This window comes from Legionella nagasakiensis (assembly GCF_900639915.1).
GTDB classification, from domain to species: Bacteria; Pseudomonadota; Gammaproteobacteria; order Legionellales; family Legionellaceae; genus Legionella_A; species Legionella_A nagasakiensis.
The window spans coordinates 1-57,671 of sequence record NZ_CAAAID010000010.1; the positions used below are offsets into that span (position 1 = coordinate 1).

A 57,671-nucleotide genomic window follows, 5' to 3' on the forward strand; every position below is an offset into this window, starting at 1 on the left:
ACTCTTCAGTTTAATCTCTCAACATCAGTATCTCTACTGACTCACTTCATCTCTTTCAAGCACTCCAGTCACTCAAAGCGCCCACACAGTTTGTCTTCTATCTTCTTAATCAGCTCGCCCTCAAGGCAGTGACGCACATTCTACTCATACAGCTCACATTGTCAATCTATTTTTAAAGTTTCTTTAAAAAAATTTCATTTGGAAAGGTATGCCTTGATCACCATGACCTTTGATTAATGAGCTTGCAACAACACTTTCACCAAGCGTCTTTTACCAACTTGAATAATATAGGTATTATCAGGAAGTAATTCTAAGGCGGGACTTGTTATTTTTTCACCATCTATTTTTACTGCGCCTTGATTTATTAAACGTATAGCCTCCGATGTGCTTTTAGTCAAGCCAATCTGCTTTAAAAACTGTGCAATAGTGGCGGATGGTTCATATTTAATAGTCTGTGTTGGTAAATCTTCCGGTATCACTTTTTGCTGAAACCGTTCAATAAAAGTTCTATGCGCTATTTCTGCCTCAGAACTGCTATGAAAGCGTGTAATAATTTCTTTGGCAAATCCAATTTTTACATCACGTGGATTCAATCCTTCCTCAACCGCCTTTTTCATAATTACAATATCGCTGCTTGATTTAAAACTAAGCAGCTCAATATATCGCCACATCAGTTCATCCGAAATAGACATCAATTTACCAAACATCGCATCAGCGGTTTCAGTGATGCCAATGTAATTACCCAAGGATTTGGACATTTTTTTTACACCATCAATTCCTTCAATGAGAGGCATCATCATAATAACTTGTTGTTCACAACCAAAATGCTTTTGCAATTCACGCCCCATTAACAAATTAAATTTCTGATCGGTTCCTCCAATTTCCACATCGGCTTTCAACTCGACTGAGTCATACCCCTGTATTAAAGGATATAAAAACTCATGAATTGCTATGGGTTGCCCAGACGTATAGCGTTTATGAAAATCATCACGTTCGAGCATTCTGGCTACGGTAGAAGTCGCCGCTAATCGAATTAAATCTGAGGGGCTCATGCGATTTAACCATTGAGAATTAAAAGCCACCGTCGTTTTTTCATAATCAAGGATCTTAAACACCTGATGTTGGTAGGTTTGTGCATTTTCCAGTACCTTCTCTGGACTCAAAGGCGTGCGGGTTATATTTTTTCCCGTTGGATCACCAATCATCGCGGTAAAATCACCAATTAAGAAAATCACCTCATGCCCATATTGCTGAAACTGCCGTAATTTGTTGAGCAAGACTGTATGTCCCAAATGTAGATCAGGCGCGGTAGGATCAAAGCCTGCTTTGATTTTTAACGATTTATTTCGCAATAATTTCTTTTCTAATTCCTGTTCCGGCAAAACTTCTTCACACCCGCGAAGCAATTCATAGCATGATAATTCTTCTCTTAACATAACAGCAAAACCTTTTAAATGATTGACCTAACTTCTTCCAGCGGGTATCTTAGCCCGGATAATTTTTTCCTGCCAGCGGATAAATGGCAACAATATAACCCAAGTGTGTGGTGACACATAAGCATTTAAGTAAATCATAGTCCTTATGACTGAATTAATGTAGAGTCAGTATTTCCAAATAGAGACTATTTTTAAGATGACAGCAGTAAAGGCACGAAATGGATCTGGATCTAAAATCAAGAGGTTCACAAAAAAAACCTGCAACGCCTTCCAAATTATTAGCGATTTTTGCCTTATGCGTCGCTATAGCCTTACCTTATTTTCTTGTTAAGACCTTTCGTAATAAACAACCTAAAAATCTTACAATTCAATCCTTATCACTCCCTAAACCGCAGCAAGAAATACCATCTGAAGACGTTGATGAAGACTCAGCGGAGCTGGAAGAACCTCAGTACATAAACTCCATATCTTCTATTCCTCCTGCGATTTTAAATCATGAAAAAACACGTCCTTCCACCAAATTGACGAATGCGAAACAATCAAAACCTGAAGATAAATGGGAAACGGTTATCACCAAAAAAGGAGATACTTTAGCCGGTTTATTTCGCCAGCTAGGTATTAGTCGGAAAACACTTACAGCCGTTCTCCATAATAATCCTCATGCCAAGACATTAACTTCAATAAAGCCAGGTCAGCAATTGCGATTTGTGATACACGATCAGGTTTTGGAAAAATTAATTGTTCCATTAACGCCTACTCAGTCGCTTTTAGTATACCGCAGTGGTCAACGCTATTTAACACAAATCAGTTCACGCAAAGTAACAAGCCACCATCATTATCTCACGGCTACAATCCAAGGCTCTCTATATAATACAGCTAAAAGAATGAGCATACCTTACAAGCTTATCCAACAAATGACTGACTTATTTAATTGGGAAATTGATTTTTCAAAAGATGTACATGCGGGCGATCAATTTACTATTGTATATGAAGCCTTGTACGTCGAAAATAAACGAGTAGGAGTGGGTGAGATCGTTGCCGTAACCTATACCAGTCGAGGAAAAATCCACCAGGCAATACGTTATAAGAATAAAGCCGGTGATTACAATTATTTCACACCTCAAGGTGTTAGTTTAAGAAAAGCATTTACGCGATATCCATTGAAATTCAGCCATATTAGTTCAACCTTTAGTCTGGCTCGAATGCATCCCATCTTACATCGAAAAAGACCTCACAAAGGCGTTGACTTGGCTGCCCCCATTGGCACACCAATTCATGCAGTAGGAGATGGCATCATAGACACCATTGGACGTCATAGTGGCTATGGCAATATGATTAAAATTATACACAACAAAAAATACAGTACCGTATATGCTCACATGCTTAAATTTCAAAAAGGATTGTCAAAAGGTGACCGAGTCAAACGTGGCCAAATCATAGGTTACGTTGGACAAACCGGCTTAGCAAGTGGACCACATTGTCATTATGAATTTCATATTAATAAAAAACCTAAAAACCCTACAACCGTAGATCTGCCTCGCGCAGCTTCTGTTCCGGCACGAGAGATGGCATCGTTTACTGCTAACGCGTCGGCTCTTCTTGCACAAATGAAACTTTTTGAAGAAGCGCAGTTTGCGGCGTCAGGGAAAAAGGCAGTGAAAACGGCTTAAACAAGAAATACTGTCTCCAGAACAAGGCGTCACGAGATTAAAAGCAAGCAACAATCAAACAATCCTCGTGACTCTTAGAACCTGTCTTCAGGATCGCTAGGCTGAGGCTAAAAGCCATACATCGTAGTATGTGAGCCAGAGCACAGAAAATCGAGGCTTTTAGCACTGCCTAGTTAGACTATGAAGACAGGTTCTAAGTAAAAAGATAACGACAGATAACTACCGTTGCAATAACTCCAGCAAGATCCGCAAGCAATCCAGCTGGAATTGCATGACGAGTGCGACGAATGCCTACCGCACCAAAATAAACTGCAATCACATAAAAGGTGGTTTCTGTGCTGCCCATCATCGTCGCCGCCGCTTTGGCAATAAATGAATCTCCCCCGTGCTCATGAATTAATTCCGCCATGACACCCGTTGCTGCACTGCCTGAAAAAGGGCGAATTAAAGCAAGAGGTAATAACTCAGCCGGCATGCCAATAGCAGTCAGCAGCGGGGCAAGCAAGTGATATAATAATTCAAAAAAACCTGAGGCGCGCAACATCCCAATAGCAACCATCATTGCAATTAAATAAGGGATAATACTTACACTGGTTTCAAATCCTTGTTTTGCTCCATTAATAAACGCATCAAAAACATTGATTTTCTTTACAGCACCATAGAGAGGAATACCCACGATAAATGCTAGAAAAATCCAATTAGATATTTGGGTAGCCAATTCACTCATTCATTATCCATTTGCTTTTATCTGATAATAAGGCAGCTTTGCTAGCTGTGTTACCGCAACAATACCCACGATCGTTGAAACCATGGTCGCTATCAATGAGCTAAAAATAACATTGCTGGGATGCAAATTACCATTTGCTGCGAGAAATGCGATGGCAGTCGCAGGGATAAGCTGAACACTTGAGGTATTGATGGCTAAAAAAGTACACATGGAATTAGTGGCCGTATGCACATTTACATTCAAACGTTGTAATTCTTTCATCGCTTGCAAACCAAATGGTGTTGCAGCATTGGCAAGTCCCAACATATTTGCGGCAATATTAAGAACCATCGCACCCATGGCAGGATGTTCAATAGGGACATCGGGAAATAATCGATGAAACACCGGCCTGACTGCCCGGGCAAATATATTTATCAATCCTGACTCTGAAGCAATACCCATAATACCGAGCCATAAGGCCATGATGCCTGTCAACCCAATGGCTACCTCAAAGCCCAACTTGGCAGAATCAGTCACCGCATGAACAACCTGGTCAATTCGACCTTGAATAAGACCAACAATAACAGCAAGAAAAACCATACCTAACCATATTGCATTCAACATGTTGGTCCTCCTAAGAGCTTGTCAAGCCCTAACATACTTTACCCATCTTCATTGAAAAGATACCATTACCAATTACGTTTGCCTTTTTAGTCGGAAAGATGATGAACACTTCAAGTGCTTTTAAACGGTTTTTACTTATAGGTTGCATGACATTATTCACATTACCACTTTTTGCCAAGTCAAACGATTTAAACCAAAAGACAGACCAAATAATTGGTCAACTATATCACAGCCTAAACCAGATGCCGATATCTGATATGGCAACCCGACTTGAGATTATTAGTGCAAAATTGCTTGGAAAACCTTATCTGCTAGGGGCCTTAGGAGAAGGTTCTAAGGGACGGTATGATCAATACCCACTCTATCGTATGGATGCTTTTGACTGTGAAACTTACGTAGATACCGTGCTGGCTGTCGCTTTTGCCAATAACGTTTCTCAGTTTAAACAGTGCATCCGCAAGCTTCGTTACCGTAACGGGCATGTATCGTTTATTGACCGCAATCATTTTGCAAGTCTTGATTGGAACAAAAATAATCAACAGCAAGGATTCTTGCAAGATATTACCACCACGATTAAGAATAAAAAGAATCAATCAGTCGCCAAATCAGCCAATGCACTCATTGATAAACCAGGCTGGTACCAACATTTTACCTATAACAATATTCGTCTTAGTGATGTGAATACAAAAGAACAAGGCAAACGTCTGAATGAATTAAAAAGAAAAGGCCGCCAATTACAAGCCCTAAATGCATCAATTTCATATATTCCATTATCAGCACTTTTTGATTCTTCAGGAAAAGCCAATGAGTATCTCTTCAAACAGATACCTAATGCCGCAATCATTGAGATTATTCGGCCTAATTGGGATTTGCGTGAAAAAATAGGTACTTGCCTTAATGTTTCCCATCTTGGATTTGCTTTTTGGAAGCAAGGCACATTAATGTTTCGCCAGGCTTCATCCATTCAAAATCATACGGTAGATGTGTCATTAATTGATTATTTGCGCGATGCCAGAAAAAGCCCAACCATCGACGGAATTAACATTCAAGTCGTATTACCAAACCATCCTTTACCACCTGGTTGCCATGCTGAATAATGCATATAAGGCACAGAACAAAAAAATAGCGCTATTTTTTAGGATGAATTCACCTCAAATCATATAGTACGTTCCCATTGCAATCGTGCGATTGTAAGGCAATTGGTAAAATTCAATATTTAAATTAGCCGAGTAGTTTCTTACCAAAAAAGCAAATAATTTCTCTTGCCAGTAAAACCAAAGGGTTTGCTTCTCTCGGCTGGCAACAACATTAGGGATTTCAATCATATAAGTCGCCGCTTCAATATTCACCTTGAAGGGAAGAATCTTGCGATCATTGGCGACATAAAGTGCCTGTGGAATGGAGACAGTATCCATAAAGCCATAATGCAAAGTTAATTCACAGATATTCTCCTTCAGGCACGATACCTCGAAGCGCTCCAGTGAAGCTACATAAGGCGTATCTTCGACAACGTAATTGATGATTAAAATATTTTCCGGCAATGCTCGGTTTAATTTTAAAAAATGAAGAAAGCTGCCACCGCTTTTATCGTAAATATCTGTAATAAATATGGCTGTAGTATCTGGCAGCCGATTCAAACTCTTGTAATCAAACTGTTTTAATATTTTTGATAACTCCTCCTTTTTCATATAATACGCTTTATATAAATACCGCCGGCCTTGATGCCAGGTATACATAATAAAGGCGCATATCAAAGCAAATACGATCGGTACCCAGCCTCCGGTGATAATTTTTTGAATATTTGCTCCTAAGAACGAAAAATCGATGACACTCAAAAAAGAAAACAAAACAATCAATAAGACGGGATTCCAATGCCATTTTTTAATGGCCAAGTATGCAATTAACGTGCTGGTAAGGATCATATCTAAGTTGACTGCAATGCCATAGGCATGAGCAAGTGCATTTGAATTCTTAAAGGTAAGAATTAATAATAATGTCCCTAAAGCAAGAATAAGATTCATTTGTGGAATATAAATTTGACCTTTCTTAGATTTAGACGTCTGCACAATCGGTAAATGCGGATATAGACCCAATAACACGGCCTGTTTAGTCAATGAAAAAGTGGCAGAAATGACCGCTTGCGATGCAATGATGGTTGCCAGAGTAGCAAGGATTAGCAAAGGAAATGAAAACCATTTTGGGGCAAGCAAATAAAACGGATTCACTATGGCTTCAGGATGCTGCAATAAATAAGCCCCTTGGCCAAAATAATTCAATAACAAGCCTGGTAAAGCCACCATAAACCAGCTGATACGTATAGGGTTTCTACCAAAGTGGCCCAAATCAGCATAAAGCGCTTCGCCACCTGTGACCACCAGAAATATGCCCCCTAACAGTGCATAACCCTTCCAGCCATTGATCCTAAAAAAATCGTAGGCATAGACTGGATTTATGGCCTTCATCACCACCGGATTATGAAAAATTTGCACGGTTCCCAGTATTGCTAAGGTTACAAACCAAATAAAAATAATCGGGCCAAAAACAAACCCGATTTTTGCCGTACCATAAGATTGCACAGAAAATAATACAATCAAGATAATCATCGTCAAGGGCAAAACCCAATGAGATAATGCAGGAACAATAACATGAAATCCTTCTATCGCACTGATGACCGAGATGGCCGGGGTTAGCATTCCGTCTCCCAACAGCAAGCCTGCGCCAAAAATGCCTAAAATAAAAAATATTTGTGTTTTCTCACCAATAAACCGCTTCAAAAGTGCTAAAAGAGCAAGAATCCCCCCCTCACCGTCATTATCAGCACGAAATAAAATAATAAGATATTTAAAAGAAATAACTAAAATAAGCGACCAGAAAATCAGTGATAAAACACCAAGAACATCAGCAAGATTAATGGGCAGTCCATCAAGCGATTCTCGCATGGCATAAAGCGGACTTGTGCCAATATCTCCATAAACAACGCCAAGCGCGGCCAGCGACAGTGAAAATAATGTTGGATTGTCGGACGTAGTTTTATCACTCACAGCTAAAAATCCTTATTAATCAAATTGACTTACCTTCTTACAATCCAGAAAATAGAACATAGGTGATTGTGGGAATAATATCCGAATTCAAGATATACATTTTTTATAAATTATCATTTTCTGGTCTGCCATTACATAGATATAGAAATATTTTTCTCTTAATATCTATTTAGGCATGCTCTTGCCTAGTTTATCGAATTTGCAAAAACACTTGTTAAAAGAAGCTCATTTTATCAAGAAAGCTCACGTGTTGATTGCGAAATCATGAGGGATGCTTAATAATGGAAAAATTGAATGGCTACAGGAGTTAAAATGTCGGTTGGGATATCTACTGGGCGCTTGGCGTTGGTCAGTTTGTTTTCTTTGACATTAACCAGCTGTTTCCATCCTCCTTATAACAATTTCCAAGAAGATAAACGTACTCTGAGGTATACAACCTTTGGCGGCAGCTTTGGCGCAGGGGTTGGTGCCATAGCCGGAGGTGTTGCGGGGAGTGCCGCAGCCGGTGCGGTTATTGGAGGAGTAACGGGCGCCTTCATTGGCTACCAAAAAAATCTCAGACCCGCCATCATTAAAGAATTGCAAGAACAAGATATTCAATACGTCCAATATGGCGATACCATGACACTTATTGTACCAACCGATAATTATTATTTATTCAATAGCCCAGTGCTTAATGAATTAAGTTATCCAGGATTAATGAATATTGTACGACTTCTTAAGTTTTATCCCTGTACCCCTATCTATGTCGCCGCGTTCACTGATGATGTTGGATCGCGTCGTCACAAAAAAATGCTGTCGCAAGCACAAGCAGAAGCCATGCTCACCTTTTTATGGGCAAATAACATCGACGCTCACCGATTTCGTGCTGAAGGCTATAGTGATAAACATCCAATAGGCAATAATAAATGGATTCATGGCAGCGCTTATAACCGCCGTATTGAAATCCAATGGCTCAACGCACCAGGACAGCCAGCGAAACCAATCGCCTACCTTGGAGTGACCAAGTAAAAATCCCTAACAACGCCATAGGGCGCGGCTTTAACTCAATGGAATTGTTCATATTTCGATGTTCTGATATGATGGACGACTGGTTATCGGCAAATAGTTTCATGCGCTCTAGGTTTATTGGCGGAATTCTTCTTATTGTTGGCACATCCATCGGCGGCGGCATGCTTGCTTTGCCCGTCGCCAATGCAGCCACAGGCTTTTGGCAATCCTCACTTTTCTTGCTTTTATGCTGGATTATCATGACGCTGGGTGCTTTTTTTATTCTGGAAGTTAATCTTTATCTTCCTCCAGGTAAAAACATGGTTTCCATGGCCGCAGCAACCCTTGGCAAACCTGGATTGCTTGTCGCTTGGTTAAGTTACCTTTTTCTGCTTTATACCTTACTTTCTGCTTATATTTCAGGAGGAGCGGATGTACTGGGTGGATTACTGCGGCTAATCAGCATTCATGCCAGTGAGTGGCAACTATCCACCTTGTTTACGGTACTTTTTGGTCTTGTGGTGTATGGAGGGATTCGTCAAGTTGATTTACTAAATCGTGCCTTGATGTTTGCCAAGTTAGGAGCTTATTTCATTCTTATTCTCTTAATCTCGCCATACATAAGCACAAATCATTTTCAGGAAGGAAATGTCCGATACGCCACGGGAACCATCATGATTTTGATTACTTCCTATGGCTTTGCCATCATTGTTCCCAATCTTCGCGACTATTTTAATGATAATATTAAGTCTTTGAAGAAAGTGATCTTTGTTGGTTCTCTTATTCCATTACTTTGTTATATCGCTTGGGATGCCGTTATCATGGGCACCCTGCCCGCCAATGGAGACGATGGCCTAATATCATTGATGCATGATGAGCATACGACCAGCTCACTGGCAGCCATGCTTTCCAACACAGTAAATAACAACACCATCAGTTCCTTATTTAACTTTTTTACCTCCATCTGCATGTTGACTGCCTTTCTGGGGGTTTCTTTATGTCTTGTCAGTTTTTTGGGAGACGGCCTTAACCTCTCCGCAAAAGGAAAAGAAGGACTGGGCTTGTTTTTATTAACCTTTCTGCCGCCATTGATTCTGGTTATCTATTATCCTGGAGCATACATTCACGCTTTAAATTATGCAGGGTTTTTCTGTGTGATATTGTTATTATTATTGCCTGCATTAATGTCTTATTTTGGCAGAAAACATTTTTCGCCAGCATTCATTGTTCCTGGTGGTCGAGCAAGTCAACTGTTGGTGATTATCAGTTCCCTGCTTCTGCTTTATGTAGCAATGTAAACTTATTAAAGCTTGCTTATTCATACTATCTGAGAAATACTGAACAAACGAGTCTAATGACCGTGCCGATGAAGCAAATGGCATGGGTATATTGACAATTTTTGAGATATAAATTAACATATTGAATTATTTTTAAACAATCGGAATATCCGTGCTTAACTCCAAACTCATAGGCGGTGTATTACTTATTGTCGGAACTTCTATCGGTGGCGGAATGCTGGCACTTCCCGTTTCTACTGCCGCTGCTGGCATTACCAACTCTATTTTCTTTTTAATTGCCTGTTGGTTGATTATGACTGCAGGCGCACTATTGATTCTTGAGGTTAATCTACGACTTCCAGCCGGCAGTAACATGGTATCAATGGCACGGTCGACACTCGGGTTGCCCGGACAAATTATTGCTTGGATAACGTATCTTTTTTTACTCTATACGTTACTTGCAGCCTACATTTCAGGCGGCAGTGACGTATTCAGCGGCCTCTTGCACAAAATGAATTTAGACTTGCCAAACTGGCTGACCGCGCTTGGTTTTACCTTATTATTTAGTCTGGTTATATACAATGGGATTCGCACCGTAGATTATGTCAATCGCGGCTTAATGTTCGGCAAGTTAGGGATCTATTTATTACTTATATTAATTATTAGTCCCCATATTGAGGTACCGACTTGGCGTGGTGGCTCACTTCCTGCCATTACCGGTAGCCTGATGATTTTAATCACATCATTTGGTTTTGCCTCCATTGTTCCCAGCTTGCGCGAATATTTTAAAGACGACATACCCAGCTTACGCAAAGTGATTTTATTTGGTTCACTTATCCCTCTGGTTTGTTATATCCTATGGGAAGCGGTCATTATGGGTGTCATACATCGAGAAGGTAGTAATGGCTTGCTTGCCCTGATGGCCAGTGAGCATGCAACCAGTGGTTTGACTGATGCTTTGAGCCATGCCGTCCAAAGCCCGTTAATTACTCGATTTTTTGAATTTTTTACTTCAATTTGTATGATCACAGCCTTTCTGGGTGTATCTTTAGGCTTATTTGATTTTCTTGCCGACGGCTTAAAGCTTAGAAAAGCAGGCAAACAAGGGCAGCTTACTCTCGCCTTAACGTTTATTCCTCCCTTAGTGATTGTGATGTTCAATCCAGGCATTTATCTGAAAGCATTGAGTTATGCAGGGATTTGCTGTGTTATTCTATTACTCTTGCTGCCAACCATCATGGCTTGGCGGGGACGCCTTCTTGTTTCTGAAGATTCTGCCATCTCCATCCCTGGCGGACGCTTTAGTCTGATGATCGTCGGCTCAATTGCCCTTATTTTATTATTTATAGCATGGCATCTGGGCTAGGCCACATAAGCATTTTTTGTATTTTTCCTTGCAGCTGAATCTCGGGAAGAAAATTCATACCAATCTTCATAAAAAGTTTCCATGTTTCGCCATGTTCTAAATTGATTTTTTCTATCAGATGACCGCGTCTTTGGTTAAGAGATTCCATAAAATTAATCGTTCCCTGAGCGCCCAACAAAGAACAAACAGAAAGCACGCACTTATGTTCCAAAAATAAATTCTTTAATAACTGTTCTTCAAGATATTCAAATTTCTTATGTACCTCGTTAGCATCTGGTAATCCAATATCTCGCTCCAAATCTATCTCACACACCAAGCGATGCTCATCATCAAGGATCGTCGAAAATAATTTAGGTGCAACATTACTTTGTTGGAAAGCACGGAAAATTTCTTCTATCCAAATCTGATTCAAACTCAATAATACATTACCAATTTTTGGACAATCTTCATTACGGATAAAATTGCAGAGTATTTCAATATTCTCATTAGGTGCAGGGGGTAAAGCATGGGGAGCGCATAAAATATAAAGAATTCTAGTGAATAAAATGCCGCGGAAAATTTCATCTAATAATAAATTATGCATCAACTCCTTATGGAATAAGGAATCCATTTTTTCTTCAAATTTCAGCGGCACCTGAATAGCCAGTATTTCTAATTGCGCCAATAATGTAAAGACGTAAATATATAATAATCGTTTATCTTGCTTCAGCTCAAAAGGTAGGCCATCTTTAAACAAATCGTGAATACGATTTTTAATGCGTGTCTTTTCTTTTTCAGTTATTTTATTCCAACCCTCTAGAATCCATTTTTCAGCATCCCAAGACGGTCTTAATAACTTATCAAGTTCATCCATAGCCTCCCCCTCTGAACATTGAGGTCGATTGCATCATATCGAGTTAGCATAAACCATGTCAAGGATGCGATTCGAACGCTAATTTTGTTATTATTACCAAGACAGCATCCACACTGGATTAACGCACAATATTTGATGGTTATGATAAAAATAAGGCCGTTTTTAAAATGGGCAGGGAACAAATACCGCTGTCTTGATAATATTTTAAATTCACTGCCAACTGCAAATCGTTTGATTGAACCGTTTGCTGGTTCTGCAGCTATTTTTATTAATTCAGACTATCCTTATTATTTGCTTGCCGAAGAAAATAAAGACTTGATTGCCTTGTTTTTACATTTACAACATGAAGGTCAATCATTCATCTCCTTTTGTGAACAATATTTTTGCCACACGAACAATTGCGCCATGCGCTATTATGATCTTCGCGAACAATTCAATCAATGCACCAACCCAAGACAAAGAGCGGCACTCTTTTTATATTTAAACCGACATGGTTACAATGGACTGTGCCGTTACAATCGAAAAGGCATTTACAATGTTCCATTTGGTCGCTACCAAAAGCCTTATTTTCCGAGAGCTGAAATGGAGCACTTTCATCGAAAAAGTCAAAAAGCCCAATTCATTCACTGTGACTTTCGAGAAACATTTGCTCATGCTTCACCGGGGGATTTAATCTATTGTGACCCTCCTTATGCGCCCCGCCTACAAAGCAGCAATTTTACCTCTTATACTGATAAAAGATTCGGAGAAAAAGAACAAATCGTTCTTGCTGAGCTGGCGATGGAAAGTGCCACACGCGGGATCACCGTCATCATTTCCAATCATGATACTGATTTTACCCGCCATCATTATCGTTTTGGCGAAATTAAATCCTTTACAGTAACTCGCTCCATCAGCTGTCAGATTAACCGTCGTTTACCAGTGAATGAATTACTGGTCATCTTTCGTTAAGAAACTAGACTTGGCACAACAGAAATCACTATCACAACGACTAATGTCCGATGGTTCTGAGATCTTTCAAGAAAAATGCAACAATCATTACCATCAATAAGGAAAGAGGCAGAATCGATAAAGCCAGCTGATAATCAACGACCGTATAAACATGCTCACCAGCCACCATACGACCATCACCAGATACATCCAGTAACTTACCTACTAATGGTTGAAAAATAACCCCTCCCAGGGTAACAATCATGTTGGTTGCTGCAAAAACCGTGCCGGATAACTGAGCACCACTATTCTCCTTGGCCATTATAAATACAATAATCTCCGTCGCACTGAATACGCCATAGAAAAATAGCAACACATTTAAAGATAAGTAGGAAAGGCCAGGGACATACAACACCAAACTGATGCACACCAAGGCCATGATCGCCCCTAAAACCAACGGCAAAACACGACGACCGGTTAAATCAGAAAAATATCCGGCCACAGGCGCACCCACTGCCCAGCCAAGAAACATCACCGAAATGGTTCTTGCTGCCTCAACTTTTGTCAGGTGATGGGCTTGCTCCAGGTAAGATTTCCCCCATAACTCGCCAAATACCGATAATGAAGTGTATAAGCAGGCCCCGACAAAACCAATCAACCAGACTTCAGAAGACATAAGCACACGCAAAACATTCTGAAAAAATGCTGGTAATGGCTGCATTTTTACATGATACCCACCAGGCCCATCCCGGACGATTAAAACTATCAAAATGGAAAGCAAAGCACCAAAGGCAACCATCAACAGCAAAACAGGCTGCAAACCCATCGTCAAGGTGAGTTCAGTTATTTTTATTTCGCCATACACCAAACCTAACATGCCTAATGTAGTAATCAATCCTGCTACCAATGAAAAATATCGCTGAGGAAGCCAATGCAGTGCTAACGATAATACGCCCACAAACGCGAAAGAAGAGCCAAAACCAACTAGAAAACGACCACTTCCGGCGATGAGCATGGAGGAAGAAAAAGTAAACATGAATGAGCCAACGGTACAACATAAGCAAGCAAACGTCAGCAACCGGCGAGGTCCAAAACGATCCATAAGCATACCAACAGGCAGCTGCATAGGTGAGTACGCAAAATAATAAAATGCAGATAACTGCCCAAATGTTGAAGCAGAAATATGACCAAACGCTGCGCTTAATTCGCTTTGTAACGCACCGGGAATAATTCTTAATACAAATTCATAACAATAAAACACCGCTCCTATGGCGCAAATGAGAGATCCAAAATAAATTTGTTTCCGTTTTGTCAAGCTATCTTTAACCATTTGAATCGGCATTAGCATAGGTTTCTCTTAGAAACAGCGTTAAGATCGCCGCCACCAAAATACCAAGTGGAATAATGGACATAGCAAATTGATAATCATCTGCCGTATAAAATTGCTGCATTTTATCCAAAGGAATATCCTGAATTGGCAATGTTGTTGCGTGTGAGCGCGCACTCCAATCCAATAATTCACCCACAAGCGGCTGCAAAAACATCGCTCCTATCATCACAATCATATTCGTCATGGCAATAGCCGTCCCTGCAGCTTCTTTAGGGCTTAATTCACGGCCAACAGCAAAAACAATAGCCTGGGCACTATAGAGTATACCCAAGAGGATCATCAAGGCATTTAATCCTGTTTGATTTAAACCGGGTAAATATAAAATCATCATCATGACCAATGCCGCACCACTTGCCCCTATCATCATGGGCAATTTTCGTCGTTTAAAACGGTCAGAAATAAAACCCATCAGTGGAGCCCCTATAGTAAAGCCAAGAAATAATAAAGAATTCGCAAAATGAGCACCCGCCTCTGAAACACCATGGGCATGTCTTAAATAAGGAATCCCCCATAATTCTGCAAATACCGTGGTAGGCAAATAAACTAAACAACCATAGACACCATTAATCCATATTTGTTTGTTACGGGCGATGATTAACAAATCAAGCATATTTTTCTTAAAACTGTCTATTGTTCCCTTCTGTCTTTGATAACGTTTTTGATCCTTAATGCCAAACCATAATACGACAGCCAGTCCCACACCAAAAATAGCTGTAAAATGCACCGTCGATTGCCAACCTAGCCAGAATACCATGTGGCCTAATAAATTATCACCAATCATTGCACCAATGGTCCCCAAAGCGGCAGCCATCCCCGCAACCATCGCCAACTTATCTTCTGGCAACCATATAGTTGCCAGTTTTAAAACACCGACGAAAGCAAATGCTGACCCTAAACCAACCAGAAATCGTCCGAACGCGGCTACCGAAAACAAGGTTGTACCAGCAAATAAAAAAGTGCCAATAACACACATCATACAAGCAGCGGTTAACAACCGTCGTGGACCAAATCGATCCATGAGTACGCCCACTGGAATTTGCATAGGCACATAAGCATAGTAATAAAAAGCAGATAAAAAACCAAAACCGCTGGCTGATAAATTAAAGTGGTTACGTAATTGGGGCTCCATGACGCTTGGAGAAATACGCAAGAAATATTCATAAGCGTAATATACTGCACCTAAACCACAAATTAACCACGCGATTAAATGATATTTTTTATTGCTTTTAATAGACAAAACACGCTCCTTAACTTATTGGGTTAAGCATAAGTTTTAAGTTATGATGCTATACTGCGTTTTTGCGGCTAACGCCACTTGTAATGGCGGCATTTGCTACGGCGAGTGATACTCGTTCGCGTAAACGAGGATCAATAGGCTTGGGAATAATATATTGAGGCCCAAATTCCCAGTCGATTACACCAGGATAATTTTCTTTAACTTGCTGAGGCACTGGTTCATGCACAAGCTGACGGATCGCTTCTACCGCGGCAATATGCATTGCCTGATTGATGCGAGTGGCCCGCACATCAAGTGCGCCACGAAAAATATAAGGGAAACATAATACATTATTCACCTGATTCGGATAATCACTACGTCCTGTAGCAATAATCAAATCATCACAAATCTTCAAGGCCAATTCAGGCCTGATCTCAGGATTAGGATTGGATAACGCAAAAATCACCGGTTTAGGCGCCATTAATTTCAATAAATCAGCATTGAGTAAATCCGGCTTTGCCACACCAATAAAAACATCCGCATCCACCAAAGCATCAGCCAATGTTCGCCTCTCAGTCGCTCGAGCAAAAGCGTATTTATAGGCATTTAAATCTTCGCGGCCGGTATGGATAACGCCCTTACTGTCCAACAACAGCATTTTATTTTTATCTGCGCCTAAGGCTACTAATAAACGCATAGATGCAATACCGGCAGCGCCTGCCCCTATGCAGACAATACGCACCTCAGACAACTTTTTCTGCTGCAGTTCTAAGGCATTCAGTAAAGCAGCCGCTACAACAATCGCCGTCCCATGTTGATCATCATGAAACACAGGAATATTAAGTTGTTCAGAGAGCGCTTGCTCAATATCAAAACACTCTGGGGCCTTAATATCCTCAAGATTAATACCACCAAACGTTGGTGCAATATTTTTAGCGGTAGCAATAAAAGCTTGGGGCTCCTCAGCATTCACTTCAATATCAAACACGTCAATACCAGCAAAGCGCTTAAACAAAACAGCCTTACCTTCCATAACAGGCTTGCTTGCAAGTGCTCCCACAGCACCTAAACCAAGCACCGCTGTTCCATTGGTCATCACAGCAATCAAATTACCTTTAGCCGTGTAACGATAAGCGTCTTCCGGATTATCCGCGATAGCAAGCACTGGCTCAGCTACCCCTGGCGTATACGCAAGAGATAAATCATCTTGAGAGTTTGTTGACTTAGTCACGTGTACGCCCAGCTTCCCTGGAACTGGAAACTCATGGTAGTGCAAAGCCCGTTCTTTTAAAACATCTTTATCCAAGGTGATTACTCTCTTTTCAAAGAATTCGGAAAAAAATCATATAGAAAAATCAAAGGGATGAACAGTTTTTTTTTGCAAAAAAAAGGCGCATTTCATTGCGCCGTCAATCCATTTCTTTGTTTTTTATTAAAAAACTTGAAGCTAAAGCACATTTATAAAATAAAATTAAGCTTCCTTCTGCGCAGTACCACGTGCTTTATAGCGATCACGGAATTTCTGTACTCTTCCACCTGTATCAACCAATTTTTGCTTACCAGTATAAAAAGGATGGCATTGAGCACAGACTTCAATAGCTAAATCGTGACATAAGGTTGAGCGAGTTTCAAATGAATGCCCGCAGCTACAAGTCACTTTGATAGTCTCATATTCAGGATGGATCGAAGCTTTCATAACATCAGTACTCTCTATAATTACCTAACCGGCATCGCCACCTGATCATTGTCAGGCACCATGCTCATTAATAAATGACGTGGCACGATAGCAGATATCCCATTTAAAATCAAATTTTGCCTAATCGAGTTTGACCCAAACAGGGGCATGATCGGAAGGACGTTCTGCGCGACGCGGTTCGATATCAATCTGGCTATCCACACATTGTTCAAGCAAAGAATCGCTAAGTAAGATATGGTCGATACGCAACCCCATATTACGGCGAAATGCAGCCGCACGATAATCCCACCAACTGTAAGTAATTTCCTGTGGATGAATGGCACGAAAACTATCTTTTAATCCTAAATCAATGAGCGCTGCAAATGCCTGACGTTCGAGAGGACTCACCAGTACTGACCCTTGCCACGCTATTGGGTCATAGACGTCTTTATCCTCCGGAGCAATATTAAAATCGCCCACAACAGCCAGTTTAGGATATTGACGCAGTTGCTCTTTTATAAATGCCGTTATTTTTACCAGCCAATTTAATTTATATTGATATTTATCAGAACCAACTTCTCCTCCATTAGGAACGTACAAATTAATGACACGAACACCCGCGATAGTCGCCGCCAAAATCCGCCGCTGCGGGTCAACAAATCCGGGAACGTCAGTAACTACCGATTCGATGGGTTGCCTGCTAATCAATGCTACGCCGTTGTAGGTTTTTTGGCCGGAAAAGACCACATGCAATCCTATCTCCTGAAATGCTTCACATGGAAATTGTTCATTAATTAATTTGGTTTCCTGCAAAGCCAATACATCCACCTCATTGTTTTGAAACCAGACGATAACTTGCTCCAAACGAACCTTCAGAGAGTTCACATTCCAACAGGCCAATTTAAGCACACCAATCTCCTTGATATTCAATCAATAAAGGCGCGTGATCAGAAAATCTTGTTTCACGATAAATATCAACATGCACAACACTGTCAATTAACCCCGGAGTAATCACCTGATAATCAATACGCCACCCCACATTCTTCGCCCATGCCTGCCCTCGATTCGACCACCAGGTGTATTGTTCTTCTTGTTGATTTTGCAAGCGAAATGCGTCAATAAAGCCCATTGTTCCAAACAATTCATCCATCCAGGCACGTTCTTCAGGTAAAAAGCCCGAATTTTTCTGATTGCTGCGCCAGTTTTTAATATCAATTTTTTTATGAGCAATGTTGTAATCGCCGCAGATAATTAATTCCCGTCCCTCAGCTTTTAATGCCATCAAATGCCTCGAAAAATAATCAAGAAAATCATATTTGACGGCTTGGCGTATATCACCACTGGTGCCAGAAGGCAGATAAAGTGATATCACGCTCAATCCTGGGTAATCAAATTGAATATAACGCCCCTCTTCATCACAATAATTAAAGCCCAACCCTTTGATAACCTGTATGGGCTTTTGCCGCGCGTAAATAGCAACACCACTATACCCTTTTTTAATCGCATCAAAGTAATCACAATGGTAGTTTTGTGGAAAATAGACAGCCTCTGAAGCTAATTGTTCAATTTGCGCCTTGGTTTCCTGAATACAGACAAAATCGGCATTCTGTAATTGCAGCCACTCATAAAATCCCTTACGAGCGGCTGAACGAATACCATTGGCATTAAAACTGATTACTTTCACAACATTCACCAATATCTAAAAATTTATATCTACCGCTTGAATAGTTCTAATACTATTACTTTAGTTCAACACTATGGCCAACAAAACGATAGAATAATTATTTTTTATTCATTTGAACAGCAACTCTTGCTAAACGCTCTCCTAATTTCTTTGCCAGCAACATTTCATCCTCACTTAAAAGATTATCATGATTTATCCCAGAGACATGGGTTGCTCCATAAGGAGCACCACCCGTTCTTGTAGTACTTAAAGTAGGTTCCGTATAAGGTAAACCAACGAGCAGCATCCCGTGATGTAGCAAAGGCAACATCATGCTGAGTAACGTGGATTCCTGCCCGCCATGCATAGAAGCGGAGGAAGTAAAAACACAGGCAGGTTTATTCACTAAATCACCTGCCAACCATAAAGGCGTTGTGCTATCAAGAAAATATTTCAAAGGTGAGGCCATATTACCAAAACGAGTCGGGCTTCCCAAAGCAAGTGCCTGGCAATGCTGTAAATCCTCTAAAGAGGCATAGGGTGCGCCTGCATCAGGAATCACTTTATCCACAGCTTCACAAGTCGCAGAAACAGGGGGAACCGTGCGAACTCTTGCTTCAAATTCATCGACATAACCTATGCCTCGCGCAATATATTGTGCAAGCTTGGCAATCGCTCCATATCGCGAATAATATAATATTAATATGTAAGGTTTAGACATGAACAACAGGCTCCCATGGCAAGCGCGATATACGGCGCTTCGTTATGATGATAGCACATTCCGGCAGAACGATATTCTATAAAAAAATCATCCATTGCCAAATATTAAACTATTAGGGAGCTAGAATAACTTTATTGAAGGGAATGAATATCGTTACGCTGCCAGACCAGGAAATGTAGTGCTTAACCCGGCCGTAATCATGTCCACTGCCATTGCTGCTAAAATTAATCCCATGATTCGAGTGACAATTTTTGTGCCTGAATCACCAAGAACACGGCCGACAAATCCGGAAAAAAACAATAAAACAGCAACAATAGCTGCAAGAACAGCATCCACAACACTCATCTGTAAATATCCGCCCCACCCACTAAAATCATGGCCGTAGATGACAATCGTACTGATTGCCCCCGGCCCAGCAATGAGTGGAAGAGCCATAGGAATCACCGCAATGGAATCACGTTCCTTTGCTAATGCATGTTCTTCGGTGGTGTGCTGGATAGGGCTGGGCTTGGATTGCAACATATGCAAACCCATTAAAAGAATAATAATGCCGCCAGCAATACGAAAACTTGAAACATTGATGCCAAAAAGCTCCAAGATTAACATGCCTAACCAGGTTACGATGAGTAAAATCAAAAAAACAGACAAGGCCGCTTTTAGCGCTTCGCGACGTTTTTGCGCTTCAGAATAATCCGAAGTTAAACTGAGAAATATTGCCACACCACCAATTGGGTTCATGATAGCAAGCATCGTAATGAAAAATTTGATTAGTAAATGGCTATCCATTGCTGCCTTTTAAGTCATCCTAGAAATAATAAATTATCCTAACATCAGTGCCAATTTTATAGCAAATTTTTGCTATACTGGGCGCCACACCGATTCCACTGATTGAGGTTACTATGCGACTGTTTATTTTATTCTTGCTATCTATCGGGTTGGCTGCGTGTACTCCATCCTATTTCGGCCTATCAAAAGAACAATGGGAGCAATTAACCCCGGCTCAGCAAAATGAAGTCATCAAAGCCTATAATGAGCGGGAAGCAGAAAGGCAGCGGGCTGAAAATGAACAGAATATTATTGCCGAGCAGAATGCCCCTTTAAACAACTTAATCGGCGCATTAAGTGCTGCTGTTCCACAACATACAAAAGAGAAAAAACGTTCAACCACAACTCAAAACAAAACGTGTAATGCAGATGGCACCCATTGTACATCAACATCAACCACTCGTTCATCCGGCTGGCAAATTGGCTATTAATAATATTGGCTATTATATTAGGGTCTGTTTACAATTCTACTATCTTGGCCAAAATAGCGAATGGTTAACAACCCTTAGTACGTTGTTAACCATTCACTTTACAACGCAAAATGAATGGTTAACTGGCCCTAAAGCGGTTCCTCAATAAATAACGGATGAGAAAATCAGGACGATGGATACAACGATAAACCAAAAACTTGCGGTGAAACTGACTGAAAGCAAACGTTTTATCCTCTTTGTTATCCATCATTTTATTGAAGATGATTGTACTTATCGTGCTTCAGCGCTTGCATTTACTACATTGCTGGCCATTGTGCCTTTGATGTCCGTTGGATTTACCATTTTATCCACTTTCCCGGTCTTCTATGAATTAAGAGGCCCATTACAAGATTTCATATTTGAAAATTTTGTACCGGCCACCGGAAAAGTGATTCAAGAATATTTACAACTTTTCGCAACGCAAGTGTCCAAATTATCCATGCTGGGAGTACTTTTTTTATTCATCACCGCCTTGCTGGTCATGTATACCATTGAGCGCTCAATGAATAAAATTTGGCGAGTTAATTCCCCGCGTCAAGGGGTATCCGCATTTTTATTGTATTGGGCTATTTTATCCCTGGCACCATTCCTTCTAGGATTAAGTCTTGCTGCCAGTTCCTACTTTTTCTCCATACCCTTTATCAAAGGATATCATGCCCCTTTATTTCTATTGAGTTGTATTCCCTTTCTTTTATCATTAATAGGATTCACCTTTCTCTATGTGGTTGTGCCCAACTGTCAGGTGAAGTTACGTCATGGATTATATGGCGCGCTGATAGCCACTGCATTATTCGAATCCGCCAAACAAGCATTTGTCTATTATTTAAGTCAATATAACACGTATCAGTTACTCTATGGCGCATTTGCAACCATACCCATTTTTTTTCTATGGATTTACTGGGTCTGGCTCATCACCTTAATTGGTGCAGAGATCACTTACGCTTTAGCCGTTCATTATCAAAGACGGCAAGGCATGCCGCTTGATGGATTTTCCCAAGCTTTATTATGGATGCACTGCCTGTGGCTTGCGCAACAGGAAGGGAAGAGTGTTCCCTTAGAACGCTTAATTAATGCCAGCAATCAACCTTTTGCTGTTGAAATAGGGGATATGCTCGCCATACTCTCGGCACAGAAATTAATACAAACCACCTCCGAGGATCATTATGTACTAAGCCGTGATTTAACTCATCTCACTCTGTATGAATTCTTGCATTTGTTGCCTTATCGCATATCCAATGCAGAAAAACTTGCTGCCTCTGATTCACCAATAGCAAAGCGGTGGCACACTCAAATCCTATCCTCCGATAAACAGCTGCGGCAGAGTCTTAACATTAACCTCGATGAATTGTTTCGAGATGAATAGAGTCTGTTAACCATTCATTTTGCGAAGCGAATTGTCAACAGACTCATACTATAAAATGTAGCGTGCCAAATCTTCGTCGGCAACCAATTTACCCAGGTGATCATTGACATACTGTTCGTCAACAAGAACCGACTCCCCGGCTTTATCCGTCGCTTCAAAGGAAACCACTTCCAATAAACGCTCCATGACCGTATACAAGCGGCGAGCCCCAATATTTTCGGTACGCTCATTCACCTGCCAAGCCACTTCGGCAATACGGCGGATCCCTGAATCATCAAAGGCAAGCTGCAATCCCTCCGTTGCCATCAACGCAATATACTGTTCTGTTAAGGAAGCATTGGGTTCCGTCAGAATCCGGACAAAATCTTCAACACTTAATGCGGACAATTCCACACGAATTGGAAGACGTCCTTGAAGCTCGGCAATTAAATCGGAGGGTTTGGCGACGTGAAAAGCGCCAGATGCGATGAATAAAATATGATCGGATTTTATCATGCCATATTTAGTGGATACCGTCGTGCCTTCTACTAAAGGCAACAAATCACGCTGTACTCCTTCACGAGAAACATCTCCGCCATGTTCAGGTCGCTTGGCCACCTTATCGATTTCATCGATGAATACAATGCCATTTTGTTCAACATTTTCAATGGCACGAGTTTTAATGTCTTCTTCGTTAATCAACTTTGCTGCCTCTTCTTCACAAAGCAATTTCATGGCTTTACGAATGGGCAATTTTCTTGTTTTGGTCCGTCCACTTCCTACCTGTTGAAACATGGATTGCAACTGATTAGTCATTTCTTCCATGCCTGGGGGCGCCATAATCTCTATTCCAACCGGCGACGCCGCCACTTCTATTTCAATTTCATTGTCATCCAATGTGCCTTCGCGCAATTGTTTACGAAACACTTGGCGGGTGGATGAATCTTTTTCACTAGCCCCCATAGCAGTACCTCTGGCTGGTGGCAATAAGGCATCAAGAATGCGTTCTTCTGCAGCATCTTCGGCAAGCTGCTGTACTTTTTTCATGGCCAGCTCACGCTCCTGTTTGACGGCCGTGTCCGCCAGATCACGAATAATCGAATCAACGTCACGTCCCACATAGCCTATTTCGGTAAATTTGGTGGCTTCAACTTTTATAAAAGGCGCTTCTGCCAGTCTTGCCAAACGCCGGGCTATTTCCGTTTTACCCACCCCCGTCGGTCCAATCATAAGAATGTTTTTCGGCATGATTTCGTTGCGCAAGGCATCCTCTTCAATTTGCAACCGCCGCCAGCGGTTACGAAGGGCGATAGCCACCGCACGCTTAGCTTCATCTTGACCAATAATAAAACGATCTAATTCTTCTACAATCTCGCGGGGAGTCATCATGGTTTTTGTATCGGTCATCGAGCTACTCACTATCTAATTCTTCAATGGTTAAATTATGGTTGGTGTAAATACAAATTTCACCGGCGATGGTTAATGCTTTCTTGACAATGTCCATGGCAGGTAAATCGGTATTTTCAAGCAAGGCACGCGCTGCAGCTTGAGCAAATGGCCCGCCTGAACCAATCGCCATCAGGCTTTCTTCTGGTTCAATGACATCACCATTACCCGTAATGATCAACGAGGATTTATGATCAGCGACAGCCAGCAATGCCTCCAGGCGACGCAAGATTTTATCCGTACGCCAATCCTTTGCCAATTCTACCGCTGCTCGCACCAAATGTCCCTGATGCAATTCAAGCTTGCTTTCAAAACGCTCAAAGAGTGTGAAAGCATCCGCCGTTCCACCTGCAAATCCGGCAATCACCTTATCTTTGTATAAACGCCGAACCTTGCGGGCATTGCCTTTCATGACCGTGTTGCCAAGCGTCACTTGGCCATCACCACCAATCACTACTTTGTTTCCTCGTCTGACCGACAGGATGGTTGTACCACGAAATTGTTCCAAAACAACTCCTCATAAAAATAAACAACATAAAAACGATTAATTTGGGGGTGATTACGAAAAAATCAATGGGGAACAGCAAGAATTTAAATCATACAATCTAATCGTTTGTTGATTAATTCACTAAAGACAGAACAATAAATAGAAATAAACGGGCATTAAAACAAAAAAAATAATAGCAGTGTCCCGTGCTTGAAAATTTATTGGCAAGGCGCCCTAAGAGTTTAGAAAAAAACCTCCACTACCTATAAACAGGCGATGGAGGCTCATATTTGCTGCCAAATAGGCATAATAGCCATTACAAGAATAGGCTACATTTGATTTAGCGCAAGGTAGGTCTGTCAGATCCATCTACATCATGATCGGCTGAATGTAATTCTTCTAACACCTCTTCACTTTCAACCCGTCTGACTCCTTCATCAGAGGCACACGCCTTCTTGGCTGCATCAACGACTGTAGCTCCACTGCGGGTGGCCAGTTTCACAATGCTTACAGGAAGAGAAACAGCTGCAGCAATCGCCAAAACGGGTGTCAATAAAGTCGCTACCCCAGTGATTATCCCACTAAGAAGTGCAAGATTCAAACTGGCATCTCTGACTGATTTAGCACCAGCCAAAGCGGAAAAACCGGCAACAACCAGACTGCCTACACAGACCGCAGCTGCGATTGCAGCGGCAGCGGCACTCACTGCGGCTAAAAGACCAAGCGCTAGTGGCGCTAGAACTGGCGCCGTTAAGCTCAACGCAAAATCGCTTTTATTGCGATAGGGCGTAAAAAAGCCTGGCGCCGTAGCACGATACTGTTGCGCACGTTGCCGTAAGGCAGCCATCAATTCTGCAAAATCTGGCTCTTCTTGACGTGGTAGAACAAAGGTTCTGGGAACTGCTGGTGCATCGAATGGATCAGCAAATGGTTGGCCAAATGGTCGTGTTTGAAATTGCGGAAATGCATCAGCAAAAGTGAGGTCATCAAATGAGGTGGTTGGTCGGCGGGAACGTAGCATACATTACTCCTAAATGTTAAAAAGAGCCACATTGTATATAAATAGATCAATAAAATCAATGCTCCAAATATATTATTGTCAAACCAAAATAAAAATAGTTTATTGGATGATTCTATTAGAACCTGACTTAAGAGTCGCCAGGCTCTTACTTGCAAACGTCATGAAAAAACCAAGCACATGGCAATCAATAAGATGTTTCTGTTAAGCTATGTCCATGAAAAAAATCATCAAACTAAGCTGGCTTCGCTGCATCCTCTGGGCCCTGATTTCCTTCGCCTGCACAGCATGTAATAACAACCAAACCGATTCATGGACTGATCGTCCTACGATCACTCAAACATCCCTGGAACGCCAGCTACGTTCAGCGCATATTGCCAAATACGATTATGAAATCCTGGAAACCTATCCTCATGCCCATCACTTCACCCAAGGATTAGTATTAGATAAGCATGAGTTATATGAAAGCAGTGGACTCTATAAACACTCCAAATTGCAAAAAATCGATTTATCAACAGGGAAAACCATACAGACACATATCCTCGCTCCGCATTTTTTTGCTGAAGGCATTGCCCTTCTGAATAATCAACTCTATCAATTAACCTATCGGGAACAAACAGCGTTTGTTTATCATAAGAAATCATTAGCATTACAAAAAACATTTCATTATTCAGGCGCAGGGTGGGGGCTCACCAGCGACGGCAAACAGCTCATCATGAGCAATGGTTCAGAAGTTTTGAGATTCGTCGATGTAAAAACCTTTAAGCCATCAAAGATGTTAACGGTTAAAATCAATAATCTACCATTAACCTCACTCAATGAACTGGAGTTCATTCAAGGAAAAATTTATGCCAATGTATGGCCAACATCCATCATTGTCATTCTTTCTCCTGAAACAGGTCGGGTAGAAGGATGGTTAAATATTCAGGCACTGAAACCCACCCATAATTGCCTTTCAACCACCTGCGTTGCCAACGGTATTGCTTATGATAAACGCAATAATACCTTATTAGTAACGGGTAAATTTTGGCCTCATCTTTACCGAATAAAAGTCACTGGCCCATCTGGATAACACAATGCAATATGCGGGAAATCAGCCCATCCTTCCCGGTTACCGCCTCGCGTTAACCAGGCTACAAACTTATCAGGGCAAACAATGCTGACAGATGCCTTTCAATTCAATAATGTCTTGCTTAAGTTTAAAATGGTTATTATCGGCAAGTTTTAATACCAAGGATTGAATGACTGCATCATACACTTCAATCACTTGATGACAATCATCACAAACCATAACGACTTCTGAATATAAATGCTTTTCCGGCTCACAGCATAACGTATAACTCTGAATGGATTCGATTTTATGCGCGATACCATGCATCACAAAAAAACTTAAGGCTCTATACACCGTGGGCGGCTTTGAATTGGGTTTGATTTGCAGTAAAAGGTCAAGAATTTCATAAGCTTTTAATGGCTTTTTTGCCTGCCAGAGGATGTAAAGCACTTCCTTGCGCAAGGACGTTAGTTTTACACCCAACGTTGTGCAATATTGAATAAAAGAGCCGGGATAATTCATGGCCTATTTAAAAAAGAAATGCCATGCGATAACATCCCTACATTAAGATGTTCTGCCAAGCTCTGGCCTACATCGGCAAACGTATCACGCCGGCCTATAAACCGTCCCTTTACCTCTGGACCAAATGCCAATACGGGGATATGTTCACGTGTATGATCGGAACCTGGGAAAGTCGGATCACAGCCATGATCCGCTGCAATAACAACCATATCACCAGGTTTCAGCAAGGCTTCTAATTCAGGAAGACGAGCATCAAATTGCTCCAGGGCATAGGCATAACCGGCAACATCGCGGCGATGCCCATAAGATGAATCGAAATCAACAAAATTGGTAAACACCAGACTGCCATCAGGAGCCGACTTCATGGCCGTCAGTGTTTCATCAAACAAAGCCATATTACCATCTGCCTTAATGGTTTGGGTGATGCCTTGATGGGCGTAAATATCTGCCACTTTACCGATGGCAATCACTTCCCTGCCTGCCTGTTTTAAATGATCCAATAAGGTAGGTTTTGGTGGCAACGTTGCATAATCGCGGCGATTACCGGTTCGTTTAAACGAACCTGGTTCTCCAATAAATGGCCTGGCAATCACTCGCCCTATTTGATATTTGTCAACCAATCGGCGCGCTATCTCGCAAACCTCATATAAACGCTCCAAGCCAAAATACTGTTCATGCGCTGCTATTTGAAAAACGCTATCTGCTGACGTATAGACAATAGGTTTGCCGCTACGTATATGCTCCGTACCCAATTCTTCAATAATCACGGTACCAGAGGCATGTTTTTGCCCTAACACCCCAGGTAATCCAGAACGCTCAATAAACTCATTGATTAGTTCGGTGGGAAAGCAAGGAATTTTCTCAGGAAAATAACCCCAAGCAAACAAGACCGGCACTCCCGCAAGCTCCCAATGGCCGCTGGGCGTGTCCTTACCCAGGCTTTGTTCTACCGCGTAACCATAATAACCAACAGGTTCCGCTAGAGCAGACAAATCCAGTAATTTTAATCCCGAACTTGCGATTGTCGCATGATAGAGGCCAAGGCGTGCCAAATTAGGGATGTGCAATGGTCCTTGACGCAAACCAGACTTATCCGCTTTGCCACTCTTACAAGCTTGATAGATATGCGCCAAGGTATTTGCACCTTCATCGCCATAATTTGATGCATCAAGGCTTTCACCAATGCCTAAAGAATCCATCAATAAAACACAAACCCGTGTTGAATCCATATTATTCCTGTTTTGTCTGCCGACAATAAGTTTCTTTTAACCTAAATAAAACAAATAAAGCCATACATAAACCAAGAGGCAGAATAATCGCTGCTGCCTGATAATCGCTGAATGAATAGACTGGCGCACCATCCACCATTGCCATTCCTCCATGCCGAACCAGCAACAGGCTAAAGAGATTTTGGTAAATGATGTAGCCACCTTGAGTCAAAATGGAAACAAGACTGACCGCTGTTGCCGTCATGGCAGGAGAACTGCTTTCTGCCACCAGAGCATAGCTGATGACCTGCGATGCCGTAAAAAAGCCTAATAGAAAAAATAAAACCGTCATCATGCCTAATGAAACCGGTAAATATAAAATACCAAGAATCGTTAATAAAGAGGCGATGGCACCAATTCTCATAGGCCATACCCGCAGCCCCAGCTTATCAGAACACCAACCAATCAAGGGACCACCAATGATAGCTCCCAAAAATAACATGGAATTCACCATGGCTGCTTCTTCCTTGCTAACGCCAAGACGCTGCATTAAATAAAGCGAGCCCATCATCGCACCAAAAACCGCAACGGCCATATTCATTAAACTGGTATAAAGTGCTGCCCGCCATGTTTGTGAATTTAAATAAGCCACTCTGGCCGTTGTTAATATGCTTTTGTTTTTAGGAGCCCGTTCCGCAACGTCTTCCGGCTTGTCTTTAATCCAGTAAAACATAAACACCAGCATGGCCATGCCTAACCAGCCAACCCAATGAAGTGAATCACGCCATCCTACCTGGATAACCAACCTTGTCAGCGGGTATTGGGCCAGCATGCCACCAGTCATGGCCATAGTCACAATGGCGCCAGTAATCAGCGCCATTCTTTGTGGTGGAAACCATCTGGAAGCAATGCGAATGGGGCCAAGGAAACAAAATGCACTGCCTATCCCCGTGATAAAACGGCAAAAAAGAGCCAGATAGAACGAGTGGGCATACGCCAGAAGAAACGTGCTTAACACACAAAGAAACATAGCCACCAGGATGGTTTTTCTAGTTGAAAAACGATCCAGCAATACCCCGGCGATAAAAAGAAAAATCACATTCGACAAATAATAAATACTCGACAAATACGCCATCTTGTCGGCCTGAATGTGAAAGTCTTTCATGATGTTGTCTGCAATAGACGCAAACATATTACCCTGAATAAATTCATAAAAGAAAAACAAGGAGGCGGAAAAACAAACAACCCACGGCAGCAGCGACATTTTAATGGGATAAAAACCTTTCTCTTCAGCCATCTGCTGCATAAAAGCTCCTCACGAATACGATTTGCAATGGGTTTCTTGAGTAAATAAAACAGCCAGTAACGCCACGATTGTGGCGATTGGAAACATCCACATGGCAAATTGGAAATCAGCCACCGTATAGTGCGCCGTGCCAGCATGATGATGCATCAATACTCCAAACAATACCTGGCCTACGCCACCACCACCCATGATGATGACAGAAGCAATGCCAGTCGCGGCGCCAGTATTGCTTGAACGATTGCTTTCCGCAATCAGAGGGTAGGTAATCACCTGCGTGCTGGTAAATACACCCAGCGTAAAAAATAAAACACTCAAGGCCATTTTAGAGAATGCAATCCCAGAAAATAAGGGCATCACCGTCAGCAGAGTAGCAACCGCACCGAAAATCATCAGCGGCTTGCGCTGACCCATGCTGTCAGAAAGCCAACCTACTAAAGGACAACCTAAAATACTGCCGATAAAAATTAAACTCACGACATTACTGGCATCGATCTTAGGCATTTGATGAACGACTTCTAAGTAGCTGGCCCCCCACAGCGCGCAAAGCACCATGATGGGCAAATTCAAGCAAGACGTATAAATACCAGCAAGCCAATTCTGTGGATTAGTCAAGGCTCGCACAAAATCAGGTGTTTCTTTCTGCTGATTTATATCATACTGCGCCTGTTGATATGGACGATCTTTAACGGCTAAAAATATCCACAAAAAAAGCAATACACCGATGCCACCATCAAGCAGTAACGCATTACGCCAACCATAATGAGCATTCAAATAAGCCAATGGCGTATGCGCCATCATGCCGCCAATAAACGCCATGGTCACGAGACACCCAATCACTAACGCCTGACGTCGCGGCGGAAACCAGCGAGACACCAAAACGACGCAAGATAAAAAACAAAATGCATTACCAATGCCTGAAAGGAAATGAAAAAAAGAAGCCACGGCGAATGAGCTGGTCAGCGCAAAACCAACGGTGCCAATCACACAAACAAGCATGGCGGCCAAGATAACTTGACGAGTGGAAAAACGGTCTAGAATAATTCCAGCAGGCAATAAGAACAGGATATCAGCCCATAAATACGTACTAGACATCCAGCTAAGTTGTGCAGCATCAATTTGGAATTCTTCACGCAGTGGCTCATTAATTACATCAAAAAGATTAAGCTGGAAAAATTCGTAAAAGAAAAATAATCCGGCCGATAGACAAACCAGCCATGCCATCCAATCACCACGAGGAAAAGCAAGCTGAGAATCAACGGCAACCGAATCAGACAACATCACTTACTGGCCAGGATAGTAAAATTGGCGCAAATTATAACAAAACCTCTGCCAAAATGGTATCTTTATTGAACACTTATTTAGGCATGCCTTAATGCACAAACAGTTATCCACGTTTAATCCGCTATGATCACTTCGCAAGCTCTAAGCCGCTTAGGTTGATAGGTATAAAATAATTTTTCGTTTAATCCAATAAGTTATCATTTTTTTTCTATTTTTTGCTATAGTCTAAAACAAACGTTTTTATTTCAAGCGCTCGTTTAAAAGGAGTATTTCAAATGGCAATTAAGGTCAGCGAACGTGGTCAAAATGTATTAAGAAATCCTTTATTAAATAAGGACACTGCTTTCAGCACAAAAGAAAAAGAAACGTTTCAGCTATTTGGGCTTTTACCATCGAATACCGAAACGATAGAAGAGCAGCTGCTACGTTGCCGTGACGCTTATTCTGCTAAGCAGACTCCACTGGAACAACATATTTATTTACGCGCTTTGCAAGACAGAAATGAAGTTTTATTTTATCGCTTTGTACTCGACAACCTGGAAGAAATGATGCCCATCATTTACACACCTGTAGTCGGCGAAGCCTGTCAGTTTTTTCATCATATCTATCGACAACCACGAGGTTTATTTATCAGTTATCCTGAATTCGATAAAATAGACCATATTCTAAGTGCCGTAGCTGCTGTTCGAAAAATTAGTGTTATTGTTGTTACGGATGGTGAGCGTATTCTTGGGTTGGGTGACCAAGGTGCCGGAGGGCTTGGTATCCCCATTGGCAAATTGTCCCTTTATACAGCTTGTGGCGGTATTAATCCTGCCGAAACCTTGCCCATCATTCTTGATGTTGGTACCAACAATCAAGAAAAATTAAGCGATGCCGAATACCTCGGATGGCGCCACACTCGCATGATTGGTGACGAATATGATGAATTTGTTGACCGGTTTGTCCAAAGCATTAAACGCCATTTCCCCAATACGCTCTTACAATTTGAAGACTTTGCCCAGCAGCATGCCTATCCCTTGCTGGAACGTTATCAGGATCAATTATGCACGTTTAATGACGATATTCAGGGCACGGCAGCAGTCGCTGTTGCCGCCATTATTGCCGCTACCAAAGTCAGTGGCATGCCTTTAAAAGAACACCGCATAGCCTTGTTAGGAGCAGGCTCAGCCGGTTGTGGTATTAGTGAACAACTGGTTCAGGCCATGATAAATCAAGGTCTTACAGAAAAAGAAGCACGTGCCCGCTTTTATTTAGTCGATAGAATGGGATTATTACAGGATTCAATGTCTGGTTTACTACCCTTTCAGCAACCATTCGCTTGCCCTCATGAATCCGTAAGCACGTGGACACTGCAAAGCACGGGGCCGATTAGCTTAGCGGATGTCATTTATAATGCACAACCCACCATATTGCTGGGTGTTTCTGGGCAGCCAAACCAATTTACCCAAGCCATCGTTCAGACCATGGCCAATTATTGCCAACGTCCAATTATCTTTCCCTTGTCTAATCCAACTTCACGTGCTGAGGCCACACCTCACGATCTATTATACTGGACGGACGGAAAAGCCTTGGTTGCTACCGGCAGTCCCTTTGATGCAGTGAACATTAATGGACGTGAAATTAATATTGCTCAATGTAATAACTCCTATATTTTTCCAGGCGTTGGCCTTGCTGTTGTCGCCGGGAAAGCCAAACGCGTCACAAACAGAATGATGATGGCAGCCGCCATGGCATTAAGCGAATTAGCTCCAGCCATGCAAACAGGAGAAGGGCGGTTGCTGCCGGAATTATCAACCATACGCAACGTCAGCTGCCATATTGCAAAAGCAGTGATTCAATGTGCAATTCAAGAGGGGCATGTGGATAAACTATCCGAACACGAAATCGATAAAAAAATAAAAGAAACCATGTGGTATCCAGAATATACGCCTTATGTCGCAGTATAATGGAGGAAAAAACCATGATTAATCCATTTACCTATGAGCCCAAAGGGGATAAGCATAATTCCGATTATTTCAACGAATACCGCCTAAAAATCTACGAACGCCGTAAAACCAGTGGGCTTGAGGATTTATTTGGTGATATGTGTTCTGTTGTGGTGCAAGTGCAAACCGGTGATGCATTGGCCTATTTAAAAGAATTGTACCTTATGACCCCTTATCGTTATCAGGCTAGTTATATTAACGATACACATAAAATTTATTGTTTGATTAACAAAAAAAACACGCCTATTTACATCGTTCTTGAACCACTGGATCCAAATTTTAAAGACGATGTTACCCGAATTAATAAAATGTATCCCAACGCGAGAGAAAAATTCAATGCTCGCTACATAGGGGAAATATTTAAAACAAAAAACCTAAAAGAGACTAAAAAAATTTTGATGTCTCAGGAATTTCAATTTCATGACCCAGATTTAACTGAAAATAAATTTTATTGTAATCATCATTTTCAATTTACCCGTTTATCGGATCTTACCTTTAATTGCATTGGATACAGCGAAGACGATGTATGGGATTTTGATAAGCTTGATTTAGGACAGCGTTTCACCTTAACCAAAGCACAGGAAACGGAATTAAATAAGGCTAATCAATTTACTGAAGAAAGTGACTTGCGCCCGCTTATTAAAGGCATTGATCATATGGCAACGCGGATTTTAGCAGGAGAACGCGAAGATGCCATTTTAGAATTTCTATGTTTATCCAACTATTATTTCTGGGGTGCTTATAACATCAATGATATGAATTCATCAACCAACGTTAACCGTGCCAAACATGGCGATGATATTCGCTCTCCTGCCAAAGTATTTACCGCAAACAATACGCCTTACATGATTAACTCTTTTAAAAATTTACCCATGCCAACAGAAAATTTCGTGCGTAATTATGGGCGCCGCATGCACCATATCGCCATGGAAGTCCTGGATGGCGATCATCCCAACGGTGGCAAAAATATTGATTATGTCATCAACACTTTGAAAAAAAATGCTCATATTGATTTTCTGGCCAAGGTCTTTGGCACGTGCGGTGATGCCCCTGACTTACAGCAAATTTTTTCAAAACACTCACCCCTTTCTCTGTTGATTACGGAGTATGTTGAACGTTGCCATGGTTTTGATGGATTTTTTACGAAAGACAACGTTGCTGCTCTTACTGAAGCAGCAGGACTTGATGAAACCGTCAAAGCGCATCATAAAAAACATGGGCTTATTGGCGACTGAGAAGTGGATTGCTCCATAACCCACACTCAAATAAATTTTTTGACATGTTCCTCGTTTCTTCCGCTAACATGAATCATTATCATTTGCTTGATAATTTCAAGAATATTTTTACATAATAATTAGGGTCTGTTGACATTTCATTTCACGGCTGCAAATTCAGCTGATTGGCAACAGACCCTATTCATGCATGGACAACTTCTCCAGTTGCCGCATTTTTTATCGCAAGGAAGATACTCATGAATCACAATACACTGTATCCCGTTCCAGAGGGATTTGCGCAAAAAACGCACATCAATAAAACTCAATACGAAACCATGTACCAACATTCCATTAGCGATCCCAGCGGCTTCTGGGCAGAGCAAGGCAAACGATTCATTACCTGGTTTGCACCATGGTCGACGGTCACCACAGGAAGTTTCAACGAACCAACCATTCAATGGTTTATTGGCGGCAAATTAAACGCTTGCTACAATTGCGTGGATCGCCATTTACCAGCACGCAGTAATCAAACCGCCTTCATCTGGGAAGGAAACCAACCCACCGAAAGCAAACACATCACTTATGCAGCGCTTTATGAACAGATTTGCAAATTTGCCAACGTTTTAAAACAGCAGGGCGTCAAAAAAGGCGATCGTGTTTGTATTTATTTGCCTATGATTCCAGAAGCAGCCATCGCCATGCTGGCTTGCACCCGTATTGGCGCCATCCATTCCGTCGTCTTTGCCGGCTTTTCCCCAGAGTCATTAAAAACTCGTATTCTTGATGCCGACTGTTCTCTTCTTATTACGGCCGATGAAAGCTTGCGCGGTGAAAAGACCATCCCCTTAAAGGAAAATGGTGATAAAGCGTTAAAAGACTGTCCTAATGTTAAAAAAGTCATTGTGGTTAAACACACAGGCAATCCCGTCGACTGGCATCCTACACGCGATGTCTGGTACGACAAGGCTATGGCACAAGCACCCAGTGAATGCCCTGTGGAATGGATGGATTCCGCCGATCCGCTATTTATTCTTTACACGTCAGGATCCACAGGAAAACCCAAAGGTGTGTTGCATGGCACGGGGGGCTATTTGGTTTACACTGCAACGACCTACCACTATGTGTTTGATTATCATGATGGCGATGTCTATTGGTGTACAGCCGATGTAGGTTGGATCACCGGCCATTCCTATCTCATCTATGGTCCATTGTTGAATGGTGCAACCAGCATTATTTATGAAGGAGTCCCCAATTATCCGACGTTCTCTCGTTATTGGGATATTGTGGATAAACATCAAGTCACTATTTTTTATACAGCTCCCACAGCCATCAGAGCTTTGCGACGAGAAGGGAACGATTGGGTTAAAAAAACACAAAGAAACAGCCTTAAATTATTAGGAACCGTTGGCGAGCCTATTAATCCTGAGGTATGGCAATGGTACTATGAGGTGGTAGGTGAAAAACGCTGTCCTATTGTCGATACCTGGTGGCAGACTGAAACCGGCGGCATTCTTATTACTGCACTGCCAGGAGCCACCCCTTTGAAGCCTGGCTCAGCCTGCTTGCCTTTCTTTGGGATTTTACCCGACGTTGTAGATGAGCAAGGAAATAGCCTTGGAGAAGAACAATCAGGAAAACTGGTTATTAAAAAACCTTGGCCTGGCTTAATGCAAACCATCTATGGGGATCATCAACGTTTTCTGGATACCTACCTTAAGACAATACCAGGATGTTATTTGACTGGCGATGGGGCTTATCATGACAAAAACGGTTATTTCTGGATAACTGGACGTAATGATGATGTCATTAAAGTCTCCGGACATCGTATTGGCAGTCAGGAATTGGAAAGCGCCTTGCTCTCACATCCGGCTGTCTCGGAAGCTGCTGTAGTCAGCATTCCGAATGAACTGACTGGCGAAGGAATTTATGCCTTTGTGACGACTAAAGCCCAAATTGAACCAACAGAAGCATTGAAAAAAGAATTGTTTCAACAGGTACGAGAAGAAATCGGCCCTATTGCCAAACTAGAGGAAATTCAATGGACTGGCGCTTTACCTAAGACGCGCTCTGGAAAAATCATGCGACGTCTTTTACGCAAAATTGCCCGGGATGAATTGGATGAGCTGGGTGATATCTCAACCTTGGCAGAACCCGGAGTATTGGGCAACTTAATCAACAAGAAAAAAAATAATGATTAACTCTTCTTCCTTGATGTTAACCTTTATGGTCTTAATGCTAGGATTTCGTCATGGTTTTGATCTTGATCATATTGCAACTATTGACGCGATGACCCGTTCTTGCAAAGATAATCATCGCCTGGCAAGCCTTGTTGGTTTTTTATTTTCATTAGGCCATGGTTTGGTGGTAGTTTTAATCAGTGCCTTTATTGGTAGCGGGCAGTTGCAAACTATATTTCCAACCTGGTTAGATCCGCTAGGCCAATGGATATCAATATTTTTTTTATTTGCCTTTGGATTCATCACTCTCTGGAGCTTAACAAAAAATATTAAAGCCCACTCCCCGCCTTTAGGGCCCAAGAGCCTATTGTTCAGGAGTGTTTTTGCAAGAAAAAACAGCCCCATTTTAATCGTATTGATTGGTTCATTATTTGCATTGTCTTTTGATACCGTAACACAAGTGGCACTTTTTTCACTGTCCGCATCGACGATGGCCGGGTGGCTTTTTTCTCTTACTATGGGCATTATCTTTATGTTAGGAATGATGATGTCTGATGGATTAAATGGTTTTTTTATGTCCAAGATCATACAGCGAGCCGATAAAAAATCGTTTATTGTTTCACAACTAATTGGGTGGTTGATTGTTATATTCAGTCTATCTCTTGGCATAATTGGTTTATATGAACAATTACTAGAAAAACCATGAAACGAAAAACCAATTGGTGTGTTATCACCGGAGCCCCTTCTTCAGGAAAAACAACCTTAATTAATGCGCTCTCAGTTAAAGGTTACCGTACTGCGCCGGAAATTGCTCGTGCCTATTTAACCTATTTGTTAGCCAAACATCTGCAAAATTTTAGCTTACGACGTGACAATGAAACCGTACAAAGTAAAATTCTTGAGTTAAAATTGGCAAGAGAAAAGCAATTGCCACCCCATGAATTGATTTTTTTTGACCGCGGCGTACCTGATAGTCTAGCTTATTATCGTTTTTACCATTTAGATACCCGAAGTATCATTAACAAAATGTCCCTTTATCGATATGCCCATGTATTCTTTCTGGAAGGATTGCCAATGATTCATGATGAAATTCGTCAAGAAGATGAAAAAAAAGCAGAGCGCATTGGCGAAGCCATTTATAATACCTATACTGAGTTGGGATATCCTGTTATCCATATCCCTTCGGCCAGCGTGGAGCAGCGTCTTGAAATGGTTTTGGCCACAATATCGAGATAAAGTGCTTTTATCCAAAACACCAAATCCTCATGATGAGAATATGGAAGTAAGATTTGAGGAAATAAAATGCAGCAAAAAGTATTTGTAAATCGTATTTTAAATATGAAAAAAATTAAGTTTATTGGTCTGGACATGGACCACACGCTCATTCGCTATAAGACCAAAAATTTTGAAACCCTCGTCTATAAACTGGTTATTAACCATCTTATTAAGCACAAAAATTATCCTGAAGCCATTCGCAAGTTTAAATTTAATTTTCATGACGCCATTCGTGGCCTGGTGATTGACAGTAAAAACGGCAATATTTTAAAACTCAGCCGTTATGGTGCCATCCGACAAAGCTATCACGGCACTCAACCCATTAAATTTAATGAGCAAAAACAATTTTACCGCAGCATTTATGTTGACTTGAACGATCCAAACTATATGGCTATTGATACTTCTTTTTCGATTGCGTTTTGCGTTTTATACAGCCAACTTATTGATTTTAAAGACGAGCACCCCCATGATTTACCAAGCTACAACGTCATTGCGCTTGATGTGTTATCCAGCGTCAATGACGTTCACGCTGAAGGCAGTTTAAAACAACGTATTTGTAATGAACCTGATAATTTCATATTTCGCGACTGTCGTGTGGTTGAGGGGCTTAAACGATACGCACAACACGGGAAAAAAATTTTTATTCTAACAAATTCCGAATATTATTATGCCAATCTATTACTGGAATATGCCATCACTCCTTATATGGATAAAGGCAAAACCTGGCGTGATCTTTTTGAATACGTTATTACTTTGGCTAATAAGCCTCGTTTTTTCTATGATGAGTATCGTTTCCTCTTAGTCAATCCTGAAAATGGCAGCATGACGAATGTAACCGGCAAAATTGCGCCTGGTATTTATCAAGCCGGTTATGCAACAAAATTTACTGAAGATTTGCAATTAAAAGGTGATGAAATTTTATACATTGGTGATCATATTTACGGCGATATTCTTCGATTAAAAAAAGACTGTAACTGGCGAACTGCTCTTGTGGTTGAAGAGTTAGGACAGGAAGTGGCTGCCCAAAAAAAAGCGCGCCCAATTGAAACGAACATTGTTTTTGCGATGAACATAAAAAGAAAACTGGAAAAAAAATACATCGAACTTCACACCAAAAGTATCGAAGAAGACACAACTTGTTATGATAAAAAACTTCAGGATTTACAAACTAAAATTATCACGGTAGACAAAGAAATCACAGAACTATTAAATGAACAGCAAGCATTCTATAATCCAAAATGGGAGCGGGTGTTTCGTGCTGGCGCGGAAGAAAGCTATTTTGCTTATCAAGTAGATCGCTATGCATGCATTTATATGGAAAAATTATCCGATCTGTTAGAACACTCTCCATTAACCTATTTTCGTGCTAATCGCAGATTATTAGCCCATGATATGGATAATTTATCGCCATAAGCCGATATTCCGCACCATAGTGCGGAATATCGTATAAGGAAACAGTTACTATTCTTTTGATACAGCTTCATGCTGCCGCACATCGAAACCATAGTGAATCGTGCTTTTTTCTTGTCCTTCTAATACCAGCCGGGCTTTTTGTGGATCAAACGCCTGCTGCCAAGTGGCAATCAGGATAGTCGCTATCATATTACCCATGATGTTCGTGATGGTTCGGCCATCCGACATTAGACGTTCGATACCCAAAATAAGAACAATCCCTGCCACCGGTACATGGCCAATGGCTGCTAGCGAACTTGCCAATACCACAAAACCACTGCCACTCACACCAGCAGCGCCCTTAGAACTGATAATCATAATGGCAAGAAGAGAAAGCTGATGCCCAATGGATAAATCAATATTGGTGGCCTGAGCAATAAATAAAGCAGCCAAGGTAAGATAAATAGCCGTACCATCAAGATTAAATGAATAACCAACCGGCAGTACAAAGCCTACCACAGATTTTTTACAACCCAGTTGCTCTAGTTTTTCCATTAGATTAGGTAAAACCGTTTCTGAAGAAGATGTTCCGAGAGCAATTAATAATTCTGTTTTTATATATTTTACCAACTTAAAAATACTCAACTGACAATAGAGTCGCAAAAGAGTACCGAGAATGGCCACCACAAATAAAAAACAGGTTATATAAAAAAGAACCAGCAGACTCAACAGATTAAAAAGCGACGTTGCACCATATTCACCGATGCAATAAGCCATTGCAGCAAACGCTGCAACTGGGGCCAGATACATAACCAGATGAATGATTTTAAAAAAAATAGTGGATACGATTTGAATCGTCTGCAGAATTGGTTTCGCCTTATCGCCAACCATCATGATTCCGACGGAAAATAAAATAGCCACCAGAACCGTTTGCAAAATTTCTCCCTCCGTAAACGCACTGAAAAAAGAAACGGGAATAATATTTAAAATAAATTCCTGAGGATCAGTGACCGGATTCGCCTGATGTAAATAATGCTTTGCAACACTAATATCCAGATGGTCCGGATTGATATGCAAGCCCGTACCAGGATGAAACAAATTAGCGGAAAAAAGACCCAGACAAAGTGCGAATGTTGTCGTCATCATAAAATATAATAAAGCACTAGCGCCTATTTTTCCTACTTCTTTCAAATCACTCATAGCGGTAATACCTGAAACAAGTGAAAGAAAAATAATGGGGGCAATAAGCATTTTAATTAACTTGATGAACGCATCCGATAAAGGCTTAAAAATCACTGCCTTATCGGGGAAAAATAACCCTAATAAAACACCGATAATAATTCCGATGAGCACCTGAATATACAACGGCCTTAAATACGCCATTTTAAATTTAGCCATAATATGCACATGTAAAATGGAGTGGTATTTCTATGGTCACATATCTTAAAGGTTTAGGCAAGTTTTCTAGAGCATTTGAAATCCAAAATCAACTGTCCCATGCTCTGAGGCATGAGTAAAGTCCTTGAATTGCAATACCTTTAAAACAACATATACTTTGTAAATAAGCTTTTTATAAACCAACCAATCTTATGTTAAAAACATTGGTGGATACGCTAAATCAAATAATACTTGGTAAACATGAAGTCGTGCGCCTTGCTGTAAGTTGCTTACTTGCAGATGGACATTTACTGCTAGAAGACATCCCAGGGATGGGGAAAACCACATTAAGCCAGGCATTAGCTCATTTTACTGGCATGCAATATCGACGTATCCAGTTTACAAGCGATCTTCTTCCCAGTGATTTACTGGGCGTATCCATCTTTAATACCCAAGAACAACGCTTTCACTTTCATCCCGGCCCTATTTTTTCTCAACTAATCTTGGCAGATGAAATCAATCGTGCAACCCCTAAAACTCAAAGTGCTTTACTGGAAGCCATGGAAGAGAGGCAAGTTACAACTGATGTTGGAACACAGGCTTTGCCCACGCCTTTTTTTGTCATTGCCACTCAAAATCCTTCTCATCAAACGGGTACCTATTTATTGCCAGAATCTCAGTTAGATCGGTTTTTAATGCGTTTGTCTATTGGATATCCACCACCGGATGCAGAACGACAATTAATAACCGTTCAAGACCAACGAAAAAAACTTGCCCAATTTTCTCCCATACTTGACCCCCAACAACTGCTTAAACTGCAAAATCAAAGCCTAAAGATTACCGTCGCAGCGCCTATCCTGGACTACATTCAGGCCATTCTACAAGCCAGCCGAATTCATGATTGGTTTAACCATGGCTTAAGTCCACGCGCAGGCAGGGCACTTGTTAGGGCATCTCAGGCTTATGCATACGTTGAACAACGTGATTTTGTCCGTCCTGAAGACGTGCAAACCATATTGCCCGCCATCATTAATCACAGACTAATCATGCGAACGTCCGACAATCAACTCACCCCCGCCGACCGACTATTAAATTATGTCGAGGTACCTATCTGATGACTCGACTCAAAAACGTCTTAAACGAGCAACTACACAGATGGATCAAAAAAAGAAGTCCTTCCGGCAACCCTCAATATCTAAGTTCACGCCACATCTATATTTTACCTTCCTTGTTTGGCTGGAGCTATGTCTTTATCGTGTTGACACTGGGCGTAGGAGCAATTAACTATCAACTGAACTCCGCTTTTTTACTTGTTTTTTTGATGATGGTTATCGGTGTAATGAACCTATGGAGCAATCATCGCAACTTACAAGGGATAGGTGTGCATTGCCTTGCGATTGAGGATGTCGAACAAGGACAGCCAGCAAAAATTACACTTGTTGTCTCAGCACAAACAGAAAACCATTACGCACTTTTTTTATCTCTCAAGGGTGAACCACACGCTGTATCATTGGAAGACATCAATAAAGAAGGAAAAATAACCATTTTGGCACAAAAAACACCTATTCGTGGTCGCTTTAAATTGCCTCCAATCAAAATTTATAGTGATTATCCATTGGGATTGAGTCGAAGCTGGACTTATTTGTACTTTGATATTGACTATTATGTATATCCTTATGCAATTTCTCCTGGATTTTGGCCAAACGCTCACGAAAATCAAAATCAAGCCTCTGTTAGCCTCAATTCTATTGGAGACGAGGAACTGTATGAGTTGAAATCCGTCACCAACCCTTGGGTACAAACCAGTCATATTGCGTGGAAAATATCGGCTCGAGGCCAAGGCTGGTATCTTAAACGTATGACAAGCCCCACAAACTCATACTGGCTATTTCGTCTTGAAGACTTACCACCAGGAGACATCGAGCTTCGTCTACAGCAATTAAGTGATTGGATTCAAACAGCAGAACGATTAGGCCACCGATATAGCCTGGAATTGAAGGGAACAAGAACACCGCTTGGCGTAGGCAAAGCACATATGAACGCGTGTTTACGGCAATTGGCGACGTATTGATGAGTGTCTATTCTCAAAAGCAAATCCCTTTAAGGACATTATGGCATACCATTCTTGTCATGGGGATTTGTTTCCTGCCTTTACTCAATGTAACCCCCTGGTGGCTAACCTTGCTTGCACTAGCCGCTATCAGTTATCGCCTGATTGCAAGCATTGGTCCTTATCCTTTACCTCCAGGATGGCTACGAGCTTTGTTGGTGTGCGGATTGATCGTCTTACTGCGATGGCATTATGATGCATTTTTTTCCAGTGGTTTTTTTATTGGCTCTCTTATAGCCTTCTTCTGGCTTAAAGTGATTGAAATACATCGAATGCGTGACCTGCGCATGATTATTTTGATTAGCTTTTATGTGATTTTTACAGCGCTTATTACCCACGTATCTCTAGGAATGTTGCTGTATATGGTTATCGCCTTTTTGGCAGTACTTTCTTTATTATTCAGACTTCATAGACCATCCGCCTCGCTCACACAATTAGGTCAACAAAGTGCTTATTTAATAATAATTGCCATCCCCATCAGTATGGTTCTATTTTTCCTATTTCCCCGCTTAACGAATCCATTATGGCAAGTTCAATTGCCAATGCAAGGTCAGACCGGTTTTAATGAAGTTTTAACACCCGGCGCTTTTTCCTCCTTATTCCCAGATGACCGTACGATCATGAGAGTGACGTTCAAAGAACCACCAGCACATAACATTTATTGGTATGGTCTGTTTTTAACCCATTATGATGGCTTAAGCTGGACAGCACAAACGCAAGCTGGCAATGATTTTCTTCCTCTTACACCATTACCATCGAAACAAGACAGCGATTATGAGGTACTTCTAGAGCCACATCAAAAACCCTGGTTGTTTTACATTCAAGAACCTGCATCCGGTTGGCCGCAACTGCGCTTTTCTTCTTCTCATGGCCTAACCAGGCTGGATGGAAAAACCATCAATCAACGTATGACCTATGCACTCACCATCCAAACACCCAACTATCGTCCGCTTAACAGAAAAACGATTCAAATCTACTTACAATTACCACTTCACAAAAATCCTAAGCTTCGGGCATGGGCTATCAAAGAAAAAGCGGGCCAAAAAACGTCGCAATTCATTACTAAAATTCTTACGCATATTCATCAAGAACCCTTCTGGTACACTTTACATCCTAAGTCTATTGATTTCGATACTCATCCATTAGATAAATTCTGGTTTAGTACCCGAGAAGGGTATTGTGAACACTATGCAAGTACAGTCACCTTTATCCTACGGGCTGCGGGAATTCCTGCCCGTATCGTTATCGGCTATTATGGTGGCGAATGGAACCCCTTGGGGCAATATTTAAATGTTCGTCAAAAAGATGCCCATGCCTGGTTAGAATATTGGCAAGAAGGATTAGGCTGGCAGCGATTAGACCCCACGACAGCTATTGCAACTCAACGCATTGATAAGAATATTATGCAAGAGAGCCGCGATCTTACTGATTCTCTTGACTGGAACCAGTACCGTTTAAAACTGTCATGGATTACAAAAACAAGGCTTCGCTTAGAATCCATTCGATTCTTCTGGGAGCGCTGGCTACTTTTTTATAATCAAGAACGACAACAATCGTTATTACAAACATTCGGGCTAAGACATTGGAATTGGGGCATGCTGTTTAAACTATGGATGGTAAGTCTTCTTTTATTTCTTTTTTTAGGCAGCATATGGATATATTGGCGGAAGAGAGTTTATGATCCAGTATTAAAAGAGTATCGCCGTCTACAGCACGAATTAGCACGATTAAACATTAGAACGGCACCGCCGGCTACCATAAGGCAACAATGGCAGGAACTTGCCCTCCAAAGACCCCAAGAGCGTGCTATGATTGAAGATTACATACAGCGCTATGAAAAATTACGCTTGCAATCGTCTGATAATAACAGCCTTGCTTGCCGTAAAGCGCTGCAAATCCTATTCAAATCGTTAAGAAAAAGAATAAAAAACTCTAAATCTGTTGATTATTAGTTAAGCACTCCTTACCATAACTTGTTCATGAGTAAAGCTACTAAATGTTTCTTTGATCATAAAGTATGGCAAACTGCATTTTAATTGCCAAAATTACCCTGAAAGTGTATCTTAATACCAGATTAAGATACTGTTACTCACGACGTTAAGATAACAGGCGAGGTTCAATCGTTTTGAGTTTCTTATCAATAATAGGTGATGCTGTATGCGCCAGGGATTGGGATGCATTTTATATGTTTTTTTAATATTACTTTCATGCAAAGCAACCTATTCCAATCCAATCGCCATTACGGCAACCACGTTATCCAGCTCAGAAAAAACATACACAGAATCGTTTTTAGGTGCAATCCAACCGAAAAAAACAACTTTAGTCCAGGCTAAAACACCAGGACAAATCAAAGAAATTTATTTTTACCCCGGTGATGAAGTCAAGAAGAACGAAATTCTATTACAGATTGATAAAACGAATGATCAAATCAAACTTGATATCGCTGAGGAAATGTACAGCAAGGCATTGGTTGCATTCAACACAGAAACGTTTAACTTTAACCGTGCCGAATCACTTTATGCAAATAAAGCAATTCCAGAGAGTGCATTTAAGGCACAAAAACTAGAATATCAATCCGCATTATCGGCCTTGAACAACGCGAAATCTAATCTTGAACTGGCAAAACTGAATCTTTCTTATACAAATGTTGTTTCACCGATTAGCGGTAGGATTTCTGAAAAAAAAGTCCTTGCACATAGCGTTGTTGAAGTAGGAACACCTCTGTATGTCATTACTTCCATTAAAGAATTGATTGCCGTCATTCCAATTCCAGAGTCGCTTCGGAGCAAATTATCACCCGGCCTTATAGTTACTATAATAAATCAGTCCACACATGATAGCATCTCAGCAAAAATCCGAGGGATCGACCCAATAAGCGATGAAAAAAATCATAGCGTGAATGTTTATGTTGATTTTGACAATCCAGGAAACTGGTATCCGGGGAACACAATAAAAGCCACGTTTCGTCTCTCTGTCGAAAAAGGTTTTTCAGTCCCACAGGAGTCTATCGTTTATCATAATGGATTTCCTGAAATATTTGTCATCGATCAAAATAAAGCCAAAGCCATGAAGGTTAAAGCAACCATAATGAAAGGACCCGTGGTCTGGATTCAGGGCCAGTTGAAAAATGGCATGACAATTGCAGTTTCTGGCGCTGCAAATCTTTATGATGGCGCAAAAGTAACGATTGTCAATCAAAACAAAAGACATGAAACTCACTAATTATACACTTCGTTTTCCAGCCATTGTTATCTGCATTTTCTCAGTCATCACTTTGATTGGTCTATTGCTTATACCACAAATGAACATACAGAATTTGCCTAATATTTCCGAACCTTTTTTTACAATTGAAGTGAACGATCAAGGTTTGTCCGCGAATAGCATCGATTATTTAATTACGCAACCAATCCAAAAATGGATACAAAGTATTCCCGATATCAGTTTCGCATCAGGACAATCTTATAATGGATTTTCATTCATTAATGTGGCATTTAAGATTGGAACGGACCTGAACCAAGCCTATTTGAATTTACAAAGAAGGCTAAACGAAATGGAAGATACTTTGCCCAAGAAAGCCTCAAAACCGATTTTAAAGCAGTTAAACGTTGCAGGAGCTCCAGATATTTGGATTTTGGTAGAAAGCATGCATCTGTCACCTATCGAGATATCCAATCTCATTCAGCATGAAATCCTACATGCGTTACGAAGCATCTCAGGCGTTGCAAAAATTGAGGTCATTGGGGAAGTTCCTAATCGAATTATCGTGGATCTTGACCAAAATAAAATGTCGGCTTTAGGCATTCCTTTGGCTTTGGTCTACTCAGCTTTTCAGAAAGAAAACATTTTGCTGCCAGGTGGAGCAGTTGAACATCATAAAAGACAATATTTTTTAAGTCTGGATTTGCAATTGCCCTCATTAAATGCCATTCACTCACTAGTACTGACTGTGCGCGAGGGAAAACCAATTTATCTGCACCAAGTCGCAAACGTTCATCTTCAGCAAAATTCAAGAAAGGAAAAAGCCTATTTCAACATGCATCCTGTTATTGCTTTAGGCGTATTAAGTGAAATCAATGCAAATACCCTGAATGTCATTAAAGCAGTCAAAGAAACAATCAATCAGTTACAAAAAAAATTACCTAATGAGGTGAAACTGGCTACAGCATTTAGTCAGAAAAATGCAATAGAAACAAGCGCCTATAGTTTATTTAACGCGATTATTTTGGCATTGATCTGCTCAAGCATCGTGGTCTATCTTTTTTTAGGCAGCCTTCGTTTGTCAGGTGTTATTATGATGATTGTTCCAATATCTCTTTTGGCTGCCGTCATCGCTATGTTTATCGGCAATTTAAGTTTCAATGTCTTAACTTTATTGATGCTGGTTTTACTGATTTGCATTGTTGTGGATGACGCCATTATTGTCATTGAGAATTACATTTCTGATCTCCATACCAAACCTGAGACATTGGGGATCCCTTTGGTCTGTTTTAGTTTAAACCGGATTTCTTCTTCTATCATTGCTTATACTATCAGCTTGTGCATCATCTTTTTAAGCGCCGTGTTCACACAAGGCCTAGTCAGCATCTTTTTCAAAGATATCTCCATTGTTATGATTTCAGGGGTGGTTGTTTCAGCTGCGGCTTGTCTGACTTTGACTCCGTTATTATGCCAGAGGTTCATTTATAAATTACCGGGTGAGAATTGTTTCACAAGATTATTTAACAACCGATTGCAAATATTCCAATCTTATTATTTAACTTCACTGAGCTTTCTTCAACGGCATAAATTGATTGTTCTGGTTTTCATTGTATGTCTGTTTATCCCTCTTCCTTTTGCATTAGGTAAAATAGATAAAAATTTGTTTCCCACTGATAAGGAATTCACTCATTTGATGATTCAGATCCGAACCCTAGATAATGTTCCCAACTCAACGTTCAATCAGTATTTACTGAGTGCTGAAAAAATCGTAAATGCGCATCCAGGCGTAAGTTACACACTGGCATATACTGATGAAAATATGAAAAACCAGGGGGAGATCATCACTCAGCTTAAGCCAGAGCAGGAAAGACAGGATAGCGCACTTCAGATCATGCAGGATCTGCAAAATCAGCTTGACAGCCATGCTGGTTTTTTAAGTTACGTGCGTTTACCACCCATATTTCCTGGGGCAAAAGAACCACTGCATTTTATTATTACGGGGAAAAAGCATCAAGAACTTCGCCAATTGGAAACTGTTTTAAAAATTCTTTTTCACCAACACCCTGATTTGGGGAAAGTATATTCGAGCAATATCCCGCTACAGCCAAGCTATGAATTAAAGATTGATCGCTATACAGCAGCCAAGGTCGGGTTAACAGCAGAAGAGATTGCGGATGCTGTCTCTTTGTATGGAGGAGATATTCACGCCGGTAAAACCTATTTGGAAAAATATAAAAACGAATATGATATTTACTTATATTCAACGAAGAAAACATTAGATATACCCAAAGATCTGGAAAAAATATATGTCTATAATCGGGCAGGTAAAGCAATCAATTTAACCTCGGTTGCAAGGATTAATGTGGTTGCGAATCCTGATATTTTGCAAAGCTTCAATGGCCAGCCTGCGTTAGAATTTTATTCAACGCCAGAAATAGCGCTTTCCAAGGCCAATGATCTTTTAATGAAAATCATTACCCCCGTTCTTGCGCCTGACCAGGAGCTTCATCTCATTGGGCAATCTAAGCAATTAAAAGAAGATTTCAGTTCTTTAGGAATTGCGATTGTTATCGCAATTTTATTACTGTATGTAGCACTTGTTGCACAGTTTAATTCATTTTCACTCCCCTTTATCCTCTTAATTGCGCAGCCAATCGCCATTGCTTTCGTGATTTACTTGCTTTATTTCACAGGGATTGGTTTAAATATTTTCTCATTAATTGGCTTGTTCCTACTTATAGGAATCAAAACAAAAAATTTCATTTTGCTCATCACTGCAATGAATCATCATGCGAGCTTGTCTAAAGACATCTCAACAGCAGTGATTTCTGCCTGTCGGGAACGTTTTCGTCCCATTATCATGACATCAACCGTAGTAATCCTAACAGTAATGCCTACTTTATTTACACATGGAGTAGATAAAGCAAAAAATGTAGCCTTAGGGGGTACACTGCTGATGGGTATCATCACTTCAACTGTGTTTAGTCTGTTCTTTGTACCATTGACTTTTCCTCTATTTAAAAAAAATAAAAATGAATAAAACTAGAATCTTATACAGTATTTTTCTATATACGTGCCTGGCAGCAGAATCAGGTGCTGCATCATTGGTTGATTATGCTGAACAAAGCTTAAAAAATAATTTGGAATATAAGGCTGCAAGTGAGGCTTTGTTATCTAAAGAAGCGATGGCTAAGGCAGCTTTTGGAAAATGGCTGCCTCATGTAGAATTGCGAATGGGGATGAGTCAAACCAATATATCCTTATCTGATGAAACCAGATTGTTCGGCAGATTTCCGGTTGACTTTAACCCGAGAAGCAATGATCCAAGCAGTCTTGCTGCAATTTTGGCCAAACAAAAAATACTTGATTTTTCCGCCTTCGCCACATTAAACATGGCAAAACTTGAAAAAGAAACCGCTCACTTGTTCTATCAAATGAGTAAACAGAAAACACTTCTTATTGTAACTGATACCTATTTTCAAGCACTTACTGCCAAAAAAAGCATCGAAGCCGCAGAGCTCTATAAAAAACTCACTGAGGAAACCTATCAACAGGCCGTTAAAAATGTGGCGCTGAATATGGCAACACAAGCACAGGTTCTTCGCGCTAAGGCAGCACATCAGGCAGCTGTTTCAAAAATGATGCAAGCAAAACAAAACTATCAGCATTTATTAAAATTGCTCAATCAGCTTGCTCAAACGCAGTCGAAAGATCTAAAACCATTAAAAAAAGATATTCTATTAAATCTTCCCATGCCGCCGTCCAAAACTCATTGGATTAAATTAGCAGGCAAGCATAATTTTGATTTGAAAGCCTATCAGTTAAAACTAAAAATACTGAAAGAAAACCTGAAAGAAATATCTGGTAAACATTGGCCCAAGATAGAAGCGTACGGTGGCTTGGTTGATGGAAAAAATGTATTAGGTGAGGGTCCGGCTGATTTTATTTTATCCGCTATTTTCAAACATAATCAGCTTAAGTATCACGGAACGATTGTTGGAATTAACGCCAGCATGCCTTTATTTGCGGGTGGAGAAATCGGTCACGCAGAGCAGGAAAAGTTTCATGCCTATCAACAGGAAATCCTGAATTTTCAGAGTTTCAGCCAGCAACTCGCTTTAAAAATTGATGAGTATTATGACAATTTAATCCTCGCTCAAACAGAAATTCGCCAAACCGATTTTGCCGTTCTTGCCAACTTGGATGCATTGAAGATCCAAAAATTAGAATTAGAAGCAGGTAAGATTACCCCCGTTCATTACCTGGAAACTGAAAATCATTTTTATGAGAGTTTAATGAAGCAAGCCATGGTTAAACATAAATATATTAAAGATTTGGTTGAACTGTACTATTTGACAGGACAGCTTGATTTGAAAGTTATCTATAAGATAGATAGCTGGTTATCATGAGGCGAAACACCATGCTCCCCAGACAATGTGTCTATGCGTGTATTAACACTTTAATATCTAAAAAAATGCCCTAACCGCTTTTCAGATGCCCGTTGCTCTAACCGCTCAGACGAATCTTGCCTGACTGGAGTAAACAATTGATGATGCTGATAAAGTGAAGGTATTTGTTGCAAAACCACTTCTGCTTCCTGCAATATAGCACCTATGGTTCTATCTTCCTTGAGCCCAATATTAAATCTTGCGTAAAAATCATGAGATATTGCCAACCCATGTTGTATCGCTTGGAAAAACTGTGAAACTGGTCCTCTTAGTGCTGCGATATGATCAAGCACTGGGCCGATGGCTGCCCTTTTAATCAACTGTTTCAGGTTTCTTTTAAATTCAGTCATTAACTTTAAAAACGCTTGTTGCAATTCCACTGCTTTTTGCAATCGTCCATATTGTTTCGCACAAACCAGATTTACAGGACATGAAAGTCGTGATTTCCTCGTATCACGACTCAAATGATATTGAGAGCGGTGAGCGATTCGCAGTAACGAAGTCACCAATAGACTTAGTGCCCGCAATATTTGTTTCAAATCATCCTGACCCAAAGCAAATGCCATACGTTCCAGATTGACTTGCGAGGAATGGCGGGTATCAATACCCAGTATTTGCAATAAACCGTTATCAATTTGCAAAAGCATCACCAACGCATCTTGCGCATCCAGTCGGTACTGCAAGATCAATTGCAATATTTGTGCCCTTCCTGTAATAGAATCATCTGCCCCAACCGAAAATTGATCAACCAATTGTTGCAGAATGGTTTGTGATTCCGCCAGTACTTGGCACGCCTCATCAGTGATCTTAATTAACTTTTCGTACTCCATGCCTATTTCTTCAGTATTCTCAAGATGCAGCAAAAGATATCCTATAATTAAATAATACCTCATGAACAAGGATGTTACATGTTAAGCGTTGACTTATTAAATATTAACCCAGACATCGTTTGTCATCTTATCTTAAGGGCCAGAGAATTTCATGCTAAAGAAGAAGTCTCTTTTCCTGAGCGCACGCCTGAATCAGAATACGAGTACGATTGGTCACAAATTCTTGCTGACCATCAAGATGATCTAACGTATCGTGAAATAAAAAACGCCATCAATTCGCTTCCTTATGAAAAACAGCTTGATCTGCTTGCATTGATGTACTTGGGACGTGAAGACTTTGATGAATGGGATGAGGCACTTAAAGCAGCAATCAATAATTTTCCTGACAATCTAACGGATTATTTGCTCGCTCATCCCTTCATTGCCGCATACTTAGAACAGGCATTGGCTAAATTAGGGTATTCTTGTGATGAGTAATTGTCATAAAATTGTTTACTTGCGCACAATAATATTATTTTCTACCGATTTAACACCTGGAACTTTTTTTGCTAATTCTTCGGCTGTATCACTCTGGCGTATGGTTTTGACATAACCACTAAGATAGACAAGCCCATTGGCTGTTTCGACATGAAAACGAAAAGGAGCAAGTTCTTGATTATTTGCCAACGCTTCATTGACCGAAGCAGTAATTGAGCTATCATTGGGTTGCATATGAAGCATGCCCTCTCCTAGATAGGACTGACAACCCACTAAACATGCAAAAGCAATGGCTATCACCAGGCTAAGATAATTTCGCATTTTTTCTCCTTCTATCTTTTAGAGTCAGGACTTATAATTCATCTAACCAATCATACATGACCGCATTTGCAAATGAAGCATTTCCCACCTGACAATGGGTACTTGCACCCTCAAGATCATTAAATTCATAATAATCTGCATTCAAAGTCTTACAAAATGCATCATATTGCTTACGTGGTTCTCCCCCTTCACCATTGCCGATGAGCGCCAGACAGGGACAGCTAATATTCTTTAGTGCATCGCCAACATTAAATTCTTTTAAATAAACAAATGTATTTTTAAAAGAGCGTCGGCCATAACGGATCATCAACTGTTCCGTACTTGCTTTCATGCCGGGAGGAAATTCTTCCTCAGGAATAGATGGTAAATCGTCTATAGTAAAATCCTGTTCATCCGGTATCTGGCAAGGATCCATATTCGCAAATGAAGCAAGATAAGCATGCACATCTAATACTGGGGAATTAGCCACCAATGCCTTAATTCGCGGCTCATGACTGGCAGCTCGTGTAGCGAAATAACCGCCGATGCTCACACCAAGCAAAGCCAATTTTTGCATATCCACTTCCTGCCGAAATGCAAAATGATCAATAACCCGTTTTACCACTTCTTCAAAATCCGGCTCAAAAAAAGTATCCGAATAGCTCCTAAACACATCCATTTGCCCGGGACCGGCAAAATGAATCACATTATAATTTCGCTCGATGCCAGCGAAACCACGCATAAAAAACTCTTCTTCCATCGTCCCATCAAAACCACTCACGATTAAGAGAGTTTTGCGTTTTTTTCCATCATTTTCTGGAGAAATAAAATAAACAGGAATCTGCATATTCTTGTATGGAATAGCATGGCTTTCAAAGTGTAAATCCATGGTTCCTATCGCTGTAACAAAACAATCGGCAGAATTCAAACCTAATTGCCGATGCTCTTGTGAAGAACATGGTGAATAATATTCTGCAGCTCGAAACGAATTACTTGCCCTAAATAATTGCTGACGGCCACTGACCATGTGATTTTGTACTAAACGCTCCAAACCATCTTTTTTCTGCCATTCTGCCAACTGTCTAAATGCCTGCACCCAATCTTCTGGTTTTCCTTCCCGAATTTGATGAGTAATATTTAAACTTTCGCCAACGGAAGCAGCACCATAAGCCGTAGCACCTAACTGGCGAATTAATTGAAAATCCATCTCAGCATCGTCAAATCCTTTGACCCGAATATTGCCACGACTGATATCATTCATAGGTTCTTTATATCCTTTCTCTTGGATTGTCTAAACTAATTTTTTCGTATTGAACAACCGCTCATCATACCCTGTTATCGCTGCGCGTTAACCAAGCTACAGCATTTCTATCATAATCGTCATCCTCAATCCAGAGATTTCTCTGCAAGGATAATAGACGCATCATCACTGGATGTTTTAAGGATAAAATCAAGTGATTTAACTAAATGTATCATGGCTTGATTATTTGCAAGGATTTCACCCTGCATTGTTTTTAATCCCTTATTTTTTGCTGCCCCCATTAAACACACCATTAAACGTGAGCCAACCCCTTTACCATGCCAAGCATCCGCAACAACCAAAGCAAACTCACAAGATTTCTGATCAGAATTAATAACATATCGAGCAACGCCAATCGTCATTTCTTCTTCATCCTCTTGCACAGCAATTAATGCCATTTCGCGATCGTAATCAATCTGGGTAAATCGCACGAGCATTGCTGGTGTCAATTCCTGTAAATGCTCCATGAAACGAAAATATTTGGATTCAGAAGAAAGATGACGCACGAATTCTTGTTCAATGTTTGCATCTTCAGGCCGGATAGGGCGGATGGTAATGTTTGTACCATCTGCTAATTGCCAATGTGAAATCAAATGCCTGGGATAAGGATGAATGGCCATATGACCATACGGTTCTGATGCAGGCGGCGTATAGTCAACGACAATACGAGCATCCGCTGCTATAACTCCATTCTCATCTGCTATCAGAGGATTAATATCCATTTCTTGTATCTGCGGCAATTCACACACCATTTCGGAAACACGTAGCAATATATTTTCAATGGCATGACGATTCACAGCGGGCATATTTCGTGCCTTTTGCAATAATTTCGAAATTCGAGTTTGATCAATTAATTCACTGGCAATAAATGGATTCAAGGGTGGTAGAGTCACTGACAAATCCTGCATTTCTTCAACAAAAGAACCGCCAGCACCAAAACTAATGACTGGCCCGAATACTGGATCTCGCGATACGCCAATGATTAATTCACGACTATTAGGCTTTTTATACATTTGCTCTATCGTGACGCCTTGTATGCGTGCTTCAGGGCATTTTTGTTTTGCCTGGTCCATCATGTTTTTAAACGCGTCACGGACTGCTTGTGCATTGACGATATTAAGCTGAACCCCGCCAACATCTTGCTTATGAGTAATATCAGGTGACAAGATTTTCATCGCCACGGGAAAACCAAGTGATTCAGCAACAACTAGAGCATCATTAGGAGTACGCGCTTCGATTGCCTGAGTCACGGGAATACCAAAAGCCGTCAAAACCGCTTTAGACTCAAGTAATGTCATTACACGACGCCGTTCAGCTAACACAGAGTCAATAATTAAACCAGCACCTGTCGTATCCTCCTTATTCTTATCTGTGAAAGGCTCAGGAACCTGTAATAATAATTGCTGGTTTCTATAATAATCAATCAAATAGGAAAATGCTTCAATGGCTGCTTCAGGCGTATTAAAACAAGGTATGTGATGTTCAGAAAATAATTTCTTTGCTTTTTTAACCTGACTTTCTCCCATCCAGCAAGCAATAATAGGTTTATGGTTTTTACCAGCGATGGCTATTATTTGTTCTGCCACTTTCTCAGGCTGAGACATCGCGACCGGCACTAAGATAATGACGATACCATCAACTTCCGGATCGTTTAGGCAAGCTTTAACAACCTCTTGATACCGTTCGGGGGTTGCATCCCCCAGGATATCGACAGGATTAGCATGCGACCAATGGCTGGGAAGAATTTGATTAAGACGATCGCAAGTCTCTTTGCTTAATTCCGCTAAGGGAATCATTAATTCTCCTAAACGATCAGCAGCCATCACACCAGCCCCGCCACCATTTGTAATAATGGCTAGACGTCTACCGTCTACCTTATAATTGCTGGCCAGCATTTGTGCTGCAGAAAAGAGTTGCTCAATAGACATCACTCTGATGGCGCCAGCTCTTTGTATAGCAGCATGAAACACCTCATCCCTGCCAACGATAGCGCCAGTATGGGATAAAGCCGCTCGTGAGCCTTGTTGAAAACGTCCTCCTTTAACAACCACCACAGGCTTCATTCTTGCAGCTACTCTTAAGCTGCTTAAAAAGTGGCGTGCATGCCTTATTCCTTCGATGTACAATAAAATACTATAGGTATTAGAATCTAAAGCTAAATAATCCAACACATCACTAAAATCAACCTCTGCAGCATTCCCTAAAGACACCACTGCAGAAAACCCTACTCGGTGCTCTTTTGCCCAATCCAATATGGCCGCACAAATTGCTCCAGATTGTGAAACTAACGCCAGATTTCCAGCCGACGCACCGACATTATTAAACGTTGCATTCATTTTAATGGGCGGCGACATCATGCCTAAACAATTTGGGCCTATTATTCGCACGCCATGCTGCTGACCAGCAGAAATCATTTTTTCTTCCAGTGCTTTTCCCTCTTTACCTGTTTCACTAAATCCGGCAGACAGAACAATAGCAAAACGTATTCCTTTCATGCCACATTCAGCAATGATGTCAGGCACGGCAGAAGCAGGCGTGGCAATGACCGCCAAATCAACTTTCTCTTTCAAGTCCTTCAATGAAGGAAAACAAGGTTTCCCTTGAATAGAATTATGCTTTGGATTAACCGCATACAGTGGTCCTGCAAATCCATCCTTTAATAAATTGCTGAATAATTTCATTCCCACTGAATGTTCACGCTCACTGGCGCCGATTACCACAATGGAATGAGGTTTAAAAAATCCGCTTAGATCATGTGAATTCATGGCGTCCCTGCTAAAAACGATTTGCTGCTATTATAGCATTAAGGAATGTACAGTCAGTGAGTTTAAATACCTTTTCTTAACCTGTGCTTCTTCATTTGACATAAGGAAATGACATGCATCCTCTTGCAATTATTGTGAACAATCAAGCTAAAAACCTTTCCACCCTACCTGCTTACTTGGAAGAGCTTACCAACCATCATTTGGTCTATGAACTGTTTGAAGTTATGCCGGAAAGATTAGACTATACGATTGAGCAATGCAAAAAAAACCATCCTGTCTTGTTAATAGGCGGAGGAGACGGCACCATCCGCAGCGCCGCTCAACTTTGCGCTAATACGAGCACTCTTCTTGCTGTTTTGCCGCTAGGAACCATGAATCATTTGGCCAAGGAACTGGCATTGCCAACCGACCCAAAAACGTTAGTGCAGGCAATTTTGCAGAAACATACCGTAACCATCGATCTCGGAGAAGTCAATGATTTGATTTTTCTTAATAATGCCTCACTTGGTTTTTACCCTATTTTTACCAGAGAACGTGATTACTTTAACAAATTTTATAATAAATGGTTAAGCTATCTCCCTGGATTAATTCAGAGCATAAAAAAACATGATCCTCTTTCCCTAACCATCCAATATGAAAACAAGCAACTGTCCATCAATACTGCTTTTTTAATGATAAGTAACAACGTATATTGCTATCAATTTCCTATGGCATTAAAAAGAATAAGTTTTAAGCAGGCAATGCTAGGAATTTATTACATTAAACAAAAAAAATTACACGTCCTCAAAACTCTCTGGTTGGCTTTTAGCAAGAAAAATCATTTTGATATCAAAAAATCCAATACCCCCATCGAAGTACACATCGATGATCGAAAACAGATAATCATCGCCTTAGACGGTGAACGTAAAACAGTGAGCACACCACTTTTTTTTAGATCTCGACCCCATGCATTAACTTTTATAAGGCATTCACTATGAAAATCGTTCATATCTCGGATTTACATTTTGGAATGCATCACGACTCTATTATCAATGCTTTTTTAGCCGATATGACAAATATTAATCCAACCATAACCATCATATCAGGTGATTTAACGCAACGGGCAAAATCAGAACAATATAAACAAGTTCAGGCTTTTATAAAAAAACTGTCTGGATTGGTTTTGACCGTTCCCGGCAATCATGATATTCCTTTATGGAATATTTTCTCACGCCTATTTCATCCCTTTGCATTATACAGAACGCACGTTCATGCAGAGCTTGATGCAGCGTTTGAAAATGAGGAAGTGCGACTGTTAGGCGTAAACAGTGTTATGCCTTACCGAATTAAAAGCGGACAACTGGCATCCGAAACGCTAACCTATATAAACAACTATTTTGCCCATCCATTTTATGGATTAAATATTCTTTTCTTTCATCACAATTTTGATTATATGGAAGGCATGCATAAGCCTTTAAAAAACTATTATCAATTTTTAACGTATTTAAAAAGCAGCAATATTCATATTGTATGCACTGGCCATTTACATTATGCCAATGCAAGCATCCTGGAAAAAAATAATCATCAACCCTGCTTGGTGTTGCATGCTGGCTCTTTGTGCTGTCAACGCAGTAAAGATGGCTTAAACAGCTATTACGTTATTGAAATTGAACATGGGCATGGCAAAATAAATTGGCGGGTTTTTAATGACTCAACATTTAAAACAATGACTACCCATGACATCAATTTTTTCAAATGTTATTCAGATTTAAATCATTCAGTTCATAACAAATAGTTAAATGCTGTTTCTACTTCCAGACAACACATCACTCAAAGCATGGATACACTTGTAATCTGCTTGGCGTGTTCATTCTGCATAAACAACGTCTGGGTTGGGAAAGCACATTCAGCATGATTCGCAGCGATAATACGAAGAATTTTCATGAACACATCATGCTGCACAGTTTGGAATTTTACCCAATTTGTTGTTTTCGTGAATGTATATACCATAAAATTTAAAGAAGAAGGTCCGAATTCAATAAAATTAACAATCATGGTCTGCGTGGTATCAATTTCTGGATGCTCCAATAACATATGCTTAATCTGATGGGTAATAGCATCCATTTTATCGGCATCCTGGTATCGAATACCGATGGTGGTTTTAATACGTCTATTTAACATACGGGATGGATTTTCCACACTAATCGTCAGAAATAAACCATTCGGAACGTATAAAGGTCTTTTATCAAATGTCCGAATCCTTGTAACCCGCCAACCAATAAACTCCACAACCCCCTCAATTTGTTTATCGGGCGAACGAATCCAGT

General features: G+C 40.8%; 50 protein-coding genes (1 of these 50 running past the window's edge). 24 read left to right on the forward strand and 26 right to left on the reverse strand.

The genetic code is table 11. The features are described 5' to 3' along the window. Positions 1-233: 233 nt before the first annotated feature. On the reverse strand, positions 234-1,436 hold the full coding sequence (gene tyrS, locus E1O52_RS08955) for a tyrosine--tRNA ligase (RefSeq protein WP_133128375.1): 1,203 nt from the start codon (positions 1,434-1,436) through the stop codon (positions 234-236). Positions 1,437-1,654: 218 nt separating this feature from the next. Here tyrS and E1O52_RS08960 point away from each other — a divergent pair, with 218 nt between their 5' ends. Continuing rightward, the gene (locus E1O52_RS08960) at positions 1,655-3,106 is read left to right on the forward strand and encodes a peptidoglycan DD-metalloendopeptidase family protein (RefSeq protein ID WP_133128376.1); all 1,452 of its coding nucleotides are present in this window, start codon (positions 1,655-1,657) and stop codon (positions 3,104-3,106) included. Positions 3,107-3,299: 193 nt separating this feature from the next. On the opposite strand, the gene E1O52_RS08965 is transcribed toward E1O52_RS08960, so the two are convergent. Both E1O52_RS08965 and E1O52_RS08970 read right to left on the reverse strand, forming a co-directional pair. After that, a complete protein-coding gene (locus tag E1O52_RS08965; protein WP_133128377.1) occupies positions 3,300-3,833 on the reverse strand; it encodes a spore maturation protein in 534 nt (177 codons plus the stop codon). A 3-nt stretch (positions 3,834-3,836) separates the two neighbouring features. Further along, entirely contained in the window at positions 3,837-4,436 is a 600-nt protein-coding gene (locus E1O52_RS08970) for a nucleoside recognition domain-containing protein (RefSeq protein WP_133128378.1), read from the reverse strand. A gap of 242 nt (positions 4,437-4,678) precedes the next feature. Between E1O52_RS08970 and E1O52_RS08975 the strand changes: the two genes are divergently transcribed. Further along, positions 4,679-5,533: an N-acetylmuramoyl-L-alanine amidase-like domain-containing protein gene (locus tag E1O52_RS08975; protein WP_242602215.1), complete on the forward strand. Its 855-nt coding sequence runs from the start codon at positions 4,679-4,681 to the stop codon at positions 5,531-5,533. Positions 5,534-5,587: 54 nt separating this feature from the next. Here E1O52_RS08975 and E1O52_RS08980 read toward each other — a convergent pair whose 3' ends face one another. Next, a complete protein-coding gene (locus E1O52_RS08980; protein ID WP_133128380.1) occupies positions 5,588-7,477 on the reverse strand; it encodes a potassium transporter Kup in 1,890 nt (629 codons plus the stop codon). A gap of 312 nt (positions 7,478-7,789) precedes the next feature. Here E1O52_RS08980 and cmpA point away from each other — a divergent pair, with 312 nt between their 5' ends. From cmpA to E1O52_RS08995, 3 genes are all read left to right on the forward strand, one after another. Further along, the gene (cmpA, locus tag E1O52_RS08985) at positions 7,790-8,488 is read left to right on the forward strand and encodes a C-OmpA-like family protein CmpA (RefSeq protein ID WP_133128381.1); all 699 of its coding nucleotides are present in this window, start codon (positions 7,790-7,792) and stop codon (positions 8,486-8,488) included. Positions 8,489-8,589: 101 nt separating this feature from the next. Then, complete coding sequence (locus E1O52_RS08990) at positions 8,590-9,765, forward strand: amino acid permease (protein WP_133128456.1); 1,176 nt, start codon at positions 8,590-8,592, stop codon at positions 9,763-9,765. A gap of 151 nt (positions 9,766-9,916) precedes the next feature. Then, positions 9,917-11,110 (forward strand): amino acid permease, encoded by a 1,194-nt coding sequence (locus tag E1O52_RS08995; RefSeq protein ID WP_133128382.1) that lies wholly within the window; start codon positions 9,917-9,919, stop codon positions 11,108-11,110. On the opposite strand, the gene E1O52_RS09000 is transcribed toward E1O52_RS08995, so the two are convergent. Then, complete coding sequence (locus E1O52_RS09000; RefSeq protein ID WP_133128383.1) at positions 11,088-11,963, reverse strand: hypothetical protein; 876 nt, start codon at positions 11,961-11,963, stop codon at positions 11,088-11,090. The two genes, E1O52_RS08995 and E1O52_RS09000, sit on opposite strands and share 23 nt — an antisense overlap. A 141-nt stretch (positions 11,964-12,104) precedes the next feature. Between E1O52_RS09000 and E1O52_RS09005 the strand changes: the two genes are divergently transcribed. Continuing rightward, complete coding sequence (locus E1O52_RS09005; protein WP_133128384.1) at positions 12,105-12,914, forward strand: Dam family site-specific DNA-(adenine-N6)-methyltransferase; 810 nt, start codon at positions 12,105-12,107, stop codon at positions 12,912-12,914. A 40-nt stretch (positions 12,915-12,954) separates the two neighbouring features. Here E1O52_RS09005 and E1O52_RS09010 read toward each other — a convergent pair whose 3' ends face one another. The 8 genes from E1O52_RS09010 to E1O52_RS09045 all read right to left on the reverse strand — a co-directional run bounded on the left by E1O52_RS09010 (position 12,955) and on the right by E1O52_RS09045 (position 20,344). Further along, a complete protein-coding gene (locus E1O52_RS09010; RefSeq protein ID WP_242602216.1) occupies positions 12,955-14,241 on the reverse strand; it encodes an MFS transporter in 1,287 nt (428 codons plus the stop codon). Continuing rightward, a complete protein-coding gene (locus tag E1O52_RS09015) occupies positions 14,216-15,520 on the reverse strand; it encodes an MFS transporter (RefSeq protein ID WP_133128385.1) in 1,305 nt (434 codons plus the stop codon). The genes E1O52_RS09010 and E1O52_RS09015 overlap by 26 nt, the downstream gene beginning before the upstream one ends. A gap of 49 nt (positions 15,521-15,569) precedes the next feature. Continuing rightward, positions 15,570-16,805 (reverse strand): malic enzyme-like NAD(P)-binding protein, encoded by a 1,236-nt coding sequence (locus tag E1O52_RS09020; protein WP_133128386.1) that lies wholly within the window; start codon positions 16,803-16,805, stop codon positions 15,570-15,572. 165 nt (positions 16,806-16,970) lie between these two features. After that, the gene (gene rpmE, locus E1O52_RS09025; protein ID WP_133128387.1) at positions 16,971-17,195 is read right to left on the reverse strand and encodes a 50S ribosomal protein L31; all 225 of its coding nucleotides are present in this window, start codon (positions 17,193-17,195) and stop codon (positions 16,971-16,973) included. A 120-nt stretch (positions 17,196-17,315) separates the two neighbouring features. Beyond that, entirely contained in the window at positions 17,316-18,083 is a 768-nt protein-coding gene (gene xth, locus E1O52_RS09030) for an exodeoxyribonuclease III (RefSeq protein ID WP_133128388.1), read from the reverse strand. Beyond that, the gene (locus E1O52_RS09035; RefSeq protein ID WP_133128389.1) at positions 18,076-18,858 is read right to left on the reverse strand and encodes an exodeoxyribonuclease III; all 783 of its coding nucleotides are present in this window, start codon (positions 18,856-18,858) and stop codon (positions 18,076-18,078) included. Before E1O52_RS09035 ends, xth begins: the two co-directional genes overlap by 8 nt. Positions 18,859-18,955: 97 nt before the next feature. Continuing rightward, a complete protein-coding gene (gene wrbA, locus E1O52_RS09040) occupies positions 18,956-19,558 on the reverse strand; it encodes an NAD(P)H:quinone oxidoreductase (RefSeq protein WP_133128390.1) in 603 nt (200 codons plus the stop codon). 153 nt (positions 19,559-19,711) lie between these two features. Continuing rightward, positions 19,712-20,344: a MarC family protein gene (locus E1O52_RS09045; RefSeq protein ID WP_133128391.1), complete on the reverse strand. Its 633-nt coding sequence runs from the start codon at positions 20,342-20,344 to the stop codon at positions 19,712-19,714. Between the two features lie 113 nt (positions 20,345-20,457). Here E1O52_RS09045 and E1O52_RS09050 point away from each other — a divergent pair, with 113 nt between their 5' ends. Next, entirely contained in the window at positions 20,458-20,814 is a 357-nt protein-coding gene (locus E1O52_RS09050; protein ID WP_133128392.1) for a carbonic anhydrase, read from the forward strand. Between the two features lie 172 nt (positions 20,815-20,986). Then, the gene (locus E1O52_RS09055; protein WP_133128393.1) at positions 20,987-22,216 is read left to right on the forward strand and encodes a YihY family inner membrane protein; all 1,230 of its coding nucleotides are present in this window, start codon (positions 20,987-20,989) and stop codon (positions 22,214-22,216) included. 48 nt (positions 22,217-22,264) lie between these two features. On the opposite strand, the gene hslU is transcribed toward E1O52_RS09055, so the two are convergent. The 3 genes from hslU to E1O52_RS09070 all read right to left on the reverse strand — a co-directional run bounded on the left by hslU (position 22,265) and on the right by E1O52_RS09070 (position 25,149). Beyond that, the gene (hslU, locus tag E1O52_RS09060) at positions 22,265-23,602 is read right to left on the reverse strand and encodes an ATP-dependent protease ATPase subunit HslU (RefSeq protein WP_242602217.1); all 1,338 of its coding nucleotides are present in this window, start codon (positions 23,600-23,602) and stop codon (positions 22,265-22,267) included. A 4-nt stretch (positions 23,603-23,606) separates the two neighbouring features. Further along, on the reverse strand, positions 23,607-24,149 hold the full coding sequence (gene hslV / locus E1O52_RS09065) for an ATP-dependent protease subunit HslV (protein ID WP_133128394.1): 543 nt from the start codon (positions 24,147-24,149) through the stop codon (positions 23,607-23,609). A 319-nt stretch (positions 24,150-24,468) separates the two neighbouring features. Continuing rightward, complete coding sequence (locus tag E1O52_RS09070) at positions 24,469-25,149, reverse strand: hypothetical protein (RefSeq protein WP_133128395.1); 681 nt, start codon at positions 25,147-25,149, stop codon at positions 24,469-24,471. Between the two features lie 214 nt (positions 25,150-25,363). On the opposite strand from E1O52_RS09070, the gene E1O52_RS09075 reads away from it, so the two are divergent. Then, positions 25,364-26,218, forward strand: a complete 855-nt coding sequence (locus E1O52_RS09075; protein WP_165474758.1) for a glutaminyl-peptide cyclotransferase — start codon at positions 25,364-25,366, stop codon at positions 26,216-26,218. A 72-nt stretch (positions 26,219-26,290) separates the two neighbouring features. Here the strand turns inward: E1O52_RS09075 and E1O52_RS09080 are convergent, their stop codons facing one another. From E1O52_RS09080 to E1O52_RS09095, 4 genes are read right to left on the reverse strand one after another with little or no spacing between them, the layout of a single operon-like run. Continuing rightward, entirely contained in the window at positions 26,291-26,719 is a 429-nt protein-coding gene (locus tag E1O52_RS09080) for a Fur family transcriptional regulator (RefSeq protein WP_133128397.1), read from the reverse strand. Next, positions 26,716-27,948, reverse strand: a complete 1,233-nt coding sequence (locus E1O52_RS09085; protein ID WP_133128398.1) for a phosphopentomutase — start codon at positions 27,946-27,948, stop codon at positions 26,716-26,718. The genes E1O52_RS09080 and E1O52_RS09085 overlap by 4 nt, the downstream gene beginning before the upstream one ends. A gap of 1 nt (position 27,949) precedes the next feature. Beyond that, positions 27,950-29,233 carry an MFS transporter gene (locus E1O52_RS09090; RefSeq protein ID WP_133128399.1) on the reverse strand — a complete coding sequence of 428 codons (1,284 nt, stop codon included), beginning with the start codon at positions 29,231-29,233 and terminating at the stop codon, positions 27,950-27,952. 9 nt (positions 29,234-29,242) lie between these two features. Then, entirely contained in the window at positions 29,243-30,508 is a 1,266-nt protein-coding gene (locus tag E1O52_RS09095; RefSeq protein ID WP_165474766.1) for an MFS transporter, read from the reverse strand. Between the two features lie 281 nt (positions 30,509-30,789). Between E1O52_RS09095 and E1O52_RS09100 the strand changes: the two genes are divergently transcribed. The 6 genes from E1O52_RS09100 to E1O52_RS09125 all read left to right on the forward strand — a co-directional run bounded on the left by E1O52_RS09100 (position 30,790) and on the right by E1O52_RS09125 (position 38,581). Then, entirely contained in the window at positions 30,790-32,463 is a 1,674-nt protein-coding gene (locus E1O52_RS09100; protein WP_133128400.1) for an NAD-dependent malic enzyme, read from the forward strand. A 14-nt stretch (positions 32,464-32,477) separates the two neighbouring features. Next, complete coding sequence (locus E1O52_RS09105) at positions 32,478-33,737, forward strand: hypothetical protein (protein ID WP_133128401.1); 1,260 nt, start codon at positions 32,478-32,480, stop codon at positions 33,735-33,737. A 236-nt stretch (positions 33,738-33,973) separates the two neighbouring features. Continuing rightward, positions 33,974-35,914, forward strand: a complete 1,941-nt coding sequence (acs, locus tag E1O52_RS09110; protein WP_133128402.1) for an acetate--CoA ligase — start codon at positions 33,974-33,976, stop codon at positions 35,912-35,914. Then, positions 35,907-36,599: a HoxN/HupN/NixA family nickel/cobalt transporter gene (locus E1O52_RS09115; RefSeq protein WP_242602218.1), complete on the forward strand. Its 693-nt coding sequence runs from the start codon at positions 35,907-35,909 to the stop codon at positions 36,597-36,599. The genes acs and E1O52_RS09115 overlap by 8 nt, the downstream gene beginning before the upstream one ends. Then, a complete protein-coding gene (locus tag E1O52_RS09120) occupies positions 36,596-37,129 on the forward strand; it encodes an AAA family ATPase (RefSeq protein WP_133128403.1) in 534 nt (177 codons plus the stop codon). Before E1O52_RS09115 ends, E1O52_RS09120 begins: the two co-directional genes overlap by 4 nt. 66 nt (positions 37,130-37,195) lie before the next feature. Beyond that, entirely contained in the window at positions 37,196-38,581 is a 1,386-nt protein-coding gene (locus tag E1O52_RS09125) for an HAD-IG family 5'-nucleotidase (protein ID WP_133128404.1), read from the forward strand. Between the two features lie 48 nt (positions 38,582-38,629). Here the strand turns inward: E1O52_RS09125 and dctA are convergent, their stop codons facing one another. Then, a complete protein-coding gene (dctA, locus tag E1O52_RS09130; RefSeq protein ID WP_133128461.1) occupies positions 38,630-39,943 on the reverse strand; it encodes a C4-dicarboxylate transporter DctA in 1,314 nt (437 codons plus the stop codon). A gap of 206 nt (positions 39,944-40,149) precedes the next feature. Between dctA and E1O52_RS09135 the strand changes: the two genes are divergently transcribed. The 6 genes from E1O52_RS09135 (at position 40,150) to E1O52_RS09160 (ending at position 49,654) form a co-directional block, all read left to right on the forward strand. Further along, positions 40,150-41,052 carry an AAA family ATPase gene (locus tag E1O52_RS09135; protein WP_133128405.1) on the forward strand — a complete coding sequence of 301 codons (903 nt, stop codon included), beginning with the start codon at positions 40,150-40,152 and terminating at the stop codon, positions 41,050-41,052. Next, on the forward strand, positions 41,052-42,008 hold the full coding sequence (locus E1O52_RS09140) for a DUF58 domain-containing protein (RefSeq protein WP_133128406.1): 957 nt from the start codon (positions 41,052-41,054) through the stop codon (positions 42,006-42,008). Before E1O52_RS09135 ends, E1O52_RS09140 begins: the two co-directional genes overlap by 1 nt. Then, positions 42,008-43,999, forward strand: coding sequence for a transglutaminase TgpA family protein (locus E1O52_RS09145; RefSeq protein WP_133128407.1), 1,992 nt, complete (start codon positions 42,008-42,010; stop codon positions 43,997-43,999). The genes E1O52_RS09140 and E1O52_RS09145 overlap by 1 nt, the downstream gene beginning before the upstream one ends. A 205-nt stretch (positions 44,000-44,204) precedes the next feature. Continuing rightward, positions 44,205-45,269 (forward strand): efflux RND transporter periplasmic adaptor subunit, encoded by a 1,065-nt coding sequence (locus E1O52_RS09150; RefSeq protein WP_133128408.1) that lies wholly within the window; start codon positions 44,205-44,207, stop codon positions 45,267-45,269. Beyond that, positions 45,256-48,285, forward strand: coding sequence for an efflux RND transporter permease subunit (locus E1O52_RS09155; protein ID WP_133128409.1), 3,030 nt, complete (start codon positions 45,256-45,258; stop codon positions 48,283-48,285). The genes E1O52_RS09150 and E1O52_RS09155 overlap by 14 nt, the downstream gene beginning before the upstream one ends. Beyond that, a complete protein-coding gene (locus E1O52_RS09160) occupies positions 48,278-49,654 on the forward strand; it encodes a TolC family protein (protein WP_133128410.1) in 1,377 nt (458 codons plus the stop codon). Before E1O52_RS09155 ends, E1O52_RS09160 begins: the two co-directional genes overlap by 8 nt. Before the next feature lie 50 nt (positions 49,655-49,704). On the opposite strand, the gene E1O52_RS09165 is transcribed toward E1O52_RS09160, so the two are convergent. After that, complete coding sequence (locus tag E1O52_RS09165; RefSeq protein ID WP_133128411.1) at positions 49,705-50,556, reverse strand: hypothetical protein; 852 nt, start codon at positions 50,554-50,556, stop codon at positions 49,705-49,707. Positions 50,557-50,601: 45 nt separating this feature from the next. Here E1O52_RS09165 and E1O52_RS09170 point away from each other — a divergent pair, with 45 nt between their 5' ends. Next, positions 50,602-51,000, forward strand: coding sequence for a DUF3775 domain-containing protein (locus E1O52_RS09170; RefSeq protein ID WP_133128412.1), 399 nt, complete (start codon positions 50,602-50,604; stop codon positions 50,998-51,000). A gap of 15 nt (positions 51,001-51,015) precedes the next feature. Here E1O52_RS09170 and E1O52_RS09175 read toward each other — a convergent pair whose 3' ends face one another. The 3 genes from E1O52_RS09175 to E1O52_RS09185 all read right to left on the reverse strand — a co-directional run bounded on the left by E1O52_RS09175 (position 51,016) and on the right by E1O52_RS09185 (position 55,365). Next, positions 51,016-51,321, reverse strand: coding sequence for a BON domain-containing protein (locus E1O52_RS09175; protein WP_133128413.1), 306 nt, complete (start codon positions 51,319-51,321; stop codon positions 51,016-51,018). Positions 51,322-51,352: 31 nt separating this feature from the next. After that, positions 51,353-52,561 carry an alpha/beta hydrolase family protein gene (locus tag E1O52_RS09180; protein ID WP_133128414.1) on the reverse strand — a complete coding sequence of 403 codons (1,209 nt, stop codon included), beginning with the start codon at positions 52,559-52,561 and terminating at the stop codon, positions 51,353-51,355. Positions 52,562-52,686: 125 nt separating this feature from the next. Next, complete coding sequence (locus tag E1O52_RS09185; protein ID WP_133128415.1) at positions 52,687-55,365, reverse strand: bifunctional acetate--CoA ligase family protein/GNAT family N-acetyltransferase; 2,679 nt, start codon at positions 55,363-55,365, stop codon at positions 52,687-52,689. A 113-nt stretch (positions 55,366-55,478) separates the two neighbouring features. Between E1O52_RS09185 and E1O52_RS09190 the strand changes: the two genes are divergently transcribed. Continuing rightward, positions 55,479-56,342, forward strand: coding sequence for a diacylglycerol/lipid kinase family protein (locus E1O52_RS09190; protein WP_133128416.1), 864 nt, complete (start codon positions 55,479-55,481; stop codon positions 56,340-56,342). Then, positions 56,339-57,139: a metallophosphoesterase family protein gene (locus E1O52_RS09195; RefSeq protein ID WP_133128417.1), complete on the forward strand. Its 801-nt coding sequence runs from the start codon at positions 56,339-56,341 to the stop codon at positions 57,137-57,139. The genes E1O52_RS09190 and E1O52_RS09195 overlap by 4 nt, the downstream gene beginning before the upstream one ends. Positions 57,140-57,174: 35 nt before the next feature. Here E1O52_RS09195 and E1O52_RS09200 read toward each other — a convergent pair whose 3' ends face one another. Next, positions 57,175-57,671: the 3' end of a mechanosensitive ion channel family protein gene (locus tag E1O52_RS09200; protein WP_133128418.1), read on the reverse strand. The gene runs 601 nt beyond the window's last position; 497 of the gene's 1,098 nt are visible here — the last part of the coding sequence; the start codon falls outside the window, past its right edge; the stop codon is at positions 57,175-57,177.

Bases quoted from the DNA above. Each gene is read 5' to 3' on its own strand.
- tyrS (WP_133128375.1), bottom strand. From the start codon at position 1,436: ATGTTAAGAGAAGAATTATCATGCTATGAATTGCTTCGCGGGTGTGAA.
- E1O52_RS08960 (WP_133128376.1), top strand. From the start codon at position 1,655: ATGGATCTGGATCTAAAATCAAGAGGTTCACAAAAAAAACCTGCAACG.
- E1O52_RS08965 (WP_133128377.1), bottom strand. From the start codon at position 3,833: ATGAGTGAATTGGCTACCCAAATATCTAATTGGATTTTTCTAGCATTT.
- E1O52_RS08970 (WP_133128378.1), bottom strand. From the start codon at position 4,436: ATGTTGAATGCAATATGGTTAGGTATGGTTTTTCTTGCTGTTATTGTT.
- E1O52_RS08975 (WP_242602215.1), top strand. From the start codon at position 4,679: ATGCCGATATCTGATATGGCAACCCGACTTGAGATTATTAGTGCAAAA.
- cmpA (WP_133128381.1), top strand. From the start codon at position 7,790: ATGTCGGTTGGGATATCTACTGGGCGCTTGGCGTTGGTCAGTTTGTTT.
- E1O52_RS08990 (WP_133128456.1), top strand. From the start codon at position 8,590: ATGCGCTCTAGGTTTATTGGCGGAATTCTTCTTATTGTTGGCACATCC.
- E1O52_RS09000 (WP_133128383.1), bottom strand. From the start codon at position 11,963: ATGGATGAACTTGATAAGTTATTAAGACCGTCTTGGGATGCTGAAAAA.
- E1O52_RS09005 (WP_133128384.1), top strand. From the start codon at position 12,105: ATGATAAAAATAAGGCCGTTTTTAAAATGGGCAGGGAACAAATACCGC.
- E1O52_RS09010 (WP_242602216.1), bottom strand. From the start codon at position 14,241: ATGCTAATGCCGATTCAAATGGTTAAAGATAGCTTGACAAAACGGAAA.
- rpmE (WP_133128387.1), bottom strand. From the start codon at position 17,195: ATGAAAGCTTCGATCCATCCTGAATATGAGACTATCAAAGTGACTTGT.
- wrbA (WP_133128390.1), bottom strand. From the start codon at position 19,558: ATGTCTAAACCTTACATATTAATATTATATTATTCGCGATATGGAGCG.
- E1O52_RS09045 (WP_133128391.1), bottom strand. From the start codon at position 20,344: ATGGATAGCCATTTACTAATCAAATTTTTCATTACGATGCTTGCTATC.
- E1O52_RS09050 (WP_133128392.1), top strand. From the start codon at position 20,458: ATGCGACTGTTTATTTTATTCTTGCTATCTATCGGGTTGGCTGCGTGT.
- E1O52_RS09055 (WP_133128393.1), top strand. From the start codon at position 20,987: ATGGATACAACGATAAACCAAAAACTTGCGGTGAAACTGACTGAAAGC.
- hslU (WP_242602217.1), bottom strand. From the start codon at position 23,602: ATGACCGATACAAAAACCATGATGACTCCCCGCGAGATTGTAGAAGAA.
- E1O52_RS09070 (WP_133128395.1), bottom strand. From the start codon at position 25,149: ATGCTACGTTCCCGCCGACCAACCACCTCATTTGATGACCTCACTTTT.
- E1O52_RS09075 (WP_165474758.1), top strand. From the start codon at position 25,364: ATGAAAAAAATCATCAAACTAAGCTGGCTTCGCTGCATCCTCTGGGCC.
- E1O52_RS09080 (WP_133128397.1), bottom strand. From the start codon at position 26,719: ATGAATTATCCCGGCTCTTTTATTCAATATTGCACAACGTTGGGTGTA.
- E1O52_RS09085 (WP_133128398.1), bottom strand. From the start codon at position 27,948: ATGGATTCAACACGGGTTTGTGTTTTATTGATGGATTCTTTAGGCATT.
- E1O52_RS09090 (WP_133128399.1), bottom strand. From the start codon at position 29,233: ATGCAGCAGATGGCTGAAGAGAAAGGTTTTTATCCCATTAAAATGTCG.
- E1O52_RS09100 (WP_133128400.1), top strand. From the start codon at position 30,790: ATGGCAATTAAGGTCAGCGAACGTGGTCAAAATGTATTAAGAAATCCT.
- E1O52_RS09105 (WP_133128401.1), top strand. From the start codon at position 32,478: ATGATTAATCCATTTACCTATGAGCCCAAAGGGGATAAGCATAATTCC.
- acs (WP_133128402.1), top strand. From the start codon at position 33,974: ATGAATCACAATACACTGTATCCCGTTCCAGAGGGATTTGCGCAAAAA.
- E1O52_RS09115 (WP_242602218.1), top strand. From the start codon at position 35,907: ATGATTAACTCTTCTTCCTTGATGTTAACCTTTATGGTCTTAATGCTA.
- E1O52_RS09120 (WP_133128403.1), top strand. From the start codon at position 36,596: ATGAAACGAAAAACCAATTGGTGTGTTATCACCGGAGCCCCTTCTTCA.
- E1O52_RS09125 (WP_133128404.1), top strand. From the start codon at position 37,196: ATGCAGCAAAAAGTATTTGTAAATCGTATTTTAAATATGAAAAAAATT.
- dctA (WP_133128461.1), bottom strand. From the start codon at position 39,943: ATGGCGTATTTAAGGCCGTTGTATATTCAGGTGCTCATCGGAATTATT.
- E1O52_RS09135 (WP_133128405.1), top strand. From the start codon at position 40,150: ATGTTAAAAACATTGGTGGATACGCTAAATCAAATAATACTTGGTAAA.
- E1O52_RS09140 (WP_133128406.1), top strand. From the start codon at position 41,052: ATGACTCGACTCAAAAACGTCTTAAACGAGCAACTACACAGATGGATC.
- E1O52_RS09145 (WP_133128407.1), top strand. From the start codon at position 42,008: ATGAGTGTCTATTCTCAAAAGCAAATCCCTTTAAGGACATTATGGCAT.
- E1O52_RS09150 (WP_133128408.1), top strand. From the start codon at position 44,205: ATGCGCCAGGGATTGGGATGCATTTTATATGTTTTTTTAATATTACTT.
- E1O52_RS09155 (WP_133128409.1), top strand. From the start codon at position 45,256: ATGAAACTCACTAATTATACACTTCGTTTTCCAGCCATTGTTATCTGC.
- E1O52_RS09160 (WP_133128410.1), top strand. From the start codon at position 48,278: ATGAATAAAACTAGAATCTTATACAGTATTTTTCTATATACGTGCCTG.
- E1O52_RS09170 (WP_133128412.1), top strand. From the start codon at position 50,602: ATGTTAAGCGTTGACTTATTAAATATTAACCCAGACATCGTTTGTCAT.
- E1O52_RS09175 (WP_133128413.1), bottom strand. From the start codon at position 51,321: ATGCGAAATTATCTTAGCCTGGTGATAGCCATTGCTTTTGCATGTTTA.
- E1O52_RS09180 (WP_133128414.1), bottom strand. From the start codon at position 52,561: ATGAATGATATCAGTCGTGGCAATATTCGGGTCAAAGGATTTGACGAT.
- E1O52_RS09185 (WP_133128415.1), bottom strand. From the start codon at position 55,365: ATGAATTCACATGATCTAAGCGGATTTTTTAAACCTCATTCCATTGTG.
- E1O52_RS09190 (WP_133128416.1), top strand. From the start codon at position 55,479: ATGCATCCTCTTGCAATTATTGTGAACAATCAAGCTAAAAACCTTTCC.
- E1O52_RS09195 (WP_133128417.1), top strand. From the start codon at position 56,339: ATGAAAATCGTTCATATCTCGGATTTACATTTTGGAATGCATCACGAC.